Source organism: Streptomyces daghestanicus (assembly GCF_020521275.1).
Taxonomy (GTDB): Bacteria; Actinomycetota; Actinomycetes; order Streptomycetales; family Streptomycetaceae; genus Streptomyces; species Streptomyces griseoviridis.
Window position 1 is genome coordinate 749730 of sequence record NZ_BNDX01000016.1, and the last position, 57671, is coordinate 807400.

The following is a 57671-nucleotide window of genomic DNA, read 5'->3' on the forward strand; positions in this document are numbered from 1 at the left end:
GACGTCCCGCGCGTTCTGTATGAGCAGGACGTTCGACGGTCCCCGGGCGGTGATGCGCACCGGCGGTTCCTTCGGGACGTAGGGCCAGGCGGCACAGGCCAGCGCGTTGCGCGGCATGCCCGCCGTCAGCGGGTGCCTCCGCCGGCTCTCGGTGACCGCGTCCTGGTAGGCGGCGGCCGTACGGGGCCAGGCGACGTCGTTGCAGACCGTCCCGAGGGTGACCGCCACGACGTTGCGCAGGGCCTCCGCGCCCGGACCGGCCGGCACCGGCGGCACCGTGCCCCGGCGGGCCGCGTTCATCAGCTCCGCCAGCACCGGGTAGGTGTCGGGTGAGCTGAGGCCGTCCAGCATCGTCTGCCGGAGCACCGTGCCGTTCAGCTCGGCGGGTTCGGCGCCGGGCCAGGGGACCGGCTCGCGGTCGAGGCGGGCGGCGAGCCGCAGGAACAGCGGCCGGACCTCGGCGGCGCTCCCCGCGACCCGGTACGGCCCCGGCCGGGACGCCCAGGCGGCGAAGTCGGGGAAGACGTCCTCCACGCCCTGCTCGTACCGGGCGAGCCAGGCGCGGGAGACCCGGGCGGGGTCGGGATCGTCGTTGCTGTCCAGGACGACGCGGTCGGTGCGGTGCGGGAACAGCTCGCCGTAGACCGCGCCGACGTACGTCCCGTAGGACACACCCCACGCGGAGATCCGGCGTTCGCCGAGCGCGGCCCGCAGCAGGTCGAGGTCGCGGGCCTCGGTGGCGGTGGACAGAGACCGGATCAACGCGCCGCCGTCGGTCGCGCAGGCCGTCGCGAGCCGCCGGGCGGCGGCCAGGTTCCCGTCGACCGACCCGTCCGGGGCGGGCCAGGGCCGGGTGACGGTGGGGGAGAGGTCGGCCGGGGCCAGGCCGCAGGTGACCGCCGTCGAGGGCGCGACACCGCGCGGGGCGAAGCCGATCAGGTCGTAGGCGTCCCGCACTTCCCGGGGGAGTCTCTGGCCCTTGCCCGAGGGGTTGTTCAGGCTGGAGCCGCCAGGACCGCCCGGGACCAGTACCAGGACGCCGCGCCGCGCGGCGGGATTCTCGCTTCGTATCCGCGAGACGGCGAGGCCGATACGGGGCCCGTCCGGGTCGGCGTGGTCCAGCGGCACCCGGAGCGTGGCGCACTCCTGTCTCGGGTCCACGCCGGCCGCCGGCGCGCACGGGGCCCAGGCGAGCGGGGCGGCGGAGGGCGGCACGGGCGGGGGCCGCGCCGGCGGTCACGGGCGTGGTCAGCGAACCACCCGTCTCGGCGACGCTCTCCGTATGACGCAGACCACACACGCATCCGCGGCGGACCGGACACCAGAAGGCACGGCCGCCCCACCAGCCCCGTGGTTACGGCGGTCCGCCGCCTTGCTCGGTGCCGCCGCCGTCCCCGGCTTTTTCCGGGGGTTCGCCCCCGTAGCGCCCTCGGGGCCACCCCCAGAACGGTGACGCCCCCGGCCCCTGGAACGGTGACGCCCCCGAGCCCCGGACGCCGGCACTCGAACACCGTCGGGTCAAGGCAATCACACGCTCGAACGCCGCCTTCCTCCCGTACCCGGCCGACGACCCGAACTCCCCCCTCCTTCCCCGTATTTGCGGGGCGTGGGCGGCCCGTGGGACAGATGGAGAAACGTCACCTTGGGGAGCGGCCGTGCGAAACCGAAAAACAGAGGGGGATGCGTGGAAGAACGGTGAACGGTGATCGGCCCGTGGCCAAGGGCCGGAGGAGCGGAGGACGCGGTGCAGGAACCCGTGGGGTCGTACGTCGTGGACACCCGGAACGGGCGGGTGGGGATCGTCATGGGGCACGAGGGGCCGTACGTGCAGCTCCGCCCGTGCGGCGGCGGCCGGGAGTGGGACGCCGAACCGCGCGCCGTGCGCCGCGCCACGCCCGCCGAGCGGATCGGCGCGACGACGGCCTACGTCAACGCCCGCAGCCGCGGCGAGGTCCCTTGACCACGGGTGACCACGGGCGACCGGGGCGCCGCGAACGTAAGGGACAATGGATGCCATGAGTCTGTTCCGCGACGACGGCATCGTGCTGCGCACCCAGAAGCTGGGTGAGGCGGACCGGATCATCACCCTGCTCACCCGCGGTCACGGCCGGGTCCGCGCCGTGGCGCGCGGCGTGCGGCGCACCAAGTCCAAGTTCGGCGCGCGACTGGAGCCCTTCTCCCACGTCGACGTGCAGTTCTTCGCCAAGGGGAGCGAGCTGGTCGGCCGCGGGCTGCCGCTGTGCACGCAGAGCGAGACTATCGCCCCGTACGGCGGCGGCATCGTCACCGACTACGCCCGGTACACCGCCGGGACGGCCATGCTGGAGACCGCCGAGCGGTTCACCGACCACGAGGGGGAGCCGGCCGTGCAGCAGTACCTGCTGCTGGTCGGCGCGCTGCGCACCCTCGCCCGCGGTGAGCACACCCCCGGCCTGGTCCTGGACGCGTTCCTGCTGCGCTCCCTCGCCGTCAACGGGTACGCCCCGACCTTCGGGGACTGCGCGAAGTGCGGGATGCCGGGCCCGAACCGTTTCTTCTCGGTCGGATCGGGCGGTTCGGTCTGCGTCGACTGCCGGGTCCCCGGCAGCGTCGTACCCTCGCCGCAGGCCCTGGATCTGCTCGGCGCGCTCCTTGCGGGAGACTGGGCCACGGCGGACGCGGCCGAACCGCGGCACGTCCGCGAGGGCAGCGGACTCGTCTCCGCCTACCTGCACTGGCATCTGGAGCGGGGACTGCGCTCCCTGCGGTACGTCGAGAAGTAGAACCGGGAGAACACTGACATGGCCGTACGCGGTTTTCTGGGGCGCCAGCGCCGGGAGTACCGGACACCCGAGCCGCACCCGTCCGGTGCCCGGCCGCCGAAGCTCGGCGAACTGGTGCCGGAGCACGTGGCCATCGTCATGGACGGCAACGGCCGCTGGGCCAAGCAGCGCGGGCTGCCCCGCACCGAGGGCCACAAGGTCGGTGCCGAGCAGGTCATGGACGTGCTCCAGGGGGCCATCGAGATCGGCGTCGGCAGCATCTCCCTGTACGCCTTCTCCACCGAGAACTGGAAGCGCTCGCCCGAGGAGGTGCGCTTCTTGATGAACTTCAACCGGGACTTCATCCGCAAGTCCCGCGACACCCTCGACGAACTGGGCGTCCGGGTCCGCTGGGTGGGCCGGATGCCCAAGCTGTGGAAGTCGGTCGCCAAGGAGCTGCAGGTCGCGCAGGAGCAGACCAAGGACAACGACCGGCTCACGCTCTACTTCTGCATGAACTACGGCGGCCGGGCCGAGATCGCGGACGCCGCGCAGGCCATCGCCGAGGAGGTGCGGGCCGGGCGGCTCGACCCGTCCAAGGTGACCGAGAAGACGGTCGCGAAGTACCTCTACTACCCCGACATGCCGGACGTGGACCTGTTCCTGCGGCCCAGCGGGGAACAGCGCACCTCCAACTACCTGCTGTGGCAGAGCGCGTACGCCGAGCTGGTCTTCCAGGACGTGCTGTGGCCGGACTTCGACCGCCGGGACCTGTGGCGGGCCTGCCTGGAGTTCGCCTCCCGGGACCGCCGCTTCGGGGGAGCCATCCCCAACGAGGTGCCCGCGGCGCCGCAGGGCTAGCCGGGCGCGGCTGGGGCCGGCCGGTGGCCGGCCGCGGGCGGGAGGGGGCTGGTCGCGCGGTTTCCCGCGCCCCCGAGGCCCGCGGCTGCGCCGCGCATCCCCGGGAGGTCCCGGCGCCCGAACCGCGCGACCGGCCCGCCACCCAGCCGCGGCCGAACCCGCTCAGCCCGCGGCGCACTCCGCGCAGGTGCCGAAGATCTCCACCGTGTGCGCCACGTTCACGAAGCCGTGCTCCGCGGCGATGGCCTCCGCCCACTTCTCCACGGCCGGGCCCTCGACCTCGACCGCCTTGCCGCAGGAGCGGCAGACCAGGTGGTGATGGTGGTCGCCGGTGGAGCAGCGGCGGTAGACCGACTCGCCCTCGTCGGTGCGCAGGACGTCGACCTCGCCGGCGTCGGCGAGGGACTGCAGGGTGCGGTAGACAGTGGTCAGCCCGACCGAGTCGCCCTTGTGCTTGAGCATGTCGTGGAGCTCCTGCGCGCTGCGGAACTCCTCGACCTCCTGCAGAGCCGCCGACACGGCGGCGCGCTGCCGGGTGGCGCGGCCCTTCACGGGCGGTCCAGCGGTGGTCACCGGTTGCCTCCTCACGTCTGCGCTGCCGGGGTCATTGTGCCAGCCCGGCGGGTGGCCGGTCAGACGCCGACCTCGTCGCCCGCGGCGCGCCCCGCGGGCACCCGGCACTCCGCCGGGTCCGCGTCGGCCGCCGCCCGCGCGCGCCGCCGGGCGAGCGGGGCGGCCAGCGCGGTCAGCACGATGAACGCGCCGATGGTGAGCAGCACGATCGTCGCGCCGGGCGGTACGTCCTGGTAGTACGAGGTGACCGTGCCGCCGAGGGTCACGGCGACGCCGATCGCCACGGCGACGGCGAAGGTGGCGGCGAAGCTGCGGCTGAGCTGCTGGGCCGCGGCCACCGGGACCACCATCAGCGCGGAGACGAGCAGCAGCCCGACCACGCGCATGGCGACGGTCACGGTCACCGCGGCGGTGACGGCGGTCAGCAGGTTCAGCGCCCGCACCGGCAGCCCGGTGACCCGGGCGAACTCCTCGTCCTGGCTGACCGCGAAGAGCTGGCGGCGCAGGCCCAGGGTGACCAGCACCACGAAGGCGGCCAGCAGGCAGATCGCGGTGACGTCGGACTCGCTCACCGTCGACAGCGAGCCGAAGAGGTACGAGGTGAGGTTGGCGTTGGAACCGCCCGGCGCGAGGTTGATGAACATCACGCCGCCGGCCATGCCGCCGTAGAACAGCATCGCGAGGGCGATGTCGCCGCGGGTGCGGCCGTACCAGCGGATCAGTTCCATCAGGACGGCGCCGAGCACCGAGACCAGGGTCGCCATCCACACCGGGGACCAGGAGAGCAGGAAGCCGAGGCCGACGCCGGTCATCGCGACGTGGCCGATGCCGTCGCCCATCAGGGCCTGGCGGCGCTGGACCAGGTAGATGCCGATCGCGGGGGCGGTGACGCCGACCAGGACGGCGGCCAGCAGGGCCCGCTGCATGAAGGCGTAGTTCAGGATGTCCATCAGCTCAGCAGTCCCGTGCGGATCGGTTCGGCGCCCGACGTGTCGTGCGGGTGCACGTGGTCGTGGCCGGGCAGCGCGTGCTGGCCGACGGCCTTCGGGGGCGGGCCGTCGTGCAGCACGCAGCCGTCGCGCAGGACGACCGCCCGGTCGATCAGGGGCTCCAGGGGGCCCAGTTCGTGCAGGACGAGCAGGACCGTCGTACCGGACGCCACCTGCCGTTCCAGTGTCTCGGCGAGGACTTCCTGGCTGGCCAGGTCGACGCCGGCCATCGGCTCGTCCATGATCAGCAGCTCGGGTTCGGCGGCGAGCGCGCGGGCGATGAGGACGCGCTGGTGCTGGCCGCCGGAGAGGGCGTTCACCGAGTCCTTGGCGCGGTCGGCCATGCCGACCAGGTCCAGGGCGCGGCGGACGGCCTCGTGATCGGCCTTGCGGAGCACGCCGAAGCGGGCCCGGGAGAGCCGCCCGGCGGACACCACCTCGGTCACCGTGGCGGGGACGCCGCCCGCGGCCGTGGTGCGCTGCGGGACGTACCCCACCCGCGACCAGTCGCGGAACCGGCGCCGCGGGGTGCCGAACAGCTCCACCTCGCCGGCGGTCACCGGCACCTGGCCGATGACGGTGCGCACGGCGGTCGACTTGCCGGAGCCGTTCGCGCCGAGCAGCGCGACGACCTCGCCGCGGCGCACGGTGAGGTCGATGCCGCGCAGGACCAGGCGGGCGCCGAGCTCGGCGCGGACGCCGCGCAGGGATATGACGGGCTCGTCGCTCACGAGGTCCTCCGTACGGTCGGGACGGTTCACCTGTCCGGGGCGGCTCGGGCGCCCCGGACGGCTCATGTGTCCGGGTCGGCTCACTTGGCGCCGAGAGCGGTCTTCAGCGCCTCCAGGTTGGACTGCATGACCTCGATGTAGTCCTCGCCCTTCGACCGGTCGGTGATGCCTTCCAGCGGGTCGAGGACGTCGGTCTTCAGGCCGGCGTCCTTGGCGAGGGTCTTCGCGGTCTTGTCCGACACCAGTGTCTCGTAGAACACGGTGGTCACGCCGTCGGCCTTGGCCTCCTCCTGGAGCTCCTTGATCCGGGCGGGGCTGGGCTCGCTGTCCGGGTCGAGGCCGGTGATGGCCTCCTGGGTGAGGCCGTAGCGCTCGGCGAGGTAGCCGAAGGCGGCGTGGTTGGTGAAGAAGACCTTGGTGGCGGTGTCCTTCAGGCCGTTCTCGAACGCGGTGTTCAGGCCGTCGAGCTTCACGGCCAGCGCCTCGGCGTTCTTCTTGTAGTCGGCCGCGTGGTCCGGGTCGGCCTTCTCCAGGGCCTCGGCGACGCCCTCGGCGACCTCGACGTACTTCACCGGGTCCAGCCAGACGTGCGGGTCGAGACCGGACTCCTCCTCGGAGTGGGCCTCCTCGGAGTGGGCCTCCCCGCCCTCGTCACCGTGGTCGTGCTCGACGTCGCCGTGGTCCTCCAGCTCGGTCAGCGAGGCCGCGTCGATCTTCGTCTTCACCTCGGACTGGGCGACCGCCTCGTCCACGGCGGGCTGCAGCGTCTTCAGGTAGAGCACCGCGTCCGCCTCGCCCAGCTCGGCGGTCTGCTTGGTGCTCAGCTCCAGGTCGTGCGGCTCCGTGCCGGGCTCGGTGAGGCTCGTGACGCTCACGTGGTCCCCGCCGATCTGCTCGGCGAGGTACTGCATCGGATAGAACGACGCGACGACGTCGAGCTTCCCGCCGCCGTCCCCGCTCGCCTCCGCGCTGTCGCTGGAGCAGGCGGAGAGGGTGCCGAGGCCGAGCGCGGTGACGGCTGCGACCGCTATGCCGGATATAGGGCGTCGTCGTACGTTCATGACACTCATTTTCAATGATTCTGGAAACCGTTGTCAACAATCCCGGTATGTGACCTGGGGAACCCCCGATTTGGCCGAGGGGCAGGCCCCGCCGGTAACCTGAAGCATTCGCTGGAAGCATCTCGCTTCGTCGCCCGTCGTCGTAATGAAGAGAGCACCGTGGCCGCCGACAAGATCGACACCATCGTCAGCCTGAGCAAGCGCCGTGGCTTCGTTTTCCCCTGTAGTGAGATCTACGGCGGCCAGCGTGCCGCCTGGGACTACGGTCCGCTCGGTGTCGAGCTGAAGGAGAACCTCAAGCGCCAGTGGTGGCGCTACATGGTGACGTCGCGCGAGGACGTCGTCGGCATCGACTCCTCCGTGATCCTCGCCCCCGAGGTCTGGGTCGCCTCCGGTCACGTCGCCACCTTCACGGACCCGCTGACCGAGTGCACCTCCTGCCACAAGCGGTTCCGCGCGGACCACCTGGAGGAGGCGTACGAGGAGAAGAAGGGCCGCGCCCCCGAGAACGGCCTGGCCGACATCAACTGCCCCAACTGCGGCAACAAGGGCACCTTCACCGAGCCCAAGCAGTTCTCCGGCCTGCTCTCCACCCACCTCGGCCCCACCCAGGACAGCGGCTCCGTCGCCTACCTGCGGCCCGAGACCGCGCAGGGCATCTTCACCAACTTCGGCCAGGTGCAGACCACCTCGCGCCGCAAGCCGCCGTTCGGCATCGCCCAGATGGGCAAGTCCTTCCGCAACGAGATCACGCCCGGCAACTTCATCTTCCGCACCCGCGAGTTCGAGCAGATGGAGATGGAGTTCTTCGTCAAGCCGGGCGAGGACGAGAAGTGGCAGGAGTACTGGATGGAGCAGCGCTGGAACTGGTACACCGGCCTCGGCATGCGCGAGGAGAACATGCGGTGGTACGAGCACCCGGCGGAGAAGCTCTCCCACTACTCCAAGCGCACCGCGGACATCGAGTACCGCTTCCAGTTCGGCGGCAGCGAGTGGGGTGAGCTGGAGGGCGTCGCCAACCGCACCGACTACGACCTCACCGCGCACTCCAAGGCCTCCGGCACCGACCTGGTCTACTACGACCAGGAGGCCCAGGAGCGCTGGACGCCGTACGTCATCGAGCCGGCGGCCGGTGTCGGGCGCGCGATGCTGGCGTTCCTGCTGGACGCGTACGTCGAGGACGAGGCGCCCAACGCCAAGGGCAAGATGGAGAAGCGGACCGTGCTCCGCCTGGACCACCGCCTCGCCCCGGTCAAGGTCGCGGTGCTCCCCCTCTCCCGCAACCCCGAGCTGTCCCCGAAGGCCAAGGGCCTCGCCCAGACCCTCCGGCAGAACTGGAACATCGAGTTCGACGACGCCGGCGCCATCGGCCGCCGCTACCGCCGCCAGGACGAGATCGGCACGCCGTACTGCGTCACGGTCGACTTCGACACCCTCGAGGACAACGCGGTGACGGTCCGCGAGCGGGACTCGATGAAGCAGGAGCGGGTGTCGCTGGACCAGATCGAGGGGTATCTGGCGGGGCGGCTGGGCGGCTGCTAGGAGTCGCCTTCCGTACGGACGCCGGGCGGGCTGAGTCGATCAGCCCGCCCGGCGTCCGGCCGTTCCGGCCCAGAGCGCGGCGAGGTCGAGGCGGGTGAGGCGCGTGCCCCTGGTCCCGGCCGACAGCAGGCGGCCGTCCCCGGTGAGCGCGAGCGAGCGGAGGCCGTACGGCGCCGGCAGCGCGGCTCTCCGCCCGCTGAGCAGGTGCCACAGGTGAAGTCGCTGGTCGGACCAGGCGACGGCGAGGACGGGGCCGGCGGCGTCCGTGTCGGCGAGCGCGAGGGCGGTGGGCAGCGCGTCCCGTCGTTCCACGGGCTCGGTGAGCGGCCGGGCGGTGGCGGAGTCCCCCAGGGTGACCGTCCCGTCGAGGCCCCCGGAGGCCACCAGGAGGGTGTCGCCCAGGTCGAGGCAGGCGACCGCGGTCACGGCGGCGCGGTGCGGCCGCAGCGTCGTACGCGGCTCGGGGGCGGGGGAGTCCAGCGGCCAGAGGTGGACACGGCCCAGACCGTCGCCGACGGCGGCGTGCCGGGTGGTCGCCGCGAGGGCGGTGGGCAGGTCCGCCGGGTCCGGTTCCGGGGCCAGTACGGCGGCGTTGTGGTGCAGGAGCAGCGAACCGGAGCCGATGGGCAGCAGGGCGTCGGGGCCGAGGAGGAGGGGCCGCAGCACGCCCGAACGGTCGAGGGCCAGCAGGCCGTCGGAGGTGACCGGGGCGAGCGCCGCGGGCTGCCAGGCGGTGCCGGAGGGCAGGCTGGTGAGGGCCTGCCCGTCGGCGAGGGCGTACCGGGTGAGGCGGCCCAGCGCGTCGGCCGCGACGAAAGCGCCGGTGGCGGGGCCGGTGAGCGCCAGGACGGCGGTGGGCCGGGACGCGTGCGACCAGCGGGTGACCCAGGGGCCGGACTCGGCCAGTGGCCGCAGGAACTCGGCCAGCCGCGGGTGGGCGGCGAGGGCGGCGGCGTGGAGCACGGCGGCCCGCTGGGTGTCGGGGAGGTCCGGTGCCGACAGGGCGGGCGCGGCCGTGGCCCAGATCTCGCGCAGGCCCGGTGGTACCGGAACCCGCTGGTCGCCGAGGACGGCGGTGACGGCCGGTACCGAGCCGTACACCAGGTAGCCCGGGTCCCGGAGCAGTTCGTGGGCCGAGCCGGTGGCCAGGGCGTGGTCGAGGGCGCGCTCACGCTCGTCGGGGGTGGCGGAGCGCCAGTCGTGACCGGGTGCCGGGGGCGCCGTGGCCCCGGCCGGGTGTGTCTCCGGTGTGGGTGGGCCGTCCGCCGCCGGCTCCAGGGGTACGACGAGGAGGCCGTCCTCGGTGCCGAGCAGACGCGGAGTGTCGCATTCGACGATCAGGCGTACGTTCGGCAGGCTCCGCAAGGGGGCGATGAGACCGTCCACGAGCGCGGCGGGGCGGGCGGCGGGCAGATCGGACGGACCGCGCCCGGACCGGTGCAGGTCGGTGACGACCATCAGGACGGGCCGTGGGTCGGCCGCCAGGCGGCGCAGCAGTTCGTCCGGTCCGACCGGGCCGTAGCCGAGGTGCCGGCCGAGCTGCCAGGACAGGGTGCGGGCGATCTGTCCCTCGGCGAGACCCACGGCGTGCACGGTGGGGCGCGCGGCGGTGCGGGACGCGGACGCCCCGGTTCCGCCGGCCGCGGGGTCCGCCTCTCCCGCGGTCCCGGCGACGAACCGGGCCAGCAGACGGCTCTTGCCCGCCCCGGACGGGCCGGTGACCACGGCGGTGCGCGGTGCGGTGCCCGCCGGATCGCCGGACGCCGCGGCCCAGGCCAGCAGCGACCGCGCGGCGTGGGCGGCCGTGCCGTCGGCCCCTGTCACCGTGGCCATCGCTCAACGCGCCCCGGGAGCCTGCGGCCGGGTGGCCTCACGCAACCGCCGGATGCCCTCGGCCCGTTCGGCGGCGGTCTCACCGTAGGAGACGTTGTGGCTGAGCGTGGCGTCGGGGAACATCAGCTCCAGCCACATCGAGCAGTAGTGGCCTGGCATGAAGCAGGCTTCCAGCTCGGTGTGGATACGGGTGACCTGTTCCGGCTCGATCCCGGCCTCGTACATCTTCGACCAGGTGCGCTGCTCCGGGTGGACGCAGAGCCCGCCCGCCTCGGTGACCAGGTGCTTCTCCCCGCCCGGGGCGGTGAACTCGAACGTCGCGTACGCCTCGACACTGGCGGTGGTGCGGATGTCCTCCAGGACGAGGGGCCACCAGTTCTCCGGGTTCCCGAAGGCGCGGGGGTCGGCGGACCTCAGGGTGTCGTGCGTGGTGCGGAACGCCTCGGAGGCGTCCTCGGGGCTCTCGGCCGCGCCGAGGACTTCCAGGAGGATGTCCAGCTCCAGCAGGGCGTCGGCGAACAACGCCGGGGCCGAACTCACGAAACGGTCGGGTTCGTCGTACCCGAGGAGCACGGCCCGGACGTCCCCCTCGTGCGTCACGCACAGCTCGAATGCCCGGTCCGAACCCAGCCGGACCCAGGTGAGCTGCGCCTCCTCGCGCACGCGCTTGCCGAGGGAGTCGGCGTAGGCGGGCAGGGACTCCGGCTCGTCGGGGAGCACGTGGAAGTACGGCATGACGCGGAGGGGGAGGAGCAGCCCCCCGCCGGGCACGCCCTCGAAGCGGCGGGTCCCGGCGGGGCCGAAGCGGTCGGTGAAGGGGTTGCCGGTGGGGGGCATGTCGGGTTCCTCGCTGCAGTCAGTAGGACATCAGGCTGTTGCCCACGGAGCGCAGGACGGCCTGCCAGAGCGACTCGGGGTCCTCAAGGGCTGTGGGGTCGGCCCGGCGCATCGTGGCGCGCAGCCGGTTCTCGGCACCTACCGGGTCCGTCATCGCATCGCCCGCGACCTCGTGATCGTAGGCGGACCGCTCCATCTCGAGTTCACGGAGGAAGTAGGCGAACGCGTCGATGGAACTGTTCAGTACGTGGATACGCCCTTCCTCGGGGATGCAGTACACGACGCCGGTGGCCGAGTCGATGACGATGTCGTCCATGCCGATGCCGCCCAGCGTCAGCCAGGCGGACATATCGAAGGAACAGCTCGGGTATTTGGCGGCCACGGCCTGCCAGTCATCACCGCCCACCTCGATCTCACCGTCGACGAGCTGCTGATCGGCTTCGAACCAGCCCACCCGGTCCGGCAGACCGACCTCCCGCAAGAAGACACGAGTCGGTTCGTGGGTCACGGCGCCGAGTGCCGTCTCGTCCACGGTGATCAGGTCATCGGCGTCGAACGCGGATTCCATGCCAGATCGGTCAATCAGGGGACGCATCACACAATCCAGACTCTTGCTCGGGGCTCCTGAGGGTAAGCCTACGGCTTATCGCCGTGCTGTCAGTGCTGAGGATGCAGACCGGTGAAGTTGGTCCATGGGCTTCTCTTGTCCGGGCGTCCCCCCGGCATCATCCGGTTGAGTCGGTCCTCCATTTCCCGGTTCCCGCTCTCCATCGTGCCCGGTCCGAAATCCACGCTGTGAGTCACGTTCACGTGAGGCATGTACTTCTCGATCCATGCCGCACAGTCACTGCTCGCGCTGCATGGTTCTCGTTCCGTGTAGAGATCTTTCACGTGGTGACCCGTGTCATTCTGCAGGAATGGTACTCCCAGTACCTTCTCCGAATGAACGGGGTTGTTGCTGCGACCAACGAGTATGAACTCCCGACGGTCGCCGTCGTGGTCGTACTCCACGCGTGCCGCCGCGTAGTTGTTGCTGGTGAACTTCAGCTCGTTGCTCCCGCTCTGTTCGCTGTAGTTCCCGTAGCTGCCCTGCTCGTGTCGGGCCAGCGCGGTCGCGCGTGACAGTTCGTCTTCGTAGAAGGGGACCCTGGTGGAGGACTTGCGAGGACGCGAGTCCCGTTCCTCCTTTGTACTTTCCCCCCATGAGTAAGGATTGTTCTTGCCCGTGGGACGCCTGGGTAGTGTGTCCTGGGTCTTACCCGTCAGCTTCAACGGAATACCCAGCAGCTCCCGGTCCTTGTCCGTGAGATCCGCCGGACCGTTTCCAGTCAGTCGCTGTATCTTTCCCTTGTCACCCAGCAGATAGACCGGCTTTTCGCTCAATTGTGCGCGCAGTTCGTCGCGGGTCGGCTCCCGCTTATGAATCTTGTGCAGGTTCTGGGCGATGCTCTCATCGTTGTCCCGATAGTTGTCGCGCATCGTCCCGACGCCGTTCTTCATGTCTTTACCGACATGCTGCACGGCTTTCTTGACGCCCTGCTCGATCCCGTCCATCGCCGTGTCCAGGGCACTGTTCACGGCGTTGGCTATGGAGTCCTTGCCCCGGGTGTTCCCCTGTCGCGTCCTCGCCGTGCGCAGGTGCGACAGGCTCTTGCCGTCGAAGTGGTCGCCGGCTCCCTTGAGGGCGTTCTCCAGTGCGGTGTACGACTCCAGGTCGACGCCGATCTTCCCCGCGCCGCCGCCTGTCCCGCCCCCGCCGCCCGGCCCCGCGGAGGCGATCTGCAGGGACGTCCTCCCGGCGTCCGACGCGGAGTCCTTGCCCGCCTGGAGCGTCTTGCCCAGGTCCACGTCGTCCTGGAGCCCCAGTGCCTTCGAGCCCGTCTGGACCACCAGGTCTCCGACCATCGCACCGATCGCTTCCTCGATCGGTGCGGTGACCCGGGACATGATCTCGTCGACGACCTGTTCCTGGACCTCTTTGAAGATGCGTTTCACCGCGATGCGGCACGCCTGGGTGCCGGCCAGCCCCATCAGCGACGACATCCCGAGGGTGACCGGGGCGGCGGCGACCGCGGCGGCGATCTCGGCGGCCAGGATGCCGAGCTGGGCGATCGCCGCGAGTTTCGCGCCCTCGATCAGTACCGCGACCGCGTCCAGGCCGTCACCGGCCGCCCGCCCGATGTCCGCGAGGCCGGTCAGGTGCTTGCCCTTGACCTTGTCCCAGTGGGCGGCCAGCGCGTCGACGGCCGGGCCCTCGTTGGCGCCCAGCATGTCCTGGACCACGGTGTGCAGGTCGGCGGTGCCGTTGTCCAGGCTGGTCGCGAACTCCCGCATGGAATCCGCCATGGCCCGGTAGTCGTCCTCGTCGACATTGGGCCAGGAGACGCCGATCAGATCGAGCGCCTCGTCGAGATAGCTCGGCAGCACGACACCCATGTGCACCCCCGTGATGGTCGGCCTGCTCGCGGAAATCATCCTTACGGGGGGATGCGCGGTCAACTGTGCGAAAGGTGTGCCTCTTTGGGGGAGTGGTGAGGGTCGGTCCGGTGGTGCCGTCGCCCGACATGACAGATGACAGATATTGAAATCTGTCATCTGTCATGTCATCGTGAGGGCATGACGATGACAACGCGCTCTCTCGGAACCACCAGCCCCCGGGTCTCCGCCCTCGGGCTCGGCTGCATGGGGATGTCCGCGCTCTACGGTGACGCGGACCGGGCGGAGTCGGTCGCCACCCTGCACGCCGCGCTCGACGCCGGGGTGACGCTCCTGGACACCGGCGACTTCTACGCCATGGGGCACAACGAGATGCTGATCGGCGAGGCCCTGCGCGCCGCGCCCGCCGCCGCGCGGGAGCGGGCGCTGGTCAGCGTGAAGTTCGGCGCGCTGCGCGACCCGGACGGCGGCTGGGCGGGGTACGACGGGCGGCCCGCCGCCGTGAAGAACTTCGCCGCGTACTCGCTCCAGCGGCTCGGCGTCGACCACATCGACGTCTACCGGATCGCCCGCCTCGACCCCGACGTGCCGATCGAGGAGACGGTCGGCGCCATCGCCGAACTGGTGGAGAAGGGGTACGTCCGCCACATCGGCCTCAGCGAGGTCGGGGCCGGCACCATCCGGCGGGCCGCCGCCACCGCGCCGATCAGCGACCTCCAGATCGAGTACTCCCTCATCTCGCGCGGCATCGAGGACGAGATCCTGCCGGCCGTCCGCGAGCTGGGCATCGGCGTCACCGCGTACGGCGTGCTCTCGCGCGGGCTGATCTCCGGGCACTTCACCGCCGACCGGCAGCTCGCCCCCACCGACTTCCGCGCCCACTCCCCGCGCTTCCAGGGCGACAACCTGCGGCACAACCTGGACCTCGTGGAGGCCCTGCGGAAGATCGCCGAGGACAGGGGCGTGACCGTCGCGCAGATCGCCATCGCCTGGGTGCTCGGCCGGGGGACCGACATCGTGCCGCTGGTCGGCGCGCGTACCCGGGAGCGGCTGGCGGAGGCGCTGGGCGCGCTGGACGTCACCCTGGACGCCGCCGACCTGGCCGCGATCGAGGAGGCCGTGCCGCCCGGCGCCGCCGCCGGTGAGCGCTACCCGGCGCCCCAGATGGCCCACGTGGAGCGCTGACCCGTGCCCGGTACGGTCTAGGACATGGCACCGACCTCCGAGACCCTGACCGCCGAGCGCATCCTCGAAGCCACCGAGGAGGTGCTGCGCCGCCACGGCCCCGCCAAGGCGACCGTGGTGGACGTGGCCCGCGCGCTCGGCGTCAGCCACGGCAGCGTCTACCGGCACTTCCGCACCAAGGCGGCGCTGCGCGAGGCGGTCACCAAGCGGTGGCTGGACCGCAGCTCCGAGGCGCTGGCCGGGATCGCCGCCGCCGACCGGGACCCGGAGGACCGGCTGCGGGACTGGGCCAGGGGCCTGTTCGAGGCCAAGCGCCGCAAGGCGGGTGACGACCCCGAGCTGTTCGCCACGTACTCGGTGCTGGTCGGGGAGAACGGCACGGTGGTCGGGGACCATCTCGACGACCTGACCGGCCAGTTGACCCGGATCGTGCGGGACGGGATGGCGGCGGGCGTCTTCGCCGCCGGTGACCCGGCGACGGCCGCCGGCGCGTTCTTCCAGGCCACCGCCTGCTTCCACGACCCCTGCCACGCGGCGCGGTGGCGGCGGCCGGGGATCGACGAGGAGTTCGAGGCCGTCGTGGAGCTGCTGGTGCGGGGGCTGAGGGGTAGCCGTCGTCCTGTGTGACAGGGGTGGCGCTCCGAAGTGCGGGAACCCGGCGCATACCGGAAGGTGAGGGTGCCAGGGGCGAGCACGCGTGGAGGACGGTCATGGCTGAGGACAAGGCGGCGCGAGGGCTTCCGGGGCCGGTCGGTGCCGCTGTCACGGCGCTGGGACGGGTGCCGGGCGCCGGGACGGTCGGCAAGGTGGCCGGCGGGGTACTGGACCGGATCGGCGCGGTGTCGCCCCGCGGACGGCGGCTGGCCGTGTACACCGGGGCCGGGGTGGCGGGGATCGCCGGACTCGTGGAGTGGCCCGTGGCGGTCGCCGGAGCGGCGGTCGCCTGGCTGACCCGGCCGCGTGAGCGGGAGACACCGGAGACAGGTGAGGCGCCGAAGACGGGTGAGACGCCGGAGACCGGCCGGGTCGCTGGTGCGGATGCGGATGCGGACTCGGGTGCGGCGGCCGGTGGGGGGACCGGGACCGCCGGCCAGGAGTCGGCGGCTGAGGTCCGTAGGACGGCGGCGGAGGTACGGCGGACAGCGGCGCGGGCCGCCGAACGGGCGACCGGGGCCGGAACCGGGACCACGGCCAGGACCGCCAGGACGGTGGCCTCGGCCGGGGCGGCCAGGTCGGCCCAGCCGGCCAGGACGGCCCGGTCGGCGAAGGCGGTCGAGGCGGCCAGGACGGCTGAGCCGGCCAAGCCGGAGGGCAGGGCCGCCACCGGGAACGCGGTGGCCGGGAGCGGGTCGGCGGACGGGAAGGGACGTAAGGCCGCCCAGGCCGGCAAGGGAGCCGCAGCGGGCCGCGGGGCCGCCGCGTCCGGGATGACGAGCGGGACGCGGGCCGGGAACACGGCCGCGGCCAGGAGCGCGGGGGCCGTGGCCCGCAGCGGCGCGGCCACCCGGAGCACGACCGCCGCGAAGCGGGCCGAAACCGCCGCCCGGCAGACGGGTACGGCCGCCCGGCCGACCGGTACCCCGGAGAAGAGGACGGGTACGGCCGCCCGGCCGACCGGGACCACGGCGCGGCGGTCCGGCACCGCCGCGAAGAGGACAGGTACGGCGGCGACGCGGGCCGGGGCCTCCGCCCGGCGGACGGGTACCGCCGCGAAGGAGACGGGCACGGCGGCGCGGCGGGCCGGGGCGTCCGCCGAGAAGGGCGGCGCCGCGACCGGTGCCGTGGGTGACAAGGGGTCCGTCGCGGGGAAGGCCGCCCGGTCGCGGAGTGTGGCCACCACCGCGCACGCCTCCCCCGGAGGCAAGGCCACCGCACGCAAGGCGGCCAAGAAGTCGGCGGCGAAGCCGGTCGGCAGGCCGGCGGCGAAGCCGGTGGGCAAGCCGGGGCGGAAGGCGGACTGAAGGGGCGTTGGTGATGAGGGCTGGACTCTTGAGTCGTTCGTCCGGGGCCGTCGCCGGGGTCGTCCTCGCGGGGCCCCGGCTGCTCGCGCGGGGTGCCGCGCCCGCCGTCGGTGCCGCGGCCGGTGCCGTCGCGGGCGGCGCACGGGCCGGCGTACGCACCGCGGACTTCACGGCGCGCGCGGCGCGGGTCGCCCGTGCCGCGCTGCCGGGCGGCGCCCCCGAGTGGCGGGCCGGGACCCGCGCCCACCTCGCGCTGCGGCCGGACGGGACGGGGACGGCACGCCGGGCGGGCGGTGTCGAGCAGGCGGCCCGGCGGGTGGCCGCGGCGCTGGCCGCGCACCCCGACGTGGCGCTCGCCTACTGGGACACCGGGCTGGCCCGCCTGGTGGTGACCGCCACCGAGGACGCGCTGACCGACCGGGTGGTGGACCGGGCGACCGCCCTGGCCGAGCGGCACGGACTGGCCCGCGCCGAAGACGCCGGGGGAGACGCCGAGGAGCTGTCCCACCCCGGCGACCCCGTCTCCGTACGGGTCGCCGCGGCGGCGCTCGGCGCCGACGTGCTCGGGATCGCCGCCGGCGTGACCGCCGCCGCGCTGCGGCTGCCGCCCACGCCCCGGCTGGTGACGGCCGTGGCCACGCTGCTGCGCGAGAACCCCGCCTTCCGGGCCTGGCTGCGCGGCCGGCTCGGCGGCGCCCGGATGGACGTGGTGCTGGCCGCCGGCAACGCCGCCGTGCACGGCGCCGGGCAGAGTCCGGCCTCGCTCGTCCTCGACGGGGCGCTGCGCGCCTGCCAGCTCGCGGAGGCGGTGGCCCGGTCGGCGGCGTTCGAGGCCGTGCACGACCAGGTGTGCGCGCCGGAGCGCGGTGGTCTGCCGGGCGCCCCGGCGCTCCGCCCGCCGCTGCGCTCCTCGCCCGCCCAGGAGTACGCCGCCCACGCCTCCACCGGCAGCGTGGCGGGCGCGCTGGCCACGCTCCTCGTCAAGCACGACCTCGGCGAGGCCGCGGAGGCGGTGCTCGCGGGGTCGCCGAAGGCCGCCCGGTACGGGCCCGCCGCCTTCCACGCCGTCCTCGGCGGCGCCCTGTCCCGCACCGGCGTCCTGGTCCGCGACCCGGAGCGGCTGCGGCAGCTGGAGACGGCCGGCACGGTCGTGCTGCACCCGAGCGCGCTGCGGCGGCCGGGCGAGAGCGCGGACCCGTGGACCGAGGAGGTCCTGGACGCGGCACGCCGCGCGGGGCTGCGGGTGGTGATGGTGGAGGACCCGGCGCTGGCCGACTTCACCGGCCTCGCCGACCAGGTCGTCGGCGGGGACCGCCCGCTGCGCGAGGTGGTCGACGAGCTGCGCGCCGAGGACGGCGGTGTCCTCACCGTCGTACGGCCCGTCTCCTCCGACGACGAGGACCTGCTCGCCGGTCTGCTCGGCGGGGACGTCGCCGTGGCCCTCGCGGACGGGGACGGGCCGGTCGCCTGGGGCGCGGACGTGCTGGCGCCGCACGGGCTGGCCGATGTGTGGCGGCTGCTGCGGGCGGTGCCGGCGGCGCGTGGCGTCGGGCGCCGGGCGCAGGTGCTGGCCCGGTCCGGGGCCGCGCTGTCGGGACTGCTGGTGGCGGTGGGGGAGTCCCGTAAGGGGCGTGGCTCACCGCTGCTGCCGGGACTGCGGCACGCACCCGTCGACGCGGGCGCGCTGGCTGCCCTGGTCTCCGGGGCGCGGGCCGCGCTCACCGTGGCGGCGGCCCGCGCGCCCCGCCCCCGGCCCCGGGTGGCCTGGCACGAACTGGACCCCGGCGACGTACGGGAGCGGCTGGCCGGGCAGCGGGAGCCGGAGCCGTCGGCGGGCGAGCGGCTGGCGGCCCGCGCCCGGGAGACGTACCGCAGGGCGGCCCGGACGCCGGTGCTCGCGCCGGTCGCCTGGGCCGTGCAGCTGGCCGGCGCGGTCCGCGGGGAGCTGGACGACCCGCTGACCCCGGTCCTCGCGGTCGGGTCGGCCGCCGAGGCGATCCTCGGGTCCGTGCTGGACGCCGCGCTGGTCGTCGGCGCCCTCGATCTGAACGCCCTGGTCGGCGGGTTGCAGCGGCTGCGCGCCGAACGGGCGCTGGCCGGACTCCTCGCCCAGCAGAAGCAGAAGGCGCGGCTCACGGACGAGGACGGAGACCCGGAGCGCGCGGACCGGGTCGTGGACGCCGCCAGGCTCCGCCCCGGGGACGTCATCGCCCTGAACACCGACGACGTGGTGCCCGCCGACGCCCGGCTGCTGTGGGAGGACGGCCTGGAGGTCGACGAATCGGCGCTGACCGGCGAGTCGCTGCCGGTGGACAAGGCCTTGGACCCGACGCCGCGCGCGCCGGTCGCCGAGCGGCACTGCATGGTCTTCGAGGGCACCACCGTGGTCGCCGGGCGGGCCCGCGCCGTCGTGGTGGACACCGGGGACCGTACGGAGGCGGCCCGCGCCGTCTCACTGGCCTCGCGGACGCCCGCCGCGGCGGGCGTCCAGGCCCGGCTCCAGGAGCTGACCGGCAAGGCGCTGCCGCTCACCCTGGCGGGCGGCGCCGCGGTGACCGGCCTGTCGCTGCTGCGCGGGGCGCCGATCCGGCAGGCCGTGAGCGGCGGCGTGTCGGTGGCGGTGGCCGCCGTGCCCGAGGGGCTGCCGCTGGTGGCGACGGTCGCCCAGCTCGCGGCGGCCCGCCGGCTCGGGCGGCGCGGCGTGCTGGTCCGCACCCCGCGCACCCTGGAGGCGCTGGGCCGGATGGACACCGTCTGCTTCGACAAGACCGGCACGCTCACCGAGAACCGGCTGCGGCTGGTGAAGGTCGCCGACGTGGACGGCACCGTGCACCGGGCGTCCGCGCCCCAGGCCGCCGAGGCGGTCCGGGTCGCCGCCCGCGCCTGCCCCCGCCTCGACGGCGACGGCACCCGGCCCACCCACGCCACCGACGAGGCGGTGCTGGCCGCCGCCGGGGACGACCCGCGGTGGGAGCAGACCGAGGGCCTGCCCTTCGAGACCTCGCGCGGGTACGCCGCCGCCGTGGGCCGCGCCGGCGACGGCACGCCCGTCCTGGTGGTCAAGGGCGCCCCGGAGAGCGTGCTCCCGGCCTGCCACCGCCTGCCGGACCATGCGCACGACGGCGCCCACGACCTGGCCGGCGCCGGACTGCGCGTCCTCGCCGTCGCCCACCGTCCGCTGGCCGGTGACGAGGACCCGGCCGCCGTGCTCGACCGGCCCCTGGACGAACTGGACCTGCGCTTCACCGGGCTGCTCGGCCTGTCCGACGTGGCCCGTGAGACGTCCCCGGCGCTGGTGCGGGGCCTGCGCGAGGCGGGCGTTCGGCCGGTCGTGCTGACCGGCGACCATCCGCAGACCGCCCGCGCGATCGCCGCCGAGCTGGGCTGGCCCGAGGACGCCGTCGTCGTCACCGGCGACGAACTCGCCGCCGCCGACCGCCGGGGCCGTTCCCGGATGCTGCGCGACGCCGATGTGGTGGCCCGGGTCGCGCCCGAGCAGAAACTCCAGGTCGTGGAGTCGCTGCGGGACGCCGGACGGGTCGTCGGCATGGTCGGGGACGGCGCCAACGACGCCGCCGCGATCCGCGCCGCCGACATCGGCGTCGGCATCAACGCCCGCGGCTCGGCCGCCGCCCGCAACGCCGCCGACCTCGTCGTCACCGGCGACGACCTGCTGGTCCTGGTGGAGGCGGTGCGCGAGGGCCGTGCCCTGTGGCACAGCGTCGCCGACGCCATCGCCATCCTCATCGGCGGCAACGCCGGCGAGGTCGGCTTCGGCATCCTCGGTACGGTCCTCGGCGGCGCGGCTCCCCTGTCGACCCGGCAGATGCTGCTGGTCAACCTCTTCACGGACCTGTTCCCGGCGATGGCCGTCGCGGTGACGGAGACCGGCGACCCGGAACAGCAGGACGCCGACGCGGGCGCGCCCCTCGGTACGGCCGTCCTGGGCGAGCCCCTCATCCGGCAGATCCGGCACCGGGCCCTGACCACCGCCCTGGGCGCGACCGCCGCCTGGCTGTTCGGCCGGTTCACGCCGGGCACCCGGCGCCGGTCGACGACGATGGCGCTGTGCGCGGTGGTCGGCACCCAGCTCGCCCAGACCCTCGCCGACCGGCGCGGCAGCCGCCTCGTCCAGCTGACCTCGCTGGGCTCCGCCGCCGCGCTGGTCGCCCTCGTCCAGACCCCGGTCGCCAGCAACCTCTTCGGCTGCACCCCGCTCGGCCCGCTCGCCTGGGCGGGCGTGGCCCTGGCGATCACCGGCGCGCTGGCCGGGCAGCGGGCCCTGCCCCGGGTGGAGGCGGCGGTGACGCGGGCGTGGCCGCAGGTCGCGGAGCGGCTGCCGGAGTTCGCCCGCTGAAGGCCCTTCAGCCGAGGTCGGTGAGGTCGGCGAGGTCCTTCTCGGTGAGGGTGATCCGGCCGGCCGCGACGTTCTCCTCCAGGTGGGCGACGGAACCGGTGCCGGGGATGGCCAGGGTGACGGGCGAGGCGGCGAGCAGCCAGGCCAGGGCGATCTGCGGGACCGTCGCGCCGTGCCGGGCGGCGACCTCGGCGAGGCGGTCGCCGGTGAGCGCGTCGAGGCCGCCGCCCAGCGGGAAGTACGGCACGAAGGCGATGCCGGCCTCCTCGCAGGCGCGCAGCAGCTCCACGTCGTCGCGCCGCGCGGCGTGGAAGTGGTTCTGCACGGCGGCGACGGGCGCGACGGCACGGGCCTCCGCGAGGTGCCCGGCGTCGATGTGGCTCAGCCCGAGGTGCCGGATCAGGCCCTCCTCGCGCAGCGCGGCCAGCGCCTCGAAGCGGGCGGCGACCGACTCGCCGCGCGGCGGCGGGGCCATGCCGCCGATCCGCAGGTAGACCAGGTCGAGGCGGTCCACGCCGAGGGTCTCCAGGTTCTCCTCGACCAGGGCCCGCAGGCCGGCCGGGTCGGTGATGGCCTCCAGACCGCCGTCCGGGGTGCGCACCGGGCCCACCTTGGTGGCGATCACCAGGCCGTCCGGGTAGGGGTGGAGGGCCTGGCGGATCAGGTCGTTGGCGCGGACGCCGTGGTCGTCGCTGGCGTAGAAGGCGGCGGTGTCGATGTGGTCGACGCCGAGTTCCACGGCGCGGCGCAGGACGGCGCGGCCGGTCTCCGGGTCGCGGGCCGGGCCCAGGAAGGAGTTGGTGGGCAGCCGCATCGCGCCGAAGCCCATCCGGTTGATCACGAGGTCGCCGCCGAGGCGGAAGTCGTTGCTCATGGGTCCAGCGTCGGCGGCGGACGCTCCGGCCGCGAGGCGCTGGCAGCTTGCTGCCATCCGGCAGGTGCCGTCGGGCAGGCCCGTGGGCAGGCCCCCTGACGGCGGGCCCCGTGGGGCAGGTCCCGTACGACAGGTGCCGTCGGGCAGGCGCGACCGGGCACGCCCCGTCGAGCAAGCCCCGTCCGGCAGGATGGAGGCGTGGCCGAAACCTTGACGATCCGTGGTGACGCGGAGTTCCTCGCCCGTACCGGGCACCTGTTCTCCTCGATGCGCGAGGAGTTCGTCTGCGCCGCCCGCGACCTCACCACCTGGCCGCGCCCCGACGCCGGCCGGGCCACCCGCGCGCGGGTGAGCGGCAGCGGCGTCCGGCACGTACGCAAGCTGATGAGCCCGTTCGCGCTGGCCGACGAGACCTCCCGCGCGCACCTGCGCGAGCTGGCCGGCGAGGGCGCCCGGGTGCGGATCGCCGCCGGCGCCCTCCCGTACGAGGCGATCGTCATCGACCACCGGTACGCGATCCTCGCCGGACCGGCCGGCTCCGGGGAGCGCGTGTACACGGTGACCACCGAGCCGGCCCTGGTCGGCGGGGTCCACTCCCTCGTCGAGGCGGTCTGGGAGGCGGCGGCCGACCTCGGCGCGTTCCTGCGCGCCGAGCGGCCCCTTCTGGACGGCGGCAGCCGGGCCGTCCTGCGCGCCCTGGGCTCGGGCGCCACCGACGAGAGCGCCGCCCGCGACCTGGGCCTGTCCCTGCGGACCTACCGCCGCCGGGTCGCCGGGCTCCTCGCCGCCCTCGACGCGGAGTCCCGTTTCCAGGCGGGGCTGCGGGCCGGCGAGCTGGGCCTGTGACCGGGCGGTCCGGCTACCGGCCGATCAGGAACCGCTGCCGGGCCGCCGTACCGCCGCCGTCCGGCGCCGTCGCGCAGGGCTCCACCGCCGCCGCGCCGGCCATGTCCGCGCCGCCGCGGATGCCGACGCGGGTCCGGCTACCGGCCGATCAGGAACCGCTGCCGGGCCGCCGTACCGCCGCCGTCCGGCGCCGTCGCGCAGGGCTCCACCGCCGCCGCGCCGGCCATGTCCGCGCCGCCGCGGATGCCGACGCACAGGGTGGGGTCCCCCTCGGGCCGCAGCCGCCAGCCCGGGGCGCCCTCGGCCCGTTCGATGCGGAAGAGCTGCGCGGTGCCCGGGACGGCGCAGTCGTTCCAGGGCTCCAGCAGGTTGCGGAACTCGCCCTCGCCGAGGAGGGTCAGGCAGCCCTTGCCGTTGCTCGGGTGGTCCCACTGGACGCGGTACCGCCCGCCCTCCGACCGCACCAGGGACGTCGTCGGCGGTACGGCCTGCGCGCACGGGCGCTGCACCGCCACCGTCTTGTACTCGCCGCGCTCCGACCGTACGTTCCCCTCGGTCAGGCACAGCTCGGGCGCCGACGCCGGCCGGATGCGGGTCACCCCCGGCGCGGGCCCCGGCCCGAGGGAGGCGTCCGGCCCGTCCCCGTCCGTGGGCAGCAGCACGACCGCGCCGACGGCGAGCAGCGCGACCGCCGCCAGCGAGGCCACGGCGACGAGGGGCGCGGTCCGCGGGAGAGCGCCCAGCTTCCGAGCACGGGGCGCGGACCGGTCCTCGTGCGGGTGACCGGCAGCGGGTGCGGAGCCGGACCCCGGCGAGGAACCGGGACCGGAGCCGGCGGGACCGGGCCTGGCCTCCGAGCCGGAACCAGACCCGGCGTCGGCCCCGGAACCGGAACCAGAACCGCCATCGGAACCGAAACCGCCATCGGAACCGGAACCGGAACCGACACCGACATCGGACCCGAGGCCGGCCCCCGCCCCCGCCGCCGTCGACACGGACACCGCCACCAGCCGCTCCCGCGCCGCCAGCCACCCCGCCCGTTCCTCCCCGTCCACCCCGCACGCCCGCACCAGCGCGGAGACGACCTCGGCGCGCGGCAGGGCGTCCCGGCGCAGTACGTCCGCGAGCGTGCTGCGGGCCAGGACGTCACCCCGCTCGGCGGCCCGCACCTCCAGTTGCCGGTACGTCAGTCCGCTGCGCTCCTTGAGCCGCCGCAGCAGGGCGACGTACTCGGCCGGGGTGCGCGCGGCACCCGGCTCCAGCGTGGCTCCCTTGTCCCCCGTCGACGCCATGCGGTCATTGTGATCGCGCGCACAACGCCGGACAACCCTCGCCCCGGCCACATCCGGCGCCCTGACGGCACTGTCCGGCCACGCCGCTGACCTGCCCGGACAGCCGCGATCCTGTCCCGGACAGGGAAACCGTTGCCGGACGGCGTCCCGGCCCGCCAGGATCGATCACGGCACGACGGCCGGCCGCACGGGGGGAGGGCCGGCCGTCGTCGCACGACCCGGTCCCTCCCGAGCGGCTCAGGTCCTCGCGCGGGCCGCGCCCGGCACCTCCGCGTCGGCCGGTTCCAGCCGCCGCGCCGCCCGCAGGGCCGTACGGCGGGCCCAGCCGCCGGTCGTCACCGCCCCCAGCACCAGTACCGCGAGACCGCACCCGGCGAGAATCCACCAGCCGGGCCGCGCGGCGGAGACGAACGCCGCCGCGTACGACGATCCGCTGACGCCCGCGGCCAGCACCGCGCCGAGCACCGCCACGCCGAGGGTCTGGCCGAGCTGGCGGCTGGTGGAGGCGACGGCGGCGGCCACGCCCGCCTGGGCGCGGGGCATGCCGGAGACGGTGGTATTGGTGATGGGCGCGTTGACGAAGCCGAAGCCGACGCCGAACAGGAGGTACCCGAGGAAGAGGGTGATGTCCGTGGTCTCCGCCTCGAACGCGGCGAACAGCACCCCGCTCGCCGTCATGGCGCCGCCCGCGATCAGCAGCGGCAGCCGCGGCCCCCGGCTGCCCACCAGCCGTCCGGACAGCGGGGCGCACAGGAAGGTCGGGACCGCCATCGGCAGCATCCACAGACCGGCGTGCAGGGCGCTCAGCCCGCGCACGTTCTGGAGGTAGAGCGTGGACAGGAACAGGAACCCGCCCAGCGAGGCGAACGCGGCGACCGCGATGAGGGTGGCCCCGCTGAACGGCGCTGAGCGGAAGAACCGCAGGTCGATCAGGGGCTGGGCGCGGCGCGGCTCGTGGACCAGCAGCCCGGCCAGCGCCGCCACGGCGACGGCGGCGTACGGCAGCACGGCGGTGAGTCCCGCGTTCGGCGCCTCGATGATCGCGTACGTCAGGCCGGCGAACAGGGCGATCACCAGCACCTGGCCCAGCGGGTCGGCGCGGCGGGCCCGCGGGGCGCGGGACTCGGGGACGTACCGCAGGGTGAGCAGCAGGGCGGCGAGGCCCACCGGGAGGTTGACCCAGAAGATCGAGCGCCAGCCGACCGACTCCACCAGCACCCCGCCGACCAGCGGCCCGGCGGCCATGGAGATGCCGACGACCGCGCCCCACACACCGATGGCGCGGGCGCGTTCGCGCGGGTCGGTGAAGGTGTTGGTGATGATCGACATGGCGACCGGGTTGAGCATCGAGCCGCCCACCGCCTGCACCATCCGGAACGCCACCAGCGACGACAGGTCCGGCGCGAGCGAGCAGAGGAGCGAGCCCAGCGTGAAGACCACCAGGCCCGCCATGAAGACCTTCTTGCGGCCGATCCGGTCGGCCGTCGAGCCCGCGAGCATCAGCAGCGCGGCGAGGACGAGGGTGTAGGCGTCGACCGCCCACTGGAGACCGGAGGTGCTCGCGTCCAGGTCTCGTTGCAGGGCGGGCAGGGCGACGTTCAGGACCGTGTTGTCGATGCTCACGATGAGCAGGCTCATGCAGCAGATCGCGAGCACGAGCATGCGGCGGCGACGGGTCAGCTCGGGCATGGGCTCATCGTACGCCGATGTCAATAGTGTGCCTAACTAATGAAGTTTGCCATTCCATTGCACGGCACAATGGAGGAATGTCCACGACCGGCCCCGCGCCCCTGAAGATCGGCCCGCACACCGTCCAGCCGCCCGTCGTCCTCGCCCCGATGGCCGGGATCACCAACGCGCCCTTCCGCACGCTGTGCCGGGAGTTCAGCGGCGGCAAGGGCCTGTTCGTCAGCGAGATGATCACGACGCGGGCGCTGGTCGAGCGCAACGAGAAGACCATGCAGCTGATCCACTTCGACGCGAGCGAGACGCCGCGCTCGATCCAGCTGTACGGCGTCGACCCGGCCACCGTCGGCAAGGCGGTCCGCATGATCGTGGACGAGGACCTCGCCGACCACATCGACCTCAACTTCGGCTGCCCGGTCCCGAAGGTGACCCGCAAGGGCGGCGGCTCCGCCCTCCCCTTCAAGCGGCCCCTGCTCCGCGCGATCCTCCGCGAGGCCGTCACCGCCGCCGGCGACCTCCCGGTCACCATCAAGATGCGCAAGGGCATCGACGACGACCACCTCACCTACCTCGACGCCGGCCGGATCGCCGTCGAGGAGGGCGTCACGGCCGTCGCCCTGCACGGCCGTACGGCCGCCCAGCACTACGGCGGCACCGCCGACTGGGAGGCCATCGCCCGCCTCAAGGAACACGTCCCGGAGATCCCGGTGCTCGGCAACGGCGACATCTGGTCGGCGGAGGACGCGCTGCGCATGGTCCGCGAGACCGGCTGCGACGGCGTGGTCGTGGGCCGCGGCTGCCTGGGCCGGCCGTGGCTCTTCGCCGATCTGGTCGCCGCCTTCGAGGGCCGCGAGGACCGCGCCCGGCCCACCCTCGGGCTGGTCGCCGACGCGATGATCCGCCACGCGACCCTGCTCGGGGAGTGGATCGGCGACGAGGCCCGCGGCGTCATCGACTTCCGCAAGCACGTCGCCTGGTACCTCAAGGGCTTCGCGGTCGGCTCCCAGATGCGGGGGCGGCTCGCGGTCACCTCCTCCCTGGCCGAACTCCGGTCCGGCCTGGACGAACTCGACCTCGACCAGCCCTGGCCGGCCGGCGCCGACGGCCCCCGCGGCCGCACCTCCGGCAACAACCGGGTGGTCCTTCCCGATGGCTGGCTGAAGGACCCGTACGACTGCGCGGGCGTCGGCGAGGACGCGGAACTGGACACCTCCGGCGGCTGACCCGGCCTCCGCTCCCGACAGCGCGCCCGATGCCCGCCGACACCGGCCGGGTGACGGGCGGGCGTGGTGGGTGGCCGCGCTCACCGGTGGCACGGCGGTGCCGGCGGGCTGGGTCACCACCAGGGGGAACGTGCGCGCGGCCCGCACCCAGGTGGAGGCGACGACACTCGGCGGCTCCTGAATCCTTCAGGGGCGCGAGGAACCGCGCACGCCATCCTCGAACGACCCGCACCTTCGACGGCACCGGCCGCCGCAACGCCTTCAGGGGCGCGAGGAACCGCGCGCCCACCCCTCCACGCCCCGCACCCTTGCAGGAGACCATCCCCGCACCCTCCTCAGGGGCGCGAGGAACCGCGCACGCCATCCTCGAACGACCCGCACCTTCCAAGGCACCGGCCGCCGCAACGCCTTCAGGGGCGCGAGGAACCGCGCGCCCACCCTTCCACGCCCCGCACCTTCCAAGGCACCGGCCGCCGCAACGCCTTCAGGGGCGCGAGGAACCGCGCGCCCACCCTTCCACGCCCCGCACCTTTGCGGGAGACCATCCCCGCACTCCCCTCAGGGGCGCGAGGAACCGCGCACGCCATCCTCGAACGACCCGCACCTTCGACGGCCCCGGCCGCCGCAACGCCTTCAGGGGCGCGAGGAACCGCGCGCCCACCCCTCCACGCCCCGCACCCTTGCAGGAGACCACCCCCGCACCCCCCTCAGGGGCGCGACGCACGCACTCCTCGGCGCCCCGCACCCCCGACGAACCCCCGGCGCCCCTCCCGGCCGTCGGAGACCTCACGCTCCGCCGACCGCCGTCAGCAAAGCCAACGGCGCCGCCGCCGCCCGCGACTCCCGGTCGCACGCGTGCGGGTACGGCACCGGCTCCGGATGGCTCTCCCGCCCGTACCCGGCCAGCACCTCCGGCAGCCGGTGCCCCGCCGCCGTGGCCGCGTCGATCATGCCGTGCGCCACCGTCCGCGCCTCGTCGTGCAGCCCGTAGCGGGCCAGCCCCAGCGCGATCAGCGCGTTGTCGTGCGGCCACACCGACCCCCGGTGGTACGACAGCGGGTGGTACGCCGGCTGGCCGGCCGCCAGCGTCCGCACCCCCCACCCGGAGAAGAAGTCCGGCTCCAGCAGTCGCCGCCCGACCAGCTCCCCGTACTCCTTGTCCAGCAGCCCCGACCAGAGCAGATGCCCGGCGTCCGAGGCCAGCGCGTCCACCTGGCGTCCCGCGCCGTCCAGGGCGAGGGCGGGGAAGGAGCGCTCCGGCATCCAGAAGTCCCGCTGGAAGCGGTCGCGCAGATCACCGGCCGCCTGTTCCAGGAGCAGGGCGTACGTCTCGTCCGCCCACACCGCGCGGGCCAGCCACGCCGTGCGGCGCAACGCGTCGTACGCGTATCCCTGCGCGCCCGCCGCCGCGACCGCGCCGGAAGGCCGGGTGCCGTCGGCGTGGCAGACCGCGCCGGGGGAGTCCTTCCAGTTCTGGTTGGCGAGGCCGCCCCGGTCGGCGCGGTAGACGAGGTAGCCGCGCGAGGTCAGCCCGCCGTGGTCCAGCATCCAGCCGACCGCCGCCCGCGCGTGCGGCTCCAGGCGCCGGGCCGTCGCCGTGTCCCCGGTCCGTTCCACGTACGCCCCGAGCAGCACCAGGAAGAGCGGGGTGGCGTCCACCGAGCCGTAGTACCGCCCGTACGGCACCTGCCCGAAGTGCGCCAGCTCACCGTGCCGTACCTCGTGCACGATCTTGCCGGGGGTGGCCACCGGGTCCCGGGCCGCCGTCCGCGCGGTCGCCTGCGTCGCGGCGAGCGCGGCCAGCGTGGCGGCGGCCGGCTCCGGCCGGTACGGCAGCGTGAACAGCGAGGTCAGCAGGGCGTCACGGCCGAGCAGCGTCAGGAACCAGGGCGCCCCGCCGGCCGGGACGCGCAGTTCCTCGCCGTCCGGGCCGGTCGCCGGCACCTGGAGCGCGGCCAGGTCCGCGAGCCCGCGCGCGCAGGCCGCCGCCAGTTCCGGCCACCCGGCCGGGAAGGCCACGTCCCGGGCGAAGGCGTCCTCCTCGGCGAGCAGCCGGCGCACGGCGGCGCCAGGGGAGCGCGGCACCCGCACCGCCCGCCGGTGGCCGTGCGGCCGGGCCAGCACCCGCAGCACCAGCTCGGCGGTGCCGTGCGGCGGCAGGTCGAGCGCCCACACCAGCCGCCGGGCCCCGGTCCCGGTCTCCTCCACCGCGTCCGGCGCGGGTTCGGAGGTGACCGTGGTGACCGAGCGCCACTCGCCGCGCCGGTAGGCGAACTCCACGCCGTGCGCCATGACCTGCCGGGAGCGGGTGGCGCCGGTCTTGGCGTACGTACGGTGGTCGGCGCGCAGCTCGAACTGGTCGGCGAAGTCGGCGTCGGCGGTGACCGCGAGGCGGACCGTCGCGTCCACCGGGCGATTGCTGGTCACCCGCAGCGACTCGACGAACGACCCGTCCCCGACGGCCTGTTCCCGGAACAGCGTGTACGCCGGCGGCTCGTCGCGTCCGCCGCGCGGCACCAGCACGCAGCGGGCGCTGTCCCCGGCCGTGACCGGGGTGAGGGCCTCCGGCACCGCGCCGTCCACGGTCAGCTGCCACCGGCTCAGATGGCGCGCGTCCCGGACGAACAGGCCGTCCGGCGCGCCCCCGCCCCGCACCCCGCTGATGTCCCCGTGGTCGCCCACGGCGGCGAAGGTGCCGCCGTACACGAGCAGATGGTGACGGTCGGTCATGCTCGGTCCCCTCCCTGGTCGCCGCCATACTGGTGTCCGGGGTGCGCGAAGGAGTCCGAGGCCGTGAGGGGGTCCAGGTGCGCGGTGGGGCGGGCGGTGCTGGAGCGGGTGGTACTGGGACTGGTGACTCGGGTCATGCGGTCCACTCGGGGCTCCCCGAAGACGTCCGGCCGGCCGATTCGGCGGCGGCCACCGTAGAGTTACGTCTATTTAACACGCAAAACCCACTATGTAATGCAGGGTTGGGAAACACAAGGGGGTGCGCATGACCGAACAGCCCGGTACGAGCCGGACATCCGGACGGGACGGAAAGGACGGCGCCACCAGGAGGAGCGGCCAGGCCGGCGCGGGTGACCTGCTCGCCCTGGTCCGCAGCGGCCGGGCCACCACACGCGGCGCGCTCCAGCAGGCCACCGGCCTCTCCCGGGCCACGGTCGGCCAGCGCCTCGACCGTCTCTTCCGCGCGGGCTGGCTGCGCGAGGGCGCGGGCGGACCCGTCGACTCCCCGCTGGGCGGACGCCCCTCCATCACCCTGGAGTTCGACGACGAGCACGCCGTCGTCCTCGCCGCCGACCTGGACACCCGGCACGCCCGCGCGGCCCTGCTCACCCTGACCGGCGAGACGGTCGCCGAACGGGCCGGCACCCTGGTCGTCGAGGACGGCCCCGAGGTGGTCCTCGGTGAACTGGGACGCTGGTTCGCCGAGTTGCTGGAGAAGGCCGGCCGCGGCGTCGACGCGGTGTGCGGCATCGGGCTCGCCGTCCCCGGCCCGGTCGAGTGCGACACCGGCCGGGTGGTGCAGCCGCCGATCATGCCGGGCTGGGACGGCTACGACATCCGGGGCCGGCTCTCCCGCGCCGTCGCCGAACACGCCGGTGCGGCGGCCGCGTCCCTGCCCGTGCTGGTCGACAACGACGCCAATGCCATGGCCTACGCCGAACAGCGCGCCGCCCACCCGGACGCCTCCGCGTTCGTGCTGGTCAAGGTGTCGACGGGGATCGGCGCGGGGGTCGTGGTGGACGGCTCCATCTACCGGGGCACGGACGGCGGGGCCGGGGACATCGGCCACATCCGCGTCCCCGAGGGCGCCCAGGCGCTGTGCCGGTGCGGCTCCTACGGCTGTCTGGCGGCCGTCGCCAGCGGGGGCGCGGTGGCGCGGCGGCTGACGGCGGCCGGGGTGCCCGCGGAGTCGGGCTCGGACGTACGGCAGCTGCTGGCGGCCGGGCACCCGGAGGCGGTCGCGCTGGCCCGGGAGGCCGGGCGGCTGGTCGGGGACGTCCTGGCGACCGTCGTGACCCTGCTCAACCCCGGGGTGCTGATGATCGCCGGGGATCTGGCCGGAACCCCCTTCCTCACCGGCGTGCGCGAACTGCTCTACCAGCGGGCGCTGCCGCGCTCCACCGCCCATCTGGAGGTCGTCACCTCCCGGCTCGGCGAGCGGGCCGGGCTCGTCGGCGCGGGGGCGCTGGTGGTGGAGCACCTGTACGCGCCCCAGCGGGCCGAGGAGCGGCTCTCCGCGCTCGGCGTGTGAGCGGGGGTGTGACGGGGGTGTTTCCGTCCCGGTGCGGCGTCCGCATGGTGGAATTCCGGCGGCTGCGGCAGCGTGATTCTCGCCACCCTTGATAAGGGTTCCGCTCAGATGAGCGGATCATGAGCGGCTGTACTTCTGGAAGGGGTGGCACTCGGTGCCACCCCTTGATCGTTCATCGATCGAACTCAGACGTGTCAAATGCCGCTCATGTGAGCAGTGCGGAACGGGTGGGTGGCCCCTTTCCCTTCAAGGAATGAACGCGGGGAGGCGAAGCGGCTTGCCTTTCCTTGACTTTCGATCCGCTGGCGGACGAGTGGTTACGGGCGTATGACGCGCAAGCAGACGTACCCAGACGCCTTCGATCTGGGTACATTCCTCGCCGTCAGGGCAGCCACCGCGTCCTCGAGGAGTCGAGACCCGTGTCGGAAAACAAAGATCCCCAGGATCCTCAGGCAGCGAAGTTCGTTTACGACTTCACCGAGGGCAACAAGGACCTCAAGGACCTGCTCGGGGGCAAGGGCGCCAACCTGGCCGAGATGACCAACCTCGGCCTCCCGGTCCCGCCCGGCTTCACCATCACCACCGAAGCCTGCAAGACCTACCTCGACAGCGGCGAGGAGCCGGCGGCACTGCGTGACGAGGTGAGTGCGCACCTCGACGCCCTCGAAGCGCGGATGGGCAAAAAGCTCGGCCAGCCCGACAACCCCCTCCTGGTCTCCGTCCGCTCCGGCGCCAAGTTCTCCATGCCCGGCATGATGGACACGGTCCTGAACATCGGCCTCTCCGACACGTCGGTACAGGGCCTGGCCGCCCAGGCCGGTGACGAGCGCTTCGCCTGGGACTCGTACCGCCGCCTCATCCAGATGTTCGGCAAGACCGTCCTCGGCGTCGACGGCGACCTCTTCGAGGAGGCGCTGGAGAAGGCGAAGACGGCCAAGAAGGTCACGGTCGACACCGAACTGGAGGCGGCCGACCTGAAGAAGCTGGTCACCACCTTCAAGAAGATCGTGAAGAAGGAGGCCGGCCGGGACTTCCCGCAGGACCCGCGCGAGCAGATGGACCTCGCCATCAAGGCGGTCTTCGACTCCTGGAACGGCGACCGCGCCAAGCTCTACCGCCGCCAGGAGCGCATCCCGCACGACCTCGGCACCGCCGTCAACGTCTGCTCGATGGTCTTCGGCAACCTCGGCCCCGACTCCGGCACGGGCGTCGCCTTCACCCGCGACCCGGCCTCCGGCCACCAGGGCGTCTACGGCGACTACCTCCAGAACGCCCAGGGCGAGGACGTCGTCGCGGGCATCCGCAACACCGTCCCGCTGGCGGAGCTGGAGCGGATCGACAAGAAGTCGTACGACCAGCTCATGCGGATCATGGAGACCCTGGAGAACCACTACAAGGATCTCTGCGACATCGAGTTCACCATCGAGCGCGGCCGGCTGTGGATGCTCCAGACCCGGGTCGGCAAGCGGACCGCCGGTGCCGCCTTCCGGATCGCCACCCAGCTCGTGGACCAGGGCCTGATCGACGAGGCCGAGGCGCTCACCCGGGTCAACGGCGCCCAGCTCGCCCAGCTGATGTTCCCCCGCTTCGACGAGTCCGCGAAGGTGGAGCAGGTCGGGCGGGGCATCGCGGCCTCGCCGGGCGCCGCGGTCGGCAAGGCGGTATTCGACTCGTACACGGCCGTGAAGTGGTCGCGTTCGGGCGAGAAGGTCATCCTGATCCGCCGGGAGACCAATCCCGACGACCTCGACGGCATGATCGCGGCGGAGGGCATCCTCACCTCGCGGGGCGGCAAGACCTCCCACGCGGCCGTGGTCGCGCGCGGCATGGGCAAGACCTGTGTCTGCGGCGCGGAGGAGCTGGAGGTCGACACCAAGCGGCGCCGGATGACCGTGCCCGGCGGGCACGTGGTCGAGGAGGGTGACGTCGTCTCGATCGACGGCTCCTCCGGCAAGGTCTACCTGGGCGAGGTCCCGGTCGTGCCGTCCCCGGTCGTGGAGTACTTCGAGGGCCGCATGCACGCGGGCGCGGAGGACGCCGGCGAGCTGGTCGAGGCCGTCCACCGCATCATGGCCTTCGCCGACCGCAAGCGCCGCCTGCGGGTGCGGGCCAACGCCGACAACGCCGAGGACGCGCTGCGCGCCCGGCGCTTCGGCGCCCAGGGCATCGGCCTGTGCCGCACCGAGCACATGTTCCTCGGCGACCGCCGCGAACTGGTCGAACGCCTCATCCTGGCCGACACCGAGGCCGAGCGCGAGGAGTCCCTCAAGGAACTCCTCCCCCTCCAGAAGCGGGACTTCGTCGAACTCTTCGAGGCGATGGACGGCCTCCCGGTCACCATCCGGCTCCTCGACCCGCCGCTGCACGAGTTCCTCCCCGACATCACGGAACTCTCCGTCCGCGTCGCGCTCGCCGAGTCCCGGCAGGAGCCCCACGAGAACGAACTCCGCCTCCTGCAGGCCGTCCACCGCCTGCACGAGCAGAACCCGATGCTGGGCCTGCGCGGCGTCCGTCTGGGCCTGGTCATCCCCGGCCTGTTCACCATGCAGGTCCGGGCCATCGCGGAAGCGGCGGCCGAGCGCAAGGCCGCCAAGGGCGACCCGCGCGCCGAGATCATGATCCCGCTGGTCGGCACGGTCCAGGAGCTGGAGATCGTCCGTGAGGAGGCCGACAAGGTCGTCGCCGAGGTCGAGGCGGCCTCCGGCGCGCACCTCAAGCTCGCCATCGGCACGATGATCGAGCTGCCCCGCGCCGCGCTGACCGCCGGGCAGATCGCGGAGTGCGCGGAGTTCTTCTCCTTCGGCACCAACGACCTGACCCAGACGGTGTGGGGCTTCAGCCGCGACGACGTCGAGGCGTCCTTCTTCACGGCCTACCTGGAGAAGGGCATCTTCGGCGTCTCCCCCTTCGAGACGATCGACAAGGACGGCGTCGGCTCCCTGGTCGCCGCCGCCGCGAAGGCCGGCCGCGCCACCCGCCCCGACCTGAAGCTCGGCGTCTGCGGCGAGCACGGCGGCGACCCGGAGTCCGTCCACTTCTTCCACGAGGTGGGCCTGGACTACGTCTCCTGCTCCCCGTTCCGCATCCCGGTCGCCCGCCTGGAGGCGGGCCGCGCGGCGGTCCGGTCCACCGGCAGCGACCACCGCTGAACCTCCGGACCGCCACCGGTCACCCGACCACCCTCACCGGCCGACGGCGACTCCGGTTCACGAAGAGAGGGCGGCACCCGTGCGGGGGCGCCGCCCTCTCGGGCGTTCCCGGCGCGGAACGGCTCCGCGTGCGCCGTGCGCGCACGGGTGAGCCGTCCCCCACAGGGATGGCCCCCCACCGCCCCCCGGGTGCCGGGGGCGGGTGGGGGAAGGCTTCGCGGGTCCGATCAACTCCTGCCGGAGGGAACCGTTTTGAGTACTCCCGCGTCGTCCTCGTTCCGTGTCACCAGTGCTCCCGATGTCGTGTACGGGGTCTGGGGTGACAAGCGGTTCGAGACCGCGTCGGCCGACTGGGTGCAGGTGCCCGGTGCCGAGGTCGAGCTGAAGTTCGGTGAGGGGCATCCTTCGTTGGGGGCGCGGTTCGTGGCCACGTTCAGTGCCGAGGCCCTGTGCGAGGACAACAACAGGGACGGGCAGGGCGTCCTGCACGCCACCGTGTTCTTCGGTGACGAGCAGGGTGCGCCGGTGAGTGAGAACCACCGGTTCGCGACCGCCCGCGGCAACCCGGAGTGGTCGAGTCACACGCTGATCCGGACGGCGCGGTTCGAGCCGCGACCCGGCAGCCGTGACGTCAGCGCGCGGGTGAAGCTGAAGGTGAGCGGGGCCGGTGGCGGCGTGCAGAACTGGTTCCTGAAGGTCGAGCGGTTCAGCCTGTAGGGCCGCCGGCCCGCTATTCGCAGCCGGTCCCGTCCCCGTCCCGGTCCAGGTGACGGCCGTAGCCGGGGTCGCCCGCGTGGACGGGGGCGGCTCCGGCGGCGCGGGCGGCGTCGCAGTTCCGGTAGTAGACGGAGCCGCCCCCGGAATCGGAGCCGGAGCCGGAGAAGGTGTCGTCCTCGGCGGCTTCCTCCGTGACCGTTTCCCCGACCGTCTCGGTCACGGTGACCTTGACCGTCTCCTTCGCGGTCACCGTCTCGGCCGGTTCGGGTTCCAGCGTCTCGGTCGCCGTCTCGGTCACGGTGACCGTCGGGCGGGCGGTGGCGGCCACCGCCTTCGCGCCGGCCTCCGTGCCGTCCGTACCGCCGTCGCCGCCGGCGCCGATGCCGGCGCCGAGGAGCAGCGCGAACGCCAGCGCGGGCAGGACGTACCGCTTCCGGGCCCACTTGGGGGCGGGACCGGAGGCGGCGCCGGGCGGGACCGGGTGCGGGCCGTACGGGCCGTACGGGGGCTGCGGAGGCGGCGGGTACGGCTGGTTGTACGGGGCACGCGGGGTGCGCGGGTCGTACGGACTGCTCATGAGGTCCCCCTGCGACTGCGGTGGTGCGTGAGGGGACGACCGTACGGCGGGCCGCCGGATCGTGGAGGCCCGGTGACGCTTTTGTGATGCGTCCGTGCCACTGGTGGTCAGGTGCGGAACGGTCCCCGCACCTCGTAGGTGATCCCGCCGGACGAACTGCCGCTCGTGCCGCGCTGGCTGGAGAAGTAGAGCCGGGTGCCGTCGGGGGAGAAGGCCGGGCCGGTGATCTCCGAGCCGGACTGGCCGTCGATCCGCAGGAACGGCGCGATCACGTCGTCCGGCGTGATGACGCAGATCTCCATGTTCCCGCCGTCCTCCGCCACGAACAGGTCGCCGGAACCCGTACCGGTGACGTTGTCGACACCGGTGAGCGGGGCCGTGCCGCCGGTCACCAGGGAGTCGTCGTAGGCGAGTTCGAGGGTCTGCGCGGCGGCGTCGTACTGCCAGACCCGGTTGTCGCCCTTGGTGGTGAACCAGCAGACGCCGTCGGCGTAGTAGCAGCCCTCGCCGCCGTTGAAGCGCTTGGCGCCGGACACCTGGTCGCGGGTGGCGGTGGCGCCGGTCGGGTCGGGGACCCTCGCCCAGGTGACCGGGCCGCTGGTGGCGGTCCCCGCGACCAGCACCTCCAGGGTGCCGGCGGACAGGTCGCCCCAGGCCGTCGGGCGGAAGCGGTAGAAGCAGCCGTCGGTGACGTCCTCCGTCAGGTAGACGACCCGGCGGACCGGGTCGGCCGCCGCCGCCTCGTGCTTGAAGCGGCCCATGGCGTCCCGGCGGACGGCCGCCTGCACCCCCCAGGGGTCGGTCTCGTAGACGTAGCCGCGGTCCACCTCCTCACAGGACAGCCACGTGTTCCACGGGGTCCTGCCGCCCGCGCAGTTGGTGCGGGTGCCGGACAGGACGCGGTACGCGGCGGTGACCGCGCCGGTCGCGGAGAACCGCACCGCGCTCGCGCCGCCGCCCGGGATGACCTCCGAGTTGGAGACGTAGATCCAGCCCGTGCCGTCGGCGTAGCAGGCGCCGCCGTCCGGTGCGTCGTGCCAGGTGTACGAGGTGCCGGGGACCGTCTGCCGGGACCGGGCGACGACCCGGCTGGTGAAGCCGGCCGGAAGCCGGATGCCGTTGGCGTCCGCCGCGCCCAGCGCCCCGTAGGGTCCGCTGCCGGGCTGGGCGGGCGCGGCGTACGCGGCGCCGCGCCACAGGGTGCCGCCCAGGGCGGCGGAGGTGCCGCCGAGGGCGACCGCGCGCAGGAGGGTACGACGTTCCACGTTCACTCCAGGGGTGCCGTGGCCGCCCCGCCGCCGGGTGACGGCGGGGTCGTACGGTCAGGGACCCTAGGGGGACAGGATGGACAAGCCATGGCCATGCCATGACCGCCCGTCGAATCCGCGGTGCCCGCATCGACCGCGTCCGAGGAGTGAAGTCCACCCATAAGAGCGGTTTATCGCTTGATGAGGTGTTCGCCGCCGGTGGCGGGTATCGGCCCGGCAGGCCCGCGCTCCGGATGCGCCGGGCCTCGCGCTGAAGGGGGGAATCACCGCGATGACTGCCGCGGAGATCGAATCGGCAAGGACGTGCCCGTTCCGGCACGACGACGCCCTGGAACCCGACCCGTACCTGACCCGGATGCGGACCGAGGCACCCGTGGCCCGCGTCCGCATGCCCTACGGGACGGGCACCTGCTGGCTGGTGACCCGCTACGCGGACGTGCGGACCGTCACCTCGGACCGGCGGTTCAGCCGGGCCGCGCTGGCCGGCCGGGACTTCCCGAGGATCACCCCCGAGCCCATCGCCCAGTCCGAGGCGATCAACCTGATGGACCCGCCCGCGCTCAACCGGGTGCGCCGCCTGGTCGTCAAGGCGTTCACCACGCCCCGGGTCGAGGCGCTGCGCCCGTGGACCCAGCGGACCACGGACGCGCTGCTGGACACCATGGCCGAGCACGGCTCGCCGGCCGACCTCGTCGCCCACCTCGCCGACCGGCTGCCGCTCATGACCATCAGCCAGCTCATGGACATCCCCGAGGCGGACCGGCCGCGGCTGCGCCGCTGGGCGATGGCGATGATGTCGATGAGCGCCGCCGACCGGGCCTCGGCCGTCGAGGCGAAGGCCGCGCTGCGCGCCTACTTCACCGAGCTGACCGCCGCCCGGCGCCGCGCCCCGGGCGACGACCTGATCAGCTCGATGGCCACCGCCCGCATCGGCGAGGAGACGCTGGACCAGGACGAACTGGCCGTCCTGGCCATGCTCCTGCTGGTCACCGGCCACGACACCACCACCTACGACATCTGCAACAGCGTCTACACCCTCCTCACCCACCCCGACCACCTCGCCCAGCTCCGCGCCCGCCCCGGACTCCTCCACCAGGCCCTGGAGGAACTGCTCCGCTTCATCCCGTTCCGCCAGGGCGTCGGCATCCCCAGGGTGGCCCTGGAGGACGTGGAGCTGGGCGGCCGGCTCATCCGCGCGGGCGACACTGTGCACGTGTCGTACCTGACCGCCAACCGCGACGGCCTGGTGTACGAGCGGCCCGACGAGCTGGACTTCGAACGGGAGGCACCGGCCCCGCACATGGCCTTCGGCTACGGCAGCCACCACTGCCTCGGCTCCCACCTGGCCCGCATGGTCCTCCAGGTCTCCGTCGGCACGCTCCTCACCCGGTTCCCCGGGCTGCGGCTGGCCGTGCCCCCGGAGGAGGTGCGGTGGAACACCGTGTCGATCTGGCGCTATCCGCTCGCCCTCCCGGTGACCTGGTAGGGCCCGGACATGGCCACGTTGTGCAGGCCGGCCATCGCCGTGCCCGAGCACGTCATCACCCGCGAGCAGACCCTCGACCTGGCCAGGGAGCTGCACGCCGGCCACCCGCAGCTCAAGCTGGCCCTGCGCCTGATCGCCAACACCGGGGTGCGCACCCGGCACCTGGTGCAGCCCATCGAGGAGACCCTGCGCCACCCCGGCTTCACCGCGCGCAACGCCCGGTACGAGAGGGAGGCCAAGGCGCGGGTCCCCGAGGCCGCGCTCCGCGCGCTGGCCCACGCCGAACTCACGCCCCGTGACATCGACATGATCGTCTACGTGTCGTGCACGGGCTTCATGATGCCGTCGATGACCGCCTGGCTCATCAACACGATGGGCTTCCGGCCCGAGACCCGGCAACTGCCGATCGCCCAGCTCGGCTGCGCCGCCGGGGGCGCGGCCATCAACCGCGCCCACGACTTCTGCACCGCCTATCCCGGGGCGAACGTGCTGATCCTGTGCTGCGAGTTCTGCTCGCTGTGCTACCAGCCGGCCGACCTGGCCGTGGGCAACCTGCTGTCCAACGGCCTGTTCGGCGACGCGATCGCCGCCGCGGTCGTCCGTGGCCGGGGCGGCACGGGCGTACGGCTGGACCACAACGGCTCCCACCTGGTGCCCGGCACCGAGCGGTGGATCGCCTACGACGTCCGCGACACCGGCTTCCACTTCATGCTCGACAAACGGGTGCCCGGCACCATGGCCGACCTCGCGCCCGCCCTGCGTGCCCTGGCCGAGCTGCGGGACTGGGACATCACCCGGCTCGGCTTCTACATCGTCCACGCGGGCGGCCCCAGAATCCTGGACGACCTGTCCACCCACCTCGACCTGCCGCCGGCGATGTTCCGCTACAGCCGGGCCACCCTCACCGAGCGCGGCAACATCGCCAGCGCGGTCGTCTTCGACGCCCTGGAACGCCTCTTCGCCGACGGCGGCGCCGGTCCCGCGGACCGGGGCGTGATCGCGGGCTTCGGCCCGGGCATCACCGCCGAGATCGCCCTGGGCACCTGGTGCGGCGCCGAAGCGCCGGTCAGCGCGGCACCGCCACCGCGGTGAACGTCGTCTCCGGTGGCCGCGGGCTGGTGGAGCGGCCGCCGGCCGGCCGCCCCGGGTCCCGTCGGCGGTCCCCGCGTGCGACGGGAACGGCGGGACGGGACCCGGTGGGCCCCGGGACGTCTCGACAGCGCAGGCGGACCCGGGAGCCGGCCGGCGGCGAAGGGGCGCTACCCGGCCACGTCGGCGGTCGCCCGCACCTCGTACGCCGTCACCCGGACCGACTCGTCGTCCAGGCACTGCCCGGTGGCGAGGTCGAAGCGCTGCTTGAGGAGGGGGGAGGCGACGAAGGGGCGGCCCTGGTGGGTGCCGGTCAGACCGCGGGAGAGGACCGCCGCGCCCGTGAACGGGTCGCGGTTGTCGATCGCGTACAGCTCGCCCCGGCGGTCGCGGAACAGGGCGGCCTGGGCGCCGTCGGGCAGGAGCACGGCCACGCCGCGGCCCGGGAAGAGGGTGCCGAGGTCACAGGCCGTGAACCAGCCGTCGGTCAGGCGGAGCCGGACCCGCAGGTCGGTCGTCTCGGGAGCCAGGGTCATCGCTGGGCGCTTCCTTCCAGGGTTTCCAGGGTTTCCAGAGGGCGGTGGCCGATGGAGAGCAGCGGCAGGTCGGGCTTGATCTGGTCCCGCTCGGGGACGAAGGAGACCAGCGGGTCCGGGGTGTCCGGGGCGTTGACGAAGGACACGAACCGGGCCAGCTTCTCGGGGTCGTCGATGGTCTCGGCCCACTCGTCGCGGTAGCCGGCCACGTGCGCGGACATCAGCGCCTCCAGCTCGTCGCAGATGCCGAGCGAGTCGTGCACCACCACGTCCCGTACGTGGTCCAGGCCGCCGGGGACGCGCTCCAGCCAGGTGGAGGTGCGCTCCAGCCGGTCGGCGGTGCGGATGTAGAACATCAGGAACCGGTCGATCAGCCGGACCAGTTCGGCGTCGGAGAGGTCCTGCGCGAGGAGGTCGGCGTGGCGCGGGGTGGCACCGCCGTTGCCGCCGACGTACAGGTTCCAGCCGGCCGCGGTGGCGATGACGCCGAAGTCCTTGGACTGCGCCTCGGCGCACTCGCGGGCGCAGCCCGAGACGGCCGACTTCAGCTTGTGCGGGCTGCGCAGGCCCCGGTAGCGCAGCTCCAGGTCGATGGCCATGCGCACCGAGTCCTGGACGCCGTAGCGGCACCAGGTCTGCCCGACGCAGGACTTCACCGTCCGCAGGGACTTGCCGTACGCGTGCCCCGACTCGAAACCGGCGTCGACCAGCCGCGCCCAGATCGACGGCAGCTGCTCCACCCGCGCGCCGAACATGTCGATGCGCTGACCGCCGGTGATCTTCGTGTAGAGCCGGAAGTCGCGGGCGATCTCGCCGATGACGATGAGCTTCTCCGGGGCGATCTCGCCACCGGGGATGCGCGGCACGACGGAGTACGAGCCGTTCTTCTGGAGGTTGGCCAGGAAGTGGTCGTTGGTGTCCTGGAGGGCGGCCTGCTCGCCGTCGAGGACATAGCCGCTGGCGCCGATCGTCGGGGCGAGGGAGGCGATGATCGAGCCGACGGTCGGCTTGCAGACCTCGCAGCCGTCGCCGCCCCGGGCCTCCTCGCGGCCGTACCGGTCCAGCAGGTCCTGGTACGAGGTGATCCGCAGGGCGAGGACGATCTCGTACAGCTCCTCGCGGGTCTGCCCGAAGCAACCGCACAGGCCCTTGTCGACCTCGACACCGCTCGCCTCCAGCTCGGCGGTGACGAGCTGGCCGATCACCTTCACGCAGGAGCCGCAGCCGGTGCCGGCCTTGGTGCACTTCTTCACCTCGGGCACGGTGACGCACCGGTGGTCGGTGACCGCGCCGCGGATCGTGCCCTTGGACACGTTGTGGCAGGAGCAGATGACCGCGTCGTCGGGGAGGGCGGACGGGCCGAGCTGGACGGGCGCCCCGGCCCCGGCGGGCAGCACCAGCGACTCCGGCGGCACCGGCGGCACCGAGCCGGTGAACGCCTTCAGCGTGCCGTACGCCTCCGCGTCCCCGACCAGGATGCCGCCGAGCAGCGTGCCGTCGCGGCCGATGACCAGCTTCTTGTACAGGCCGGCGCGGGAGTCGGAGTAGACGACGTCCAGGCAGTCCTCGGCGGTGCCGTGCGCGTCGCCGAAGGACGCCACGTCCACGCCGAGCAGCTTCAGCTTGGTGGACAGGTCGGCGCCGGTGAACGCCGCCTCGTCGCGGGCGAGGGTGGCGGCGACGGTCACGGCCTGCTCGTAGCCCGGCGCGACCAGGCCGTACACCCGGCCGTCCGCCGCGAGGGCGCACTCCCCGATGGCGAAGACGTGCGGGTCGGTGACGGTCCGGCACTGCTCGTCCACCGCGATGCCGCCGCGTTCGCCGACCGCCAGTCCGCAGTCCCGGGCGAGCTGGTCGCGGGGGCGGACACCGGCGCTGAACACCACCAGGTCGGTGGCGAGTTCGGAGCCGTCGGACAGCTTCATGCCGGTGACGGACCCGTCGGGGCCCACGACGATCTCCTGGGTGCCGACGCCCGTGTGCACGGACAGACCCATGTCCTCGATGGTCCGCAGCAGGGCCGCGCCGCCGCCCTCGTCCACCTGGACGGGCATCAGCCGGGGCGCGAACTCCACGATGTGCGAGGTGAGCCCGAGCCCCTTCAGCGCGCCCGCCGCCTCCAGGCCGAGCAGTCCGCCGCCGACCACCGCGCCCGTCGTCGCCGTCTTGGCGTACTCCTCGATGGCGAGCAGGTCCTCGATCGTGCGGTACACGAAACAGCCGGCCGCGTCCTTGCCGGGGACCGGCGGCACGAACGGGTACGAGCCGGTCGCGAGGACCAGGACGTCGTAGTCGAAGACCCGCCCCGACCGCGCGGTGACCTTCCGGGCGTCCCGGTCGACCGTCTCGGCGGCGTCACCGACGTACAGCTCGATGCCGTGCTCCTCGATGAACGCGAGGTCGGTCATCGACAGGTCGTCCGGGGTCTTCCCCGAGAAGTACGAGGTGAGCTGGACCCGGTCGTAGGCGGGGCGCGGCTCCTCGCACAGCACGACCACGCGGTGCGTGGCGGTCAGGCCGCGCTCGGCGAGCGCTTCGAGGAAGCGCTGGCCGACCATGCCGTGGCCGATGAGCACGATGGTCGTCTGGTCCGTGGACATCAGGAGCCTCCGTCGTTGGTGAGCAGGTGGAGCAGGGGGCCGTCGTCGGGGAGCGGCTCTGCTCCCTCCCAGGCGCGGGCGAGCGCGCCGACGGTGCCGAGTTCGCCGACGAGGACCCCGCCGACCAGGCGGTCGTCGCGGACGACGACCTTGCGGTACGTGCCCCGGGTGGCGTCGGCGAGCCGCACCACGTCGTCGCCGGGACGGGGGTCGGTCTCACCGAACGCGGCGAGGTCGAAGGGGCTGTCCGGCCCGGTCAGGGTGAGCCGGGTCAGCGAGCGGGTGCCGGTGTAGCGGGCGGCCGGGTCGCCGGCCAGCGACCGGGCGAGGGCCTCGGCCTGCTCCAGCGCGGGCGCGGCCAGCCCGTACAGCGTGCCGTCGTGCTGCGCGCAGTCCCCGACGGCGCGGATGCGCGGGTCGGAGGTGCGCAGCTCGTCGTCGACGACGACGCCCTTGCGCACCTCCAGTCCCGCGTCCGCCGCGAGCCCCGTGCGCGGCCGCACCCCGCAGGCCAGCACCACCAGGTCGGCGTCGAGCGCGTACCCGTCGGCCAGTTCCACCGACCGCACCGCCCCGCCGACCGTGCGCACGTCGCGCACCCGGCACTCGGTGTGCACCTCGACGCCCAGGTCGGTCAGGTGCCGCCGGACCAGCGCGGACGCGGCGGCGTCGAGCTGACGCTCCATCAGACGCTCGGACTGCTGGGCGAGGACGACCTGCGCGCCGCGCAGGGCCAGCGCGCGGGCGGCGGAGACCCCGAGGAGCCCGCCGCCGATGACGACCGCCCGCGCGCCCGGCCGGACCGCCCCGGACAGCGCCAGGCAGTCGTCCAGGGTGCGGAAGGCGTGCACGCCCCGGGGCAGTTCGCGGTCGGCGGTGAACAGGCCGCGCAGCGGCGGCAGCACGGCGTTGGACCCGGTGGCCAGGACCAGCGTGTCGTATGCGATCACCGTGCCGTCGGCGCGGGTGACGGTCCGGGCGGCGCGGTCGATGCCGGTGACCCGGCCGCGCACCAGGCCGGCGGGCTCGGGCAGGGCGATCACCTCGGCGCCGTAGCGGCCGGCGAGGACCTCGGCGAGCAGGACCCGGTTGTACGGGCGGTGCTCCTCCTCGCCGATCAGCACGGCGGGCGTGCCCAGCTCACCGAGGCGCCGGGTGAGGGTGACACCCGCGAGCCCGGCGCCGATCACCACCACACGCGTATTCGAGGTCATGCCACCGAGCGTGCGGTGCCGGTGTTACCCGGTGGCATCACGTCTGTTTCCCGCGCGGAACGCTGCCCTCAGCGGCGGCGGGACGGAGCTGTGAGGGGCCGGGCCGTGAGGGGCCGGGGCCGTGGGAGGCCGAGCTGTGAGGGGCCGGGATATCGTCATGATCATGCCCGACATATCACTGCTGACGATCGCCCTGCTCTGTCTCGCGGCCCTCGCGGCCGGCTGGATCGACGCCGTGGTCGGCGGCGGCGGGCTTCTGCTGCTGCCCGTCCTCCTGCTCGGCCTGCCCGCCGGCACCCCGGCCGCGCACGCGCTCGGCACCAACAAGGCGGTCGCCGTCGTCGGCACCACGGGCGCGGCGGTGACCTACGCCCGCAAGGCGCCGGTCGACGTCCGCACCGCCGTGCGCATCGGCCTGGCGGCGCTCGCCGGCTCGTCGGGAGGGGCCTTCTTCGCGGCCGGGATGAGCACCGAGGTCCTCAAGCCGGTCATCATGGTCGTCCTGCTCGCGGTGGCCGCCTTCGTCATCCTCCGCCCGGCCTTCGGCACCGCCCCGGCCGCCGGCCCGGCCACCCGCCGCCAGATCCTCGCCGCGATCGGCCTCGCGGGCCTCGGCATCGGCTTCTACGACGGTCTGATCGGCCCCGGCACCGGCACCTTCCTCGTCCTCGCCCTCACCGCGGTGCTCCACCTCGACCTGGTGACCGCCTCCGCCACCGCCAAGATCGTCAACTGCTGCACCAACGCGGGCGCGCTCGCCACCTTCGCCTGGCAGGGCGCGGTGCTGTGGCAGCTCGCCGCGCTGATGGCCGTCTTCAACCTCGCCGGCGGCATGCTCGGCGCCCGCACCGCCCTGAAACAGGGCAGCGGCTTCGTCCGGATCGTCCTGCTGACGGTGGTCTTCGCGCTGGTGGCGAACCTGGCGTACGAGCAGTGGCTGGCGTGAGAGGGGAAACCGGGCCGGCCCGCCGCGGGGGCGGCCCGCCGTCCGGCGGGGCTCAGCCGCGGCTGCCGGTCAGGTGGGCGAAGACGACCACGTTCCCGCGGTAGCCGGTGCTCCGCGACCAGCCGCCGCCACAGGTGATCACCCGCAGTTCGGGCCGCCCGGCCGCGCCGTACACCTCCCCGTCGGGGAAGTCCGCCGCGTCGTACACCTCCACCCGGTCCACGGTGAACACCGCGACCGAGCCGTCCCGCCGGTCCACCTCGATCCGGCCGCCCCGCTTCAGCGCGCCGAGCCGGTAGAACACGGCCGGTCCCTCGGCGTTGTCGACGTGCCCGGCGAGGATCGCGGTGCCCGTCTCGCCGGGGGTGGTGCCGGCCTCGTACCAGCCGGCCAGGTTGTCGTCCCCGGCGGGCGGCACGTCCAGGCTGCCGGAGCCGGTCAGCCCGAGGCCGGTCAGCGGGGCGTTGACGCCGATCGCCGGGATGCGGACGCGGTCGGGCGGGGAGGGCGGCAGCGCAGGGGCGGCGGGGGCCTGCCGGCCGTGCCCGGCGCGGGCCTCGGCGGCGGCGGGCTGCGGCGGGCGGCCGGCGCCGGCGCCGCCCCACAGCAGCCAGGCGCCCGAGCAGAGGGCGAGGGCGGTGACGCCCGCTATGACGGTGTTGCCGACCCTGCGCATGACGACCCTTCTCCCTTCGGCCCGTGCCCCCTCCGGGCCGCGAGGGGCATCGGACCCGGAGGGGGTGGGGAAGTGCGGTACCGGCGGACGGGCGGCGGAGGGCGCCCGTCAGATCCCGTCGCCTCTCGCCCGGCGATGCAGGAGCCAGGTACCGCCCGCGGCGGCGACGGCCAGGGCCGCCACACCGGCCGCGGTCTGCACGGGGTCGGGGCCCAGGGCGCCGCCGACCCCCGTCTTCACACTGCCGCGCGGATACATCCGGGACGCGGTCGACGACAGGGTCACCTCCAGGTCCCCCGTCACCCGCTTCCCGCTGCCCGCGCAGGTCGCCACGATCTCGTACGTCCCCGGCTGGGCACCCGGCGGCACCCGGAACCCGCCGGTCGCCGTGCCCGTACCGGACTCCGGCCCCAGTGTGAACGCCCCGGCGCCCACCGCGCCGGCGTCCCCGGCCGCCGTCCCCTCCGGGCCGCACGCCTCGGTGTCCACGGCCGCCCGGTCGCCCGGCACGACGGAGGCGGGCCGCACCAGCAGCCCGCCGGACGGGTCGCCGGGCTCCCCGGCGTACGCGGGTGCCGCGACGACGAGACCGGCGGTGGCCGCGGCGAGCGCGGTGCCGGTCAGCAGGCGGGCGGTACGGCGCATCGGTGCTCCTTCGAGCTGTTCGGTGATCCCTGCCCCTCCGAGGAAAGGGGCAGCCCGCGCGCCCCGCTTCCTGACGCGACGTCAGGATTACGGAGAACGGGTGCCGGGGGAGCCCGTTCCGGCAGGTCACGGCCGTACGACGGTGAGGGGCGGGGCTGGGGGTGAACGGGTGACCGGCCGCCGCCGGGTGCCCGTCACCCGCGAGGCCCGTCCGGTGTCCGTACGGCGGTCAGGGCGCCGTGGCCGTCCTCCGCAGCCGTTCGTTGCGTCGCGCCAGCGCCTCGGCGGTGGCGGGGAAGAGCGCCGAACCGCCCGCGTCGACCCGTGCCTGGGTCCGTTCGACGAGCCCGCGCAGACCGCCTTCGTAGGCGGCGAAGGCCGCGCGGTGGCCGGTCCGGGCGGCCAGCGAGGCGGCGAGCGCCTGCGCGCCGATCAGGGCGAGGCTGGTCCCCTGCCCGGTCAGGAACGACGGGGCGTGGGCGGCGTCGCCGAGGAGCGCGACCCGGCCCCGTGACCAGCCCGGCATGCGGATCTGGCTCACGGTGTCGAAGAACGGGTCGTCCGCGCGGCGCAGCGCGTCGACCATGGCCGGGATCTCCCAGCCGGCGCCGGCGAAGGCGGCGGTGACGAGGTCGCGGCCTGCCGCTGGGTCGCGCAGGGCCTCGGCGGGCGGTTCGGGGTGGGCGAAGGCGAGCAGCGCGTGCAGTGCGGCGCTGTCCCCGGCCGCGTAGAGCGCCGCGGCCCGCCCGGGGGTGTTCCAGACCAGCACCTCGTGGGAGAGCGCGAGGGTGTTGGGCAGGGCGAACAGGGCGAAGCAGTACCCCAGGTGGCGGCGGAAGGGCGGTTCGGGGCCGAAGACGAGTTCCCGGGTGCCCGAGTGCATGCCGTCGGCGCCCAGGACCAGGTCGAAGCCGCGCCGGACGCCGCTGCGGAAGGTGACGTCGACGCCGTGCGCGTGGTCCGTGAGCGTCTCCGCGCAGTCGCCGAACACGAACTCCACGTCGTCCCGGACGGCTTCGTACAGCGCCCGGACCAGTTCCCCGCGCGGCACCTCGACGTCCTCGTCCGTGCCGCCGCCGACCGCCCGGGGGGCGACCGCGGCCACCGCGGTGCCGTCGGCGTCGAGGAAGGTCAGCCGGCGCGACGCGAGGTGCGCGTCCCGCAGCCGCGGCAGGATGCCCATCCGGCGCACCACCTCGACCGCGTCGCCCCGCACGTCGATCGGGTAGCCGCCGCCCCGCAGGCCGGCGGCCTTCTCCACCACCGTCACCTCGAAGCCGTACCGGCGCAGCCAGAACGCCACGGCGGGACCGGCGATGCTCGCGCCGGAGACGAGGACCGTGCGCCTCGCCGCGCCGCCCGTGCTCCGGTTCGTACGGATGCTCATGCGTCGACTCCCGGGGTGGTGCGCGCGGTCAGGGCGGGGCGCGGCGGCGGTGGGCCGCCGCCGGGGCGGGTGGCGCGTGCGAGCCGGACGGCCAGGGCCGAGGCGAGCGCGAACGCGGCACAGGCGAGGGCGACGCAGCCGAACACGCCGGCCGCCGAGTTCACCGGGTCGCCGGCCGGGCCCACGGCGGTCGACTTCAGGACGGCCGCGCCGGTGAAGTCCAGCACCACCGACCCGGTCGAGACCATCACCATGACCAGGCTGGACACGATGCCCTGCCGTTCCGCGGCGGCGAGGCTGCCCGCCATGTTGAAGCCGGAGGTCCCGAGCGCCCCGACCGTGACGCCCAGCAGGAATCCGCAGCAGAGGGCGACGGGCAGCCGGGAGACCCCGAGGAACATCCCGGCGGTCACCACCGTGCCGAGCAGGACCGCCCCCGCGAGGGTCCGGGCGGGCCCGACGCGGACGGCGAGCCAGCCGGCGGCCGGGCCGCCGAGCGTGACGCCGAGTCCGGGCCCGGCGAGCAGCAGCGCCACCGACCCCTGGCCGGCCAGCCCGTACCCGAGGTGCTGGTCCGGCGAGACGTCGCTGACGAGCGGGATCAGCTGGAGCGTGCTCTGGTACGCGCCGGTGGCGAGGAAGACGACGAGGAGCATGAGCAGGAGCGGCCCGCGCAGGTCCCTGACGTCGATCAGGGGATCGGGTTTCCGCCTCGACACCAGGAACCACCGGACCGACGCGGCGGCACCGCCGGCGAGCAGGGCCAGCGGGCCGGGGGCGAGCCAGCCGAGGTCCGGGCCCAGGCTGACGTACCCGAGGGTCCCGCCGAGGCCGCCGCCGAGCAGGAGGGCGCCGCCGAAGTCGACCGAGCCGGGGGTCCTGACCGAGGACTCGGGCAGGAGGAAGCGCACGCAGAGCGCCATCAGGGCCGCGACGGAGGCCGACAGCACGAACAGGACCTGGAAGCCGAACTCCGTGGCCAGCTTCTCGATCAGGAACCGGGAGGCGATGTTGAGCACCGCCGAACCGGAGGTCACGATCCCGACGACGACCATGGCGACGCGGGGCGCGCAGGCGTCGCGGACGATCGTGACGGAGAGGAACATGGCGGCCAGCGCCGCCCCTTGCAGCATGCGTCCCGGCACGAACAGCCAGAGCCCCGGGGCCACGGCGCACAGCAGGGCCCCCGCACAGCTCAGCAGCAGCGTCAGGACGAGCACCCGGCGTTTGCCGTGGAGGTCGGCGCTCTTGCCTAACAGGGGCGCCCACATCACCCCGGCCAGCATCGCGGTGGCGTTGAGCCACGCCGTCTGGTCGGTGCCGAAGTGGTCGAGCATCTCCGGCAGGACGACCAGCGGCGCGGCGATGGCCGAGTCGACGACGAAGTTCACCAGGGCCAGCACGGCCACCAGGCCGACGAGCCGCCCCCCGCTCACACGGGTTCCTTGGGTCCCGCTCACACGGACTCCTTAAGATACGTTTTGGTTTCTTATTCGGCACAGTAGAGTACGCCGACAAGAAACGTCAAAGGTTCTTGGGAGAGTTGTGGGCAGACGGCGCGGCGAAACGCTGGAGGCGGCGATCCTCGACGCGGCCTGGGACGAGCTGAGCGAGCGGGGGTACGCGAACCTCACCGTGGAGTCCGTCGCCCGCCGGGCCGGCACCAGCAAGCCGGTGCTCTACCGGCGCTGGGCGGACAAGCGCGAGCTGGTCGAGGCGGCGGTCGTCCGCCGGCACGCCGCCCAGTCGGTCGCCCCGGCCGACACCGGGTCCCTGCGCGGTGACCTGATCGCCACCCTCATCGAACTGGGGGAGACCCGGGGGCCGTTCCTCACGCAGCTCAGCCTGCTGCTGGCCGGCTACTTCACCGAGACCGAGACCGGCTTCACCGAGCTGCGCGAGCTGTTCCTCGCCGGCCGCCGCTCCGGGGCCGACGTGATCATGCGGCGCGCCGTCGAGCGCGGCGAGATCGACCCGGACCGGCTCACACCGCGGATCGCCGCGCTCCCCTTCGACCTGCTGCGCGCGGAGGCGATGATGACGCTGCGGCCGGTCGGGCGGGAGGCGGTCGAGGAGATCGTCGACACGGTCTTCCTCCCGCTGGTGCGCCCCGGGGGCCGCTGAGGCGCCCGGACCTCAGGAAGCCGCCCCCACCGCGTTCCCCGCCTCCACCGCGTCTCCCGCCTCCGCCGCTTCTCCGGCTTCCGCCGCGTTCGCCGTGTCCGCCGCGCTCACCGTCTCCACCCGCACCGCGCACACCTTGAACTCCGGCATCCGCGAGGTCGGGTCGAGCGCCGGGTTGGTCAGGGTGTTCGCGCGGCCCTCGCCCGGCCAGTGGAACGGCATGAACACCGTGTCGGGGCGGATGCCGGTCGTGATGCGGGCCGGGGCGACCGCCCGCCCCCGGCGCGAGACGACCGCCACCGGATCGCCCTCGGCCGCGCCGAGCCGCGCCGCCAGCCGGGGGTGCAGCTCCACGAACGGGCCCGGCGCGGCGGCGTTCAGCTCGTCCACCCGCCGGGTCTGCGCACCGGACTGGTACTGCGCCACGACCCGCCCGGTGGTGAGCAGGACGGGGTACTCGTCGTCGGGTTCCTCGGCGGCCGGCCGGTGCGAGACGGGCACGAACCGGGCCCGCCCGTCCTCCGTGGCGAACCGGTCGAGGAAGAGGCGGGGCGTGCCGGGATGGTCCCCCGTGTCACCGGCGGGGCACGGCCAGAAGACGCCGCCCTCCTCGGCCAGCCGCCCGTAGCTGATCCCGGAGTAGTCCGCGAGGCCGCCCGCGCTCGCCCGGCGCAGTTCCTCGAAGACCTCCTCCGGGTCGGCCGGGAACCCCTTCTCCACGCCGAGCCGGTCGGCCAGTTCGCGCAGCACCTCCAGGTCGCTGCGGACCCCGTCCGGCGGGGTGATCGCCCGGCGCCGCAGCAGCACCCGGCCCTCCAGGCTGGTCGTCGTCCCCGACTCCTCCGCCCACTGCGTCACCGGCAGCACGACGTCGGCGAGTTCGGCCGTCTCCGACAGCACCACGTCGCACACGGCGAGGAACTCCAGCGACCGCAGCCGCTCCTCCACATGGGCCGCGCGGGGCGCCGACACCACCGGGTTGGAGCCCATCAGCAGCAGGGTGCGGATGTCCGTGCCGAGCGCGTCCAGCAGTTCGTAGGCGCTGCGTCCCGGTCCCGGCAGGGAGTCGGGGTCCACGCCCCACACCTCGGCGACGTGCCGCCGCGCCTCGGGGTCGGTCAGCTTGCGGTAGCCGGGCAACTGGTCGGCCTTCTGCCCGTGTTCGCGCCCGCCCTGCCCGTTTCCCTGCCCGGTCAGACAGCCATATCCGGACAGCGGGCGCCCGGCCCGTCCGGTCGCCAGGCACAGGTTGATCCACGCGCCGACCGTGTCCGTGCCCTTGGACTGCTGCTCGGGGCCGCGCGCGGTCAGCACCATCGCCGCCTCGGGCTCGCAGAACATCCGCACCGCCTCCCGCAGTCGCGGCACCGGCACGCCCGTGATCCGCTCCACGTACTCCGGCCAGTGCGCCATCGCCGCCGCCCGTGCCTCCGTCCAGCCGGAGGTCCGCTCGGCCACGTACTCCTCGTCGACCCGGCCCTCGGCGACGACCAGGTGCAGCAGGCCCAGCGCCAGCGCCAGGTCCGTCCCCGGGCGGGGCGCGAGGTGCAGGTCGGCCTGTTCGGCGGTCCTCGTGCGGCGCGGGTCGATGACGACCAGCGTGCCGCCGTTCTCCTTCAGCTCGGTGAGGAAGCGCAGCGCGGGCGGCATGGTCTCGGCGAGGTTGGAGCCGACCAGGATCACGCAGCCGGTGCGCGGGATGTCCTCCAGCGGGAACGGCAGCCCCCGGTCCAGCCCGAACGCCTTGGTGCCGGCCGCCGCCGCCGACGACATGCAGAACCGCCCGTTGTAGTCGATCTGGGAGGTCCCCAGCACCACCCGGGCGAACTTCCCCAGCGCGTACGCCTTCTCGTTGGTCAGCCCGCCCCCGCCGAACACGCCGAGCGCGTCCGGGCCGTGCTCCGCGCGCACCCGCGTCAGATGCGCCGCGATCCGGTCCAGCGCCTCGTCCCACGTGGCCGGCACCAGCACGCCGCCCTCCCGCACCAGCGGCGAGGTCAGCCGCACCCGGGACGACAGCACGGCCGGCGCCGTCCGCCCCTTGCCGCACAGCGCGCCCCGGTTCACCGGGAAGTCCGCGCGCTCGGACACCTCCACGGTCCCGTCGGCGGCCGGCGTCAGATTCATCCCGCACTGCAGGGCGCAGTACGGGCAGTGCGTGGGCGTCGCGGAGTTCTGCATACCGCCCAGCGTGCGTCGCCCGTGTTACGCGGCCCGGCGGCTCCCTGTTACACGGGCGGCACGGCGGCCTCCCCGCCGCGTCCGGCCCGCCGTGAGGTCAGCGGCCGGCGTCCCGGGGGAGAGGCGCCGCGGGCCGGCGGCCGGCGTCCGCCAGGGCCCGCCGTACTCCCGGCTCCTTCGGCCCGAGGAAGCGCGGGTCCGGTTCGAACGTCACGTCCAGCGCCGCCTTGCCCGCCGCGAAGAGCTCCCGCACCGCCCCGTAGTACCAGGTCACGTCGTGCCGGTCGGCGACCCCGACGCCGTACGACGCCACCCCCGCCGCCCGGCACAGCGCCACCGCCCGCCGGATGTGGAAGCCCTGGCTGATCAGGACGGCCCGGTCCACCCCGAAGACCTCCTTCGCGCGCACGCAGGAGTCCCAGGTGTCGAACCCCGCGTAGTCGCTGACGATCCGCGCGTCGGGCACCCCGTGCCGGACCAGGTACGTCCGCATCGCGTCCGGCTCGTCGTAGTCCTCGCGGCTGTTGTCCCCGGTGACCAGGACGACCTCGATCCGGCCCGCCCGGTACAGCGCGGCCGCCGCGTCCAGCCGGTGCGCCAGGTACGGCGACGGCTCGCCGTCCCACAGCCCCGCGCCGAACACCACCGCGACGTCGGTGCGCGGCGCGCCGGCCACCGTGCCCGCCCGGCCGCCCGTCGTCACGTACAGCCAGGTCGGCGGCAGCAGCGCCAGCACGCACCCCGCCGCCACGGCCTGTGTCAGCCGCCGCCACCCGGCCCTGGTGCGCGGCAGCCGGAGCCGCCTCGGTCCCCGCATGTACGTTTCCCCTCCCGGCGGTCCGCCCCCGCTTTTCAGGGACGCCCACCCGGCCCGCGCGGTTCACCCCTGCCGGGAAGCGCAGGTCAGGACGCCTCACACGGGCCGCCCCCGGGCGGTGATCCGCCGGAAAACACCCGTGACGCCCAGGCAACGGGGCGGCAACCTCCGGGCGTCACGATCGCCGCATGACGGTGACGACGGTGACGACGGTGACGACAGCGACGCGGACGACCGGCACACGGTGCTTCCCGGGCGGGGACGACGGGCCGCCCGCGCTGGTCGTCGTCGCCCACGGCAGCCGCGACCCGCGCGCCCTGCGCACCGTGCGCGCCCTCCTGGACCGGGTCCGCGCCCGGCGTCCCGGCCTCCCCGTCCACCTCGGCCACATCGAGCTGAACGCCCCCCTGCTCTCCGACACGCTCGCCGCCCTCGGCGACCGGCGGGCCGTCCTCGTCCCGCTCCTCCTCAGCCGTGGCTACCACGTCAAACGGGACATCCCCGAGACGGCCGCCGCCTTCCCGGTCCGCGCCCGGGTGGCCCGCCCGCTCGGCCCGCACCCCCTCCTCGTGGACGCCCTGCACGGCCGCCTCGCCGAGGCCGGCTGGGACCGCCGGCCCGGCGACGCGGTCGTCCTCGCCGCCGCCGGCTCCCGCGACCCGGACTCCGCGACCGACACCGGCCGCACCGCCCGGCTCCTCGCCGCGCGTCTCGGCGTCCCGGTCGTCCCCGCCTACGCCACCACCGCCGCGCCGACCGTCCCGGCCGCGCTCGCCGCGCTGGGCTCCGCCGGGCATCGGCGTATCGCCGTCGCCTCCTGCTTCACGGCGCCGGGACGCTTCGCCACGGAGTGCGCGGCGGCGGCGCCCTGGACCACGTCGGCGCCCCTGGGCACCCACCCGGCCATGGCCGAGCTGCTGCTGCGCCGCTACGAGGAGGCCCTGTCCGATACCCCGACGCCCCTCCGGACCAGGGCCCGGCTCCAGCCGGCGTAAAACCCCACCCAGCCCGGTCCCGCCGCGCCCCTTGGGTGTTCGTCGTCCGCGGGCACGTCGTGGCCCTTCGCGCAGTTCCCCGCGCCCCTTCGGGGCGCCGGACACCGCGCAAGCCCAAGGGGCGCGGGGAACTGTGCGACGAGCGACGACGCATCCGTACGCGGCTCTTGATCGGATCGGGCAGGTGCGCCCCCCCGTGGACGTCGGCTCCTCCGGCGTGCCTGAGGGGCGCGGGGAACTGCGCGACGAGCCACGACGCATCCGCGCCCGGCCCCCCACCGCACCCGGCAGACGCACCCCCGCACCCCGCGCCCCCCAAACCCCCACACCCCGTACTGTCAAAGCCATGGAAGGCACCGCACCCCAGGCCCCTTACCCCCCCACGTCAGTGGAACGGTGGGCGCCGGAACCAGACAAACGCCCCGGCCGCACCGCCTTCCAACGCGACCGCGCCCGCGTCCTGCACTCCGCCGCCCTGCGCCGCCTCGCCGGCAAGACCCAGGTCGTCACCCCCGGCGACCCCACCCCCGCCTGGGACGCCAGCCCCCGCACCCGCCTCACCCACTCCCTGGAATGCGCCCAGGTCGGCCGCGAACTCGGCGCAGCCCTCGGCTGCGACCCCGACCTCGTCGAGGCCGCCTGCCTCTCCCACGACCTCGGCCACCCGCCCTTCGGCCACAACGGCGAATCCGCCCTGAACGAGTTCGCCGAGGACTGCGGCGGCTTCGAGGGCAACGCCCAGTCCCTGCGCCTCCTCACCCGCATCGAACCCAAGCGCTTCACCCCGGAGGGCCCCGTCGGCCTCAACCTCACCCGCGCCACCCTCGACGCCGCCACCAAGTACCCCTGGCCGCGCGGCGCCCACCCCACCGACCCGGCCTCCCCCAAGTTCGGCGTCTACGACGACGACCGGCCCGTCTTCGACTGGGTCCGCGAGGGCGCGCCCCGCTACCGCGCCTGCTTCGAAGCCCAGGTCATGGACTGGGCGGACGACGTGGCGTACTCCGTCCACGACGTCGAGGACGGTCTGCACGCCGGTCACATCGACCCGAACTGCCTGCTCGCCGAGCCCGAACGCCGCGCCGTCTTCGACACGGCCCGCACCCGGTACGCCCCCGGCGCCGACCCCGCGGAACTCGCCGCCGCCCTCGACCGCCTCCTCGCCCAGGAGTGGTGGCCGCACGGCTACGACGGCACCGCCCTCGCCCAGGCCCGCCTCAAGGACGCCACCAGCCAGCTCATCGGCCGGTTCTGCCTGGCCGCCGAGGGCGCCACCCGCTCCCGGTACGGCACCGGCCGCCTCACCCGCTACGCCGCCGAACTCGTCGTCCCCGCCGGGGCCCGCCTGGAGTGCGCCGTCCTCAAGGCCGTCGCCGACCGCTACGTCATACAGCGCGACGAACAGGAACGGCTCCGCGCCGACCAGCGGATCGTCGTGGCGGAACTCGCCGAGGCGCTCACCCGCCGCGCACCGGACGGACTGGACCCCCAGTTCCGCGCCCTGTTCGACAAGGCCCCCGACGACCGCGCCCGCAAACGCGTGATCGTCGACCAGATCGCGTCCCTCACCGACGCCTCCGCCCGCTCCCTGCACGCCCGGCTGACCTGATCGGACCCATCCCCCTTCCCGCGGCCCGCCCGGTGCGGGACGCTCACATGTGGCGGAACGCTGACGAGGAGGCAAACAAGTGGTCGACGCTGATCAGACATTCGTCATCGTCGGAGGGGGCCTGGCCGGTGCCAAGGCGGCCGAGACACTCCGCGCGGAGGGCTTCACCGGCCGGGTGATCCTCATCTGTGACGAACGCGACCACCCCTACGAACGCCCACCCCTGTCCAAGGGCTACCTCTCCGGCAAGGAGGAACGCGACAGCGTCTTCGTGCACGAGCCCGCCTGGTACGCCCGCCACGACATCGAGCTGCACCTCGGCCAGACCGTCGTCGCCGTCGACCGCGCCACCCGCACCGTCCACTACGGCGACGACGGCACCCGCGTCCGCTACGACAAGCTGCTCCTCGCGACCGGCGCCGAACCCCGCCGCCTGGACATCCCCGGCACCGGCCTCGCCGGCGTCCACCACCTGCGCCGCCTCGCCCACGCCGAACGCCTCAAAGGCGTCCTCGCCGCCCTCGGCCGGGACAACGGCCACCTGGTGATCGCCGGGGCCGGCTGGATCGGCCTGGAGGTCGCGGCGGCGGCCCGCGAGTACGGCGCCGAGGTCACCGTCGTGGAGTCCGCGCCGACCCCGCTGCACGGCGTCCTCGGCCCCGAGCTGGGCGCCGTCTTCACCGAGCTGCACCGGGCGCACGGCGTCCGCTTCCGCTTCGGGGTCTCCCTCACCGAGATCGTCGGCCAGGACGGCGTGGTGCTGGCCGCCCGGACCGACGACGGCGAGGAGCACCCCGCGCACGACGTGCTCGCCGCGATCGGCGCCGCGCCGCGCGTCTCCCTCGCCCAGGCCGCCGGACTGGAGATCGCCGCCCCGGCCGACGGCGGGGGAGTCGCCGTCGACGCGCGGCTGCGCACCTCCGACCCGGACATCTTCGCCGCCGGTGACGTGGCCTCGTTCCCCCGCGCCCGCCAGGGGGACCGGCTGCGCGTGGAGCACTGGGCCAACGCCCTGAACGGCGGCCCGGCCGCCGCCCGCGCCATGCTGGGCAAGGAGGTCGCGTACGACCGCGTCCCCTACTTCTTCTCCGACCAGTACGACCTGGGCCTTGAGTACAGCGGATGGGCGCCGCCGGGGACGTACGACGAGGTGGTGATCAGGGGCGACGCGGGCAAGCGGGAGTTCATCGCGTTCTGGCGGAAGGACGGCCGGGTGCTGGCCGGGATGAACGTCAACGTGTGGGACGTCACAGAGCCGGTCCAGCGGCTGATCCGGGCCGGAACCCGGGTGGACGCCGAGGCGCTGTCCGACCCACGGGTCCCGCTGGAAAGCCTCGTCCCCTGAGTGTCCCGGCGCCCCCGTAGAATTCACCCGTGGCTGGACGGATCAACGACGAGGACGTGAAGGCGGTACGGGACGCGGTCCCGATCGACGCCGTGGTGTCCGAGTACCTCCAGCTCCGGAACGCGGGCGGCGGCAACCTCAAGGGACTGTGCCCGTTCCACGACGAGAAGTCGCCCTCCTTCCAGGTCAGCCCCAGCAAGGGCCTGTTCCACTGCTTCGGCTGCCAGGAGGGCGGCGACACCATCACGTTCGTGATGAAGATCGACCACCTCACCTTCTCCGAGGCGGTCGAGCGGCTGGCCGGCCAGGCCGGCATCACGCTGCGCTACGAGGAGGGCGGGTACAACCCCTCCCACCAGCGCGGCGAGCGCATCCGCCTGGTCGAGGCCCACAAACTCGCCGCCGAGTGGTACGCGGAGCAGCTCGCGACCAGCCCCGAGGCCGACACCGGCCGGGTCTTCCTCGCCGACCGCGGCTTCGACCAGGCCGCCGCCCAGCACTTCGGCGTCGGCTACAGCCCGCAGGGCTGGGACCACCTCACCCGCTTCCTGCGCGGCAAGGGCTTCACCGACAAGGAACTGCTCCTGTCCGGGCTCGCCCAGGAGGGCCGCCGCGGCCCCATCGACCGCTTCCGCGGCCGGCTGATGTGGCCGATCCGCGACATCGGCGGCGAGGTCGTCGGCTTCGGCGCCCGCAAGCTCTACGAGGCGGACAACGGCCCGAAGTACCTCAACACCCCCGAGACCCCCATCTACCGCAAGTCCCAGGTCCTCTACGGCATCGACCTCGCCAAGAAGGACATCGCCAAGGCGTCCCGCGCGGTCGTCGTCGAGGGCTACACCGACGTCATGGCCTGCCACCTCGCCGGCGTGACCACGGCCATCGCCACCTGCGGCACCGCCTTCGGCACCGACCACATCAAGATCCTGCGCCGGCTGCTGATGGACAACGGCTCGGCCCGCGTGATCTTCACCTTCGACGGCGACGCGGCCGGCCAGAAGGCGGCCCTGCGCGCCTTCGA

General features: G+C 74.0%; 44 protein-coding genes and 1 pseudogene (2 of these 45 cut by a window edge). 21 read left to right on the forward strand and 24 right to left on the reverse strand.

Features of this window, described 5'->3' with window-relative positions:
* Positions 1-1206 (reverse strand): annotated as a pseudogene (locus tag Sdagh_RS30055) (alpha/beta hydrolase) (its annotated part extends 183 nt beyond the left edge of the window); the annotation flags it as partial.
* A 538-nt stretch (positions 1207-1744) separates the two neighbouring features.
* On the opposite strand from Sdagh_RS30055, the gene Sdagh_RS30060 reads away from it, so the two are divergent.
* The 3 genes from Sdagh_RS30060 to Sdagh_RS30070 are packed head-to-tail and all read left to right on the forward strand — an operon-like array spanning position 1745 to position 3602.
* Positions 1745-1960, forward strand: coding sequence for a hypothetical protein (locus Sdagh_RS30060; protein WP_189412821.1), 216 nt, complete (start codon positions 1745-1747; stop codon positions 1958-1960).
* Between the two features lie 55 nt (positions 1961-2015).
* Entirely contained in the window at positions 2016-2762 is a 747-nt protein-coding gene (gene recO / locus Sdagh_RS30065) for a DNA repair protein RecO (protein WP_189412823.1), read from the forward strand.
* Positions 2763-2780: 18 nt separating this feature from the next.
* On the forward strand, positions 2781-3602 hold the full coding sequence (locus Sdagh_RS30070) for an isoprenyl transferase (protein ID WP_189412825.1): 822 nt from the start codon (positions 2781-2783) through the stop codon (positions 3600-3602).
* 162 nt (positions 3603-3764) lie between these two features.
* On the opposite strand, the gene Sdagh_RS30075 is transcribed toward Sdagh_RS30070, so the two are convergent.
* The 4 genes from Sdagh_RS30075 to Sdagh_RS30090 all read right to left on the reverse strand — a co-directional run bounded on the left by Sdagh_RS30075 (position 3765) and on the right by Sdagh_RS30090 (position 6956).
* A complete protein-coding gene (locus tag Sdagh_RS30075; RefSeq protein WP_189412827.1) occupies positions 3765-4175 on the reverse strand; it encodes a Fur family transcriptional regulator in 411 nt (136 codons plus the stop codon).
* A gap of 59 nt (positions 4176-4234) precedes the next feature.
* Positions 4235-5125: a metal ABC transporter permease gene (locus Sdagh_RS30080; RefSeq protein WP_190007847.1), complete on the reverse strand. Its 891-nt coding sequence runs from the start codon at positions 5123-5125 to the stop codon at positions 4235-4237.
* Positions 5125-5895, reverse strand: a complete 771-nt coding sequence (locus tag Sdagh_RS30085; protein ID WP_189412831.1) for a metal ABC transporter ATP-binding protein — start codon at positions 5893-5895, stop codon at positions 5125-5127. The genes Sdagh_RS30080 and Sdagh_RS30085 overlap by 1 nt, the downstream gene beginning before the upstream one ends.
* Positions 5896-5975: 80 nt before the next feature.
* Positions 5976-6956 carry a zinc ABC transporter substrate-binding protein gene (locus tag Sdagh_RS30090; RefSeq protein WP_190077260.1) on the reverse strand — a complete coding sequence of 327 codons (981 nt, stop codon included), beginning with the start codon at positions 6954-6956 and terminating at the stop codon, positions 5976-5978.
* Between the two features lie 159 nt (positions 6957-7115).
* Here Sdagh_RS30090 and Sdagh_RS30095 point away from each other — a divergent pair, with 159 nt between their 5' ends.
* Positions 7116-8498: a glycine--tRNA ligase gene (locus tag Sdagh_RS30095; protein WP_189412835.1), complete on the forward strand. Its 1383-nt coding sequence runs from the start codon at positions 7116-7118 to the stop codon at positions 8496-8498.
* 39 nt (positions 8499-8537) lie between these two features.
* Here Sdagh_RS30095 and Sdagh_RS30100 read toward each other — a convergent pair whose 3' ends face one another.
* The 4 genes from Sdagh_RS30100 to Sdagh_RS30115 all read right to left on the reverse strand — a co-directional run bounded on the left by Sdagh_RS30100 (position 8538) and on the right by Sdagh_RS30115 (position 13604).
* Positions 8538-10331 carry a WD40 repeat domain-containing protein gene (locus tag Sdagh_RS30100; protein ID WP_190077261.1) on the reverse strand — a complete coding sequence of 598 codons (1794 nt, stop codon included), beginning with the start codon at positions 10329-10331 and terminating at the stop codon, positions 8538-8540.
* 3 nt (positions 10332-10334) lie between these two features.
* A complete protein-coding gene (locus Sdagh_RS30105; protein WP_190077262.1) occupies positions 10335-11168 on the reverse strand; it encodes a nucleic acid/nucleotide deaminase domain-containing protein in 834 nt (277 codons plus the stop codon).
* A 19-nt stretch (positions 11169-11187) separates the two neighbouring features.
* Positions 11188-11736, reverse strand: coding sequence for an SUKH-4 family immunity protein (locus Sdagh_RS30110; RefSeq protein WP_189412841.1), 549 nt, complete (start codon positions 11734-11736; stop codon positions 11188-11190).
* An 89-nt stretch (positions 11737-11825) separates the two neighbouring features.
* On the reverse strand, positions 11826-13604 hold the full coding sequence (locus Sdagh_RS30115) for a WXG100-like domain-containing protein (RefSeq protein WP_190077263.1): 1779 nt from the start codon (positions 13602-13604) through the stop codon (positions 11826-11828).
* A gap of 186 nt (positions 13605-13790) precedes the next feature.
* On the opposite strand from Sdagh_RS30115, the gene Sdagh_RS30120 reads away from it, so the two are divergent.
* The 4 genes from Sdagh_RS30120 to Sdagh_RS30135 all read left to right on the forward strand — a co-directional run bounded on the left by Sdagh_RS30120 (position 13791) and on the right by Sdagh_RS30135 (position 21107).
* Complete coding sequence (locus Sdagh_RS30120; protein WP_190077274.1) at positions 13791-14789, forward strand: aldo/keto reductase; 999 nt, start codon at positions 13791-13793, stop codon at positions 14787-14789.
* Positions 14790-14813: 24 nt separating this feature from the next.
* Positions 14814-15416 (forward strand): TetR/AcrR family transcriptional regulator, encoded by a 603-nt coding sequence (locus Sdagh_RS30125; protein WP_189412845.1) that lies wholly within the window; start codon positions 14814-14816, stop codon positions 15414-15416.
* A gap of 83 nt (positions 15417-15499) precedes the next feature.
* A complete protein-coding gene (locus tag Sdagh_RS36775; RefSeq protein ID WP_190077264.1) occupies positions 15500-16750 on the forward strand; it encodes a hypothetical protein in 1251 nt (416 codons plus the stop codon).
* A gap of 13 nt (positions 16751-16763) precedes the next feature.
* On the forward strand, positions 16764-21107 hold the full coding sequence (locus tag Sdagh_RS30135; RefSeq protein WP_190077265.1) for a cation-translocating P-type ATPase: 4344 nt from the start codon (positions 16764-16766) through the stop codon (positions 21105-21107).
* 7 nt (positions 21108-21114) lie between these two features.
* Here the strand turns inward: Sdagh_RS30135 and Sdagh_RS30140 are convergent, their stop codons facing one another.
* Positions 21115-21981 carry an aldo/keto reductase gene (locus tag Sdagh_RS30140; RefSeq protein WP_189412851.1) on the reverse strand — a complete coding sequence of 289 codons (867 nt, stop codon included), beginning with the start codon at positions 21979-21981 and terminating at the stop codon, positions 21115-21117.
* A gap of 198 nt (positions 21982-22179) precedes the next feature.
* On the opposite strand from Sdagh_RS30140, the gene Sdagh_RS30145 reads away from it, so the two are divergent.
* Positions 22180-22827, forward strand: coding sequence for a DNA-binding response regulator (locus Sdagh_RS30145; RefSeq protein ID WP_190077266.1), 648 nt, complete (start codon positions 22180-22182; stop codon positions 22825-22827).
* A 137-nt stretch (positions 22828-22964) separates the two neighbouring features.
* Here Sdagh_RS30145 and Sdagh_RS30150 read toward each other — a convergent pair whose 3' ends face one another.
* Both Sdagh_RS30150 and Sdagh_RS30155 read right to left on the reverse strand, forming a co-directional pair.
* Positions 22965-24119, reverse strand: coding sequence for a helix-turn-helix domain-containing protein (locus Sdagh_RS30150; RefSeq protein ID WP_226535961.1), 1155 nt, complete (start codon positions 24117-24119; stop codon positions 22965-22967).
* Positions 24120-24356: 237 nt separating this feature from the next.
* On the reverse strand, positions 24357-25808 hold the full coding sequence (locus tag Sdagh_RS30155) for an MFS transporter (RefSeq protein ID WP_190077583.1): 1452 nt from the start codon (positions 25806-25808) through the stop codon (positions 24357-24359).
* Between the two features lie 77 nt (positions 25809-25885).
* Between Sdagh_RS30155 and dusB the strand changes: the two genes are divergently transcribed.
* Positions 25886-27028, forward strand: coding sequence for a tRNA dihydrouridine synthase DusB (dusB, locus tag Sdagh_RS30160; RefSeq protein ID WP_190077584.1), 1143 nt, complete (start codon positions 25886-25888; stop codon positions 27026-27028).
* Between the two features lie 786 nt (positions 27029-27814).
* Here dusB and Sdagh_RS30165 read toward each other — a convergent pair.
* A complete protein-coding gene (locus Sdagh_RS30165) occupies positions 27815-29758 on the reverse strand; it encodes an amylo-alpha-1,6-glucosidase (RefSeq protein ID WP_189412862.1) in 1944 nt (647 codons plus the stop codon).
* A 265-nt stretch (positions 29759-30023) separates the two neighbouring features.
* On the opposite strand from Sdagh_RS30165, the gene Sdagh_RS30170 reads away from it, so the two are divergent.
* From Sdagh_RS30170 to Sdagh_RS30180, 3 genes are all read left to right on the forward strand, one after another.
* Positions 30024-31289, forward strand: a complete 1266-nt coding sequence (locus Sdagh_RS30170) for an ROK family protein (protein WP_189412864.1) — start codon at positions 30024-30026, stop codon at positions 31287-31289.
* 419 nt (positions 31290-31708) lie between these two features.
* Positions 31709-34438: a pyruvate, phosphate dikinase gene (ppdK, locus tag Sdagh_RS30175; RefSeq protein WP_189412866.1), complete on the forward strand. Its 2730-nt coding sequence runs from the start codon at positions 31709-31711 to the stop codon at positions 34436-34438.
* 252 nt (positions 34439-34690) lie between these two features.
* The gene (locus Sdagh_RS30180; protein WP_190077585.1) at positions 34691-35155 is read left to right on the forward strand and encodes a hypothetical protein; all 465 of its coding nucleotides are present in this window, start codon (positions 34691-34693) and stop codon (positions 35153-35155) included.
* Positions 35156-35168: 13 nt separating this feature from the next.
* Here Sdagh_RS30180 and Sdagh_RS30185 read toward each other — a convergent pair whose 3' ends face one another.
* Together Sdagh_RS30185 and Sdagh_RS30190 are read right to left on the reverse strand one after the other, a co-directional pair.
* Entirely contained in the window at positions 35169-35732 is a 564-nt protein-coding gene (locus Sdagh_RS30185; RefSeq protein WP_190077586.1) for an excalibur calcium-binding domain-containing protein, read from the reverse strand.
* Positions 35733-35839: 107 nt separating this feature from the next.
* Positions 35840-36997 (reverse strand): alkaline phosphatase PhoX, encoded by a 1158-nt coding sequence (locus Sdagh_RS30190; protein WP_190077587.1) that lies wholly within the window; start codon positions 36995-36997, stop codon positions 35840-35842.
* Between the two features lie 274 nt (positions 36998-37271).
* Between Sdagh_RS30190 and Sdagh_RS30195 the strand changes: the two genes are divergently transcribed.
* Together Sdagh_RS30195 and Sdagh_RS30200 are read left to right on the forward strand one after the other, a co-directional pair.
* Positions 37272-38486 carry a cytochrome P450 gene (locus Sdagh_RS30195; RefSeq protein ID WP_190077588.1) on the forward strand — a complete coding sequence of 405 codons (1215 nt, stop codon included), beginning with the start codon at positions 37272-37274 and terminating at the stop codon, positions 38484-38486.
* A gap of 9 nt (positions 38487-38495) precedes the next feature.
* The gene (locus Sdagh_RS30200; protein ID WP_189412876.1) at positions 38496-39578 is read left to right on the forward strand and encodes a type III polyketide synthase; all 1083 of its coding nucleotides are present in this window, start codon (positions 38496-38498) and stop codon (positions 39576-39578) included.
* A 167-nt stretch (positions 39579-39745) separates the two neighbouring features.
* On the opposite strand, the gene nirD is transcribed toward Sdagh_RS30200, so the two are convergent.
* Genes nirD through Sdagh_RS30215 form a run of 3 tightly spaced genes read right to left on the reverse strand, consistent with a single transcriptional unit; the run spans position 39746 to position 43925 of the window.
* A complete protein-coding gene (gene nirD / locus Sdagh_RS30205; protein ID WP_189412878.1) occupies positions 39746-40111 on the reverse strand; it encodes a nitrite reductase small subunit NirD in 366 nt (121 codons plus the stop codon).
* Entirely contained in the window at positions 40108-42711 is a 2604-nt protein-coding gene (gene nirB, locus Sdagh_RS30210; protein ID WP_190077589.1) for a nitrite reductase large subunit NirB, read from the reverse strand. The genes nirD and nirB overlap by 4 nt, the downstream gene beginning before the upstream one ends.
* A complete protein-coding gene (locus Sdagh_RS30215) occupies positions 42711-43925 on the reverse strand; it encodes an NAD(P)/FAD-dependent oxidoreductase (RefSeq protein ID WP_189412882.1) in 1215 nt (404 codons plus the stop codon). The genes nirB and Sdagh_RS30215 overlap by 1 nt, the downstream gene beginning before the upstream one ends.
* 163 nt (positions 43926-44088) lie before the next feature.
* Between Sdagh_RS30215 and Sdagh_RS30220 the strand changes: the two genes are divergently transcribed.
* The gene (locus tag Sdagh_RS30220) at positions 44089-44871 is read left to right on the forward strand and encodes a sulfite exporter TauE/SafE family protein (protein WP_189412885.1); all 783 of its coding nucleotides are present in this window, start codon (positions 44089-44091) and stop codon (positions 44869-44871) included.
* A gap of 52 nt (positions 44872-44923) precedes the next feature.
* On the opposite strand, the gene Sdagh_RS30225 is transcribed toward Sdagh_RS30220, so the two are convergent.
* The 4 genes from Sdagh_RS30225 to Sdagh_RS30240 all read right to left on the reverse strand — a co-directional run bounded on the left by Sdagh_RS30225 (position 44924) and on the right by Sdagh_RS30240 (position 49015).
* A complete protein-coding gene (locus Sdagh_RS30225) occupies positions 44924-45547 on the reverse strand; it encodes a class F sortase (protein ID WP_189412886.1) in 624 nt (207 codons plus the stop codon).
* A 108-nt stretch (positions 45548-45655) separates the two neighbouring features.
* Positions 45656-46192, reverse strand: a complete 537-nt coding sequence (locus Sdagh_RS30230; protein WP_189412889.1) for a GVDTG sorting domain-containing protein — start codon at positions 46190-46192, stop codon at positions 45656-45658.
* 229 nt (positions 46193-46421) lie between these two features.
* Positions 46422-47579: an FAD-dependent monooxygenase gene (locus Sdagh_RS30235; RefSeq protein ID WP_189412892.1), complete on the reverse strand. Its 1158-nt coding sequence runs from the start codon at positions 47577-47579 to the stop codon at positions 46422-46424.
* Positions 47576-49015 (reverse strand): MFS transporter, encoded by a 1440-nt coding sequence (locus Sdagh_RS30240; protein WP_226535962.1) that lies wholly within the window; start codon positions 49013-49015, stop codon positions 47576-47578. Before Sdagh_RS30240 ends, Sdagh_RS30235 begins: the two co-directional genes overlap by 4 nt.
* A gap of 109 nt (positions 49016-49124) precedes the next feature.
* Here Sdagh_RS30240 and Sdagh_RS30245 point away from each other — a divergent pair, with 109 nt between their 5' ends.
* Positions 49125-49703 carry a TetR/AcrR family transcriptional regulator gene (locus Sdagh_RS30245; RefSeq protein WP_189412897.1) on the forward strand — a complete coding sequence of 193 codons (579 nt, stop codon included), beginning with the start codon at positions 49125-49127 and terminating at the stop codon, positions 49701-49703.
* Between the two features lie 12 nt (positions 49704-49715).
* Here the strand turns inward: Sdagh_RS30245 and Sdagh_RS30250 are convergent, their stop codons facing one another.
* On the reverse strand, positions 49716-51884 hold the full coding sequence (locus Sdagh_RS30250) for a molybdopterin oxidoreductase family protein (RefSeq protein WP_226535964.1): 2169 nt from the start codon (positions 51882-51884) through the stop codon (positions 49716-49718).
* Between the two features lie 97 nt (positions 51885-51981).
* Positions 51982-52701, reverse strand: a complete 720-nt coding sequence (locus Sdagh_RS30255; protein WP_190007883.1) for a SanA/YdcF family protein — start codon at positions 52699-52701, stop codon at positions 51982-51984.
* Between the two features lie 188 nt (positions 52702-52889).
* Here Sdagh_RS30255 and Sdagh_RS30260 point away from each other — a divergent pair, with 188 nt between their 5' ends.
* The 4 genes from Sdagh_RS30260 to dnaG all read left to right on the forward strand — a co-directional run.
* A complete protein-coding gene (locus Sdagh_RS30260; protein ID WP_190077590.1) occupies positions 52890-53696 on the forward strand; it encodes a sirohydrochlorin chelatase in 807 nt (268 codons plus the stop codon).
* A gap of 346 nt (positions 53697-54042) precedes the next feature.
* Positions 54043-55305: a deoxyguanosinetriphosphate triphosphohydrolase gene (locus Sdagh_RS30265; protein WP_189412903.1), complete on the forward strand. Its 1263-nt coding sequence runs from the start codon at positions 54043-54045 to the stop codon at positions 55303-55305.
* Between the two features lie 79 nt (positions 55306-55384).
* A complete protein-coding gene (locus Sdagh_RS30270) occupies positions 55385-56650 on the forward strand; it encodes an NAD(P)/FAD-dependent oxidoreductase (RefSeq protein WP_189412906.1) in 1266 nt (421 codons plus the stop codon).
* A gap of 29 nt (positions 56651-56679) precedes the next feature.
* On the forward strand, positions 56680-57671 hold the 5' portion of the coding sequence (gene dnaG / locus Sdagh_RS30275; RefSeq protein WP_189412908.1) for a DNA primase. The gene runs 922 nt beyond the window's last position; the window shows 992 of its 1914 coding nt (coding positions 1-992); the start codon lies at positions 56680-56682; its stop codon lies beyond the right edge, outside the window.

Coding starts and splice junctions, on each gene's coding strand:
- recO (WP_189412823.1), top strand. CDS start 2,016: ATGAGTCTGTTCCGCGACGACGGCATCGTGCTGCGCACCCAGAAGCTG.
- Sdagh_RS30070 (WP_189412825.1), top strand. CDS start 2,781: ATGGCCGTACGCGGTTTTCTGGGGCGCCAGCGCCGGGAGTACCGGACA.
- Sdagh_RS30080 (WP_190007847.1), bottom strand. CDS start 5,125: ATGGACATCCTGAACTACGCCTTCATGCAGCGGGCCCTGCTGGCCGCC.
- Sdagh_RS30090 (WP_190077260.1), bottom strand. CDS start 6,956: ATGAACGTACGACGACGCCCTATATCCGGCATAGCGGTCGCAGCCGTC.
- Sdagh_RS30100 (WP_190077261.1), bottom strand. CDS start 10,331: ATGGCCACGGTGACAGGGGCCGACGGCACGGCCGCCCACGCCGCGCGG.
- Sdagh_RS30105 (WP_190077262.1), bottom strand. CDS start 11,168: ATGCCCCCCACCGGCAACCCCTTCACCGACCGCTTCGGCCCCGCCGGG.
- Sdagh_RS30110 (WP_189412841.1), bottom strand. CDS start 11,736: ATGGAATCCGCGTTCGACGCCGATGACCTGATCACCGTGGACGAGACG.
- Sdagh_RS30115 (WP_190077263.1), bottom strand. CDS start 13,604: ATGGGTGTCGTGCTGCCGAGCTATCTCGACGAGGCGCTCGATCTGATC.
- Sdagh_RS30120 (WP_190077274.1), top strand. CDS start 13,791: ATGACAACGCGCTCTCTCGGAACCACCAGCCCCCGGGTCTCCGCCCTC.
- Sdagh_RS30125 (WP_189412845.1), top strand. CDS start 14,814: ATGGCACCGACCTCCGAGACCCTGACCGCCGAGCGCATCCTCGAAGCC.
- Sdagh_RS36775 (WP_190077264.1), top strand. CDS start 15,500: ATGGCTGAGGACAAGGCGGCGCGAGGGCTTCCGGGGCCGGTCGGTGCC.
- Sdagh_RS30135 (WP_190077265.1), top strand. CDS start 16,764: ATGAGGGCTGGACTCTTGAGTCGTTCGTCCGGGGCCGTCGCCGGGGTC.
- Sdagh_RS30140 (WP_189412851.1), bottom strand. CDS start 21,981: ATGAGCAACGACTTCCGCCTCGGCGGCGACCTCGTGATCAACCGGATG.
- Sdagh_RS30150 (WP_226535961.1), bottom strand. CDS start 24,119: ATGGCGTCGACGGGGGACAAGGGAGCCACGCTGGAGCCGGGTGCCGCG.
- Sdagh_RS30155 (WP_190077583.1), bottom strand. CDS start 25,808: ATGCCCGAGCTGACCCGTCGCCGCCGCATGCTCGTGCTCGCGATCTGC.
- dusB (WP_190077584.1), top strand. CDS start 25,886: ATGTCCACGACCGGCCCCGCGCCCCTGAAGATCGGCCCGCACACCGTC.
- Sdagh_RS30165 (WP_189412862.1), bottom strand. CDS start 29,758: ATGACCGACCGTCACCATCTGCTCGTGTACGGCGGCACCTTCGCCGCC.
- Sdagh_RS30170 (WP_189412864.1), top strand. CDS start 30,024: ATGACCGAACAGCCCGGTACGAGCCGGACATCCGGACGGGACGGAAAG.
- Sdagh_RS30185 (WP_190077586.1), bottom strand. CDS start 35,732: ATGAGCAGTCCGTACGACCCGCGCACCCCGCGTGCCCCGTACAACCAG.
- Sdagh_RS30195 (WP_190077588.1), top strand. CDS start 37,272: ATGACTGCCGCGGAGATCGAATCGGCAAGGACGTGCCCGTTCCGGCAC.
- Sdagh_RS30200 (WP_189412876.1), top strand. CDS start 38,496: ATGGCCACGTTGTGCAGGCCGGCCATCGCCGTGCCCGAGCACGTCATC.
- nirD (WP_189412878.1), bottom strand. CDS start 40,111: ATGACCCTGGCTCCCGAGACGACCGACCTGCGGGTCCGGCTCCGCCTG.
- nirB (WP_190077589.1), bottom strand. CDS start 42,711: ATGTCCACGGACCAGACGACCATCGTGCTCATCGGCCACGGCATGGTC.
- Sdagh_RS30215 (WP_189412882.1), bottom strand. CDS start 43,925: ATGACCTCGAATACGCGTGTGGTGGTGATCGGCGCCGGGCTCGCGGGT.
- Sdagh_RS30220 (WP_189412885.1), top strand. CDS start 44,089: ATGCCCGACATATCACTGCTGACGATCGCCCTGCTCTGTCTCGCGGCC.
- Sdagh_RS30225 (WP_189412886.1), bottom strand. CDS start 45,547: ATGCGCAGGGTCGGCAACACCGTCATAGCGGGCGTCACCGCCCTCGCC.
- Sdagh_RS30230 (WP_189412889.1), bottom strand. CDS start 46,192: ATGCGCCGTACCGCCCGCCTGCTGACCGGCACCGCGCTCGCCGCGGCC.
- Sdagh_RS30235 (WP_189412892.1), bottom strand. CDS start 47,579: ATGAGCATCCGTACGAACCGGAGCACGGGCGGCGCGGCGAGGCGCACG.
- Sdagh_RS30250 (WP_226535964.1), bottom strand. CDS start 51,884: ATGCAGAACTCCGCGACGCCCACGCACTGCCCGTACTGCGCCCTGCAG.
- Sdagh_RS30255 (WP_190007883.1), bottom strand. CDS start 52,701: ATGCGGGGACCGAGGCGGCTCCGGCTGCCGCGCACCAGGGCCGGGTGG.
- Sdagh_RS30260 (WP_190077590.1), top strand. CDS start 52,890: ATGACGGTGACGACGGTGACGACGGTGACGACAGCGACGCGGACGACC.
- Sdagh_RS30265 (WP_189412903.1), top strand. CDS start 54,043: ATGGAAGGCACCGCACCCCAGGCCCCTTACCCCCCCACGTCAGTGGAA.